General features: G+C 69.6%; 55 protein-coding genes, 1 tRNA gene and 5 pseudogenes (1 of these 61 running past the window's edge). 25 read left to right on the forward strand and 36 right to left on the reverse strand.

Translation table 11 applies throughout. The annotated features are described in order from the left end of the window. Together ACF1CT_RS30640 and ACF1CT_RS30645 are read left to right on the forward strand one after the other, a co-directional pair. Positions 1–419: tetratricopeptide repeat protein (locus ACF1CT_RS30640; protein ID WP_391787244.1), on the forward strand; the 419-nt coding region annotated here is incomplete at its 5' end. 98 nt (positions 420–517) lie between these two features. After that, positions 518–921 (forward strand): annotated as a pseudogene (locus tag ACF1CT_RS30645) (phosphotransferase family protein); the annotation flags it as partial. Between the two features lie 105 nt (positions 922–1026). Here ACF1CT_RS30645 and ACF1CT_RS30650 read toward each other — a convergent pair. Further along, positions 1027–1596, reverse strand: coding sequence for a GNAT family N-acetyltransferase (locus tag ACF1CT_RS30650; RefSeq protein WP_391787245.1), 570 nt, complete (start codon positions 1594–1596; stop codon positions 1027–1029). A gap of 232 nt (positions 1597–1828) precedes the next feature. Here ACF1CT_RS30650 and ACF1CT_RS30655 point away from each other — a divergent pair, with 232 nt between their 5' ends. From ACF1CT_RS30655 to ACF1CT_RS30665, 3 genes are all read left to right on the forward strand, one after another. Continuing rightward, positions 1829–2317, forward strand: a complete 489-nt coding sequence (locus ACF1CT_RS30655) for a MarR family winged helix-turn-helix transcriptional regulator (RefSeq protein WP_391787246.1) — start codon at positions 1829–1831, stop codon at positions 2315–2317. A gap of 191 nt (positions 2318–2508) precedes the next feature. Next, positions 2509–2904 (forward strand): TetR family transcriptional regulator, encoded by a 396-nt coding sequence (locus ACF1CT_RS30660; RefSeq protein ID WP_391787247.1) that lies wholly within the window; start codon positions 2509–2511, stop codon positions 2902–2904. A gap of 73 nt (positions 2905–2977) precedes the next feature. Beyond that, entirely contained in the window at positions 2978–3277 is a 300-nt protein-coding gene (locus ACF1CT_RS30665) for a hypothetical protein (RefSeq protein WP_391787248.1), read from the forward strand. Between the two features lie 320 nt (positions 3278–3597). Here the strand turns inward: ACF1CT_RS30665 and ACF1CT_RS30670 are convergent, their stop codons facing one another. The 5 genes from ACF1CT_RS30670 to ACF1CT_RS30690 all read right to left on the reverse strand — a co-directional run bounded on the left by ACF1CT_RS30670 (position 3598) and on the right by ACF1CT_RS30690 (position 11155). Further along, the gene (locus tag ACF1CT_RS30670) at positions 3598–8238 is read right to left on the reverse strand and encodes a SpaA isopeptide-forming pilin-related protein (RefSeq protein WP_391787249.1); all 4641 of its coding nucleotides are present in this window, start codon (positions 8236–8238) and stop codon (positions 3598–3600) included. Positions 8239–8661: 423 nt separating this feature from the next. Then, positions 8662–8787, reverse strand: coding sequence for a hypothetical protein (locus tag ACF1CT_RS30675; RefSeq protein WP_391787250.1), 126 nt, complete (start codon positions 8785–8787; stop codon positions 8662–8664). 121 nt (positions 8788–8908) lie between these two features. Continuing rightward, positions 8909–9085 carry a hypothetical protein gene (locus ACF1CT_RS30680; RefSeq protein ID WP_391787251.1) on the reverse strand — a complete coding sequence of 59 codons (177 nt, stop codon included), beginning with the start codon at positions 9083–9085 and terminating at the stop codon, positions 8909–8911. 157 nt (positions 9086–9242) lie between these two features. Then, positions 9243–10343 (reverse strand): IS630 family transposase, encoded by a 1101-nt coding sequence (locus ACF1CT_RS30685; RefSeq protein WP_391787252.1) that lies wholly within the window; start codon positions 10341–10343, stop codon positions 9243–9245. Positions 10344–10381: 38 nt separating this feature from the next. After that, a complete protein-coding gene (locus tag ACF1CT_RS30690; protein ID WP_391787253.1) occupies positions 10382–11155 on the reverse strand; it encodes a glycosyltransferase family 2 protein in 774 nt (257 codons plus the stop codon). 167 nt (positions 11156–11322) lie between these two features. Here ACF1CT_RS30690 and ACF1CT_RS30695 point away from each other — a divergent pair, with 167 nt between their 5' ends. Both ACF1CT_RS30695 and ACF1CT_RS30700 read left to right on the forward strand, forming a co-directional pair. Then, positions 11323–11454: a hypothetical protein gene (locus tag ACF1CT_RS30695; protein WP_391787254.1), complete on the forward strand. Its 132-nt coding sequence runs from the start codon at positions 11323–11325 to the stop codon at positions 11452–11454. An 85-nt stretch (positions 11455–11539) separates the two neighbouring features. Then, positions 11540–11887, forward strand: coding sequence for a DUF1330 domain-containing protein (locus tag ACF1CT_RS30700; protein ID WP_391787255.1), 348 nt, complete (start codon positions 11540–11542; stop codon positions 11885–11887). A 156-nt stretch (positions 11888–12043) separates the two neighbouring features. On the opposite strand, the gene ACF1CT_RS30705 is transcribed toward ACF1CT_RS30700, so the two are convergent. After that, entirely contained in the window at positions 12044–13093 is a 1050-nt protein-coding gene (locus ACF1CT_RS30705) for a hypothetical protein (protein WP_391787256.1), read from the reverse strand. Positions 13094–13247: 154 nt separating this feature from the next. After that, the gene (locus ACF1CT_RS30710) at positions 13248–13826 is read right to left on the reverse strand and encodes a TetR/AcrR family transcriptional regulator (RefSeq protein WP_391787257.1); all 579 of its coding nucleotides are present in this window, start codon (positions 13824–13826) and stop codon (positions 13248–13250) included. Between the two features lie 89 nt (positions 13827–13915). Here ACF1CT_RS30710 and ACF1CT_RS30715 point away from each other — a divergent pair, with 89 nt between their 5' ends. The 4 genes and pseudogenes from ACF1CT_RS30715 to ACF1CT_RS30730 all read left to right on the forward strand — a co-directional run bounded on the left by ACF1CT_RS30715 (position 13916) and on the right by ACF1CT_RS30730 (position 17101). Then, positions 13916–14362 (forward strand): anthrone oxygenase family protein, encoded by a 447-nt coding sequence (locus ACF1CT_RS30715; protein WP_391787258.1) that lies wholly within the window; start codon positions 13916–13918, stop codon positions 14360–14362. A 325-nt stretch (positions 14363–14687) separates the two neighbouring features. Beyond that, a complete protein-coding gene (locus ACF1CT_RS30720) occupies positions 14688–15113 on the forward strand; it encodes a DUF4267 domain-containing protein (protein ID WP_391787259.1) in 426 nt (141 codons plus the stop codon). 401 nt (positions 15114–15514) lie between these two features. Beyond that, a pseudogene (locus ACF1CT_RS30725) lies at positions 15515–15673 on the forward strand (cupin domain-containing protein); the annotation flags it as partial. 165 nt (positions 15674–15838) lie between these two features. Further along, positions 15839–17101 carry a PQQ-binding-like beta-propeller repeat protein gene (locus ACF1CT_RS30730; protein ID WP_391787260.1) on the forward strand — a complete coding sequence of 421 codons (1263 nt, stop codon included), beginning with the start codon at positions 15839–15841 and terminating at the stop codon, positions 17099–17101. 100 nt (positions 17102–17201) lie between these two features. On the opposite strand, the gene ACF1CT_RS30735 is transcribed toward ACF1CT_RS30730, so the two are convergent. Further along, positions 17202–17612: a RidA family protein gene (locus tag ACF1CT_RS30735; RefSeq protein WP_391787261.1), complete on the reverse strand. Its 411-nt coding sequence runs from the start codon at positions 17610–17612 to the stop codon at positions 17202–17204. 79 nt (positions 17613–17691) lie between these two features. Between ACF1CT_RS30735 and ACF1CT_RS30740 the strand changes: the two genes are divergently transcribed. Beyond that, on the forward strand, positions 17692–18063 hold the full coding sequence (locus ACF1CT_RS30740) for a winged helix-turn-helix transcriptional regulator (RefSeq protein ID WP_391787262.1): 372 nt from the start codon (positions 17692–17694) through the stop codon (positions 18061–18063). A gap of 108 nt (positions 18064–18171) precedes the next feature. Here ACF1CT_RS30740 and ACF1CT_RS30745 read toward each other — a convergent pair whose 3' ends face one another. Both ACF1CT_RS30745 and ACF1CT_RS30750 read right to left on the reverse strand, forming a co-directional pair. Then, the gene (locus ACF1CT_RS30745; RefSeq protein WP_391787263.1) at positions 18172–18879 is read right to left on the reverse strand and encodes a TMEM175 family protein; all 708 of its coding nucleotides are present in this window, start codon (positions 18877–18879) and stop codon (positions 18172–18174) included. Positions 18880–18901: 22 nt separating this feature from the next. After that, complete coding sequence (locus tag ACF1CT_RS30750; protein WP_391787264.1) at positions 18902–19426, reverse strand: DUF6790 family protein; 525 nt, start codon at positions 19424–19426, stop codon at positions 18902–18904. A gap of 58 nt (positions 19427–19484) precedes the next feature. Between ACF1CT_RS30750 and ACF1CT_RS30755 the strand changes: the two genes are divergently transcribed. Next, positions 19485–19928: a MarR family winged helix-turn-helix transcriptional regulator gene (locus tag ACF1CT_RS30755; RefSeq protein ID WP_391787265.1), complete on the forward strand. Its 444-nt coding sequence runs from the start codon at positions 19485–19487 to the stop codon at positions 19926–19928. Positions 19929–20017: 89 nt separating this feature from the next. Here ACF1CT_RS30755 and ACF1CT_RS30760 read toward each other — a convergent pair whose 3' ends face one another. Beyond that, positions 20018–20644, reverse strand: a complete 627-nt coding sequence (locus tag ACF1CT_RS30760; RefSeq protein WP_391787266.1) for a TetR/AcrR family transcriptional regulator — start codon at positions 20642–20644, stop codon at positions 20018–20020. 66 nt (positions 20645–20710) lie between these two features. On the opposite strand from ACF1CT_RS30760, the gene ACF1CT_RS30765 reads away from it, so the two are divergent. Then, positions 20711–22045: an alpha/beta hydrolase gene (locus ACF1CT_RS30765; RefSeq protein WP_391787267.1), complete on the forward strand. Its 1335-nt coding sequence runs from the start codon at positions 20711–20713 to the stop codon at positions 22043–22045. Positions 22046–22188: 143 nt separating this feature from the next. Here ACF1CT_RS30765 and ACF1CT_RS30770 read toward each other — a convergent pair whose 3' ends face one another. Continuing rightward, entirely contained in the window at positions 22189–22818 is a 630-nt protein-coding gene (locus tag ACF1CT_RS30770) for a YdeI family protein (RefSeq protein ID WP_391787268.1), read from the reverse strand. A gap of 239 nt (positions 22819–23057) precedes the next feature. Here ACF1CT_RS30770 and ACF1CT_RS30775 point away from each other — a divergent pair, with 239 nt between their 5' ends. Beyond that, positions 23058–24161, forward strand: coding sequence for a serine/threonine dehydratase (locus ACF1CT_RS30775; RefSeq protein ID WP_391787269.1), 1104 nt, complete (start codon positions 23058–23060; stop codon positions 24159–24161). Positions 24162–24398: 237 nt separating this feature from the next. Further along, on the forward strand, positions 24399–24803 hold the full coding sequence (locus ACF1CT_RS30780) for a VOC family protein (protein WP_391787270.1): 405 nt from the start codon (positions 24399–24401) through the stop codon (positions 24801–24803). A 204-nt stretch (positions 24804–25007) separates the two neighbouring features. Here the strand turns inward: ACF1CT_RS30780 and ACF1CT_RS30785 are convergent, their stop codons facing one another. From ACF1CT_RS30785 to ACF1CT_RS30800, 4 genes are all read right to left on the reverse strand, one after another. Further along, positions 25008–25202: a hypothetical protein gene (locus ACF1CT_RS30785; RefSeq protein ID WP_391787271.1), complete on the reverse strand. Its 195-nt coding sequence runs from the start codon at positions 25200–25202 to the stop codon at positions 25008–25010. Positions 25203–25286: 84 nt separating this feature from the next. After that, positions 25287–26180 carry an SDR family oxidoreductase gene (locus tag ACF1CT_RS30790; RefSeq protein ID WP_391787272.1) on the reverse strand — a complete coding sequence of 298 codons (894 nt, stop codon included), beginning with the start codon at positions 26178–26180 and terminating at the stop codon, positions 25287–25289. Then, the gene (locus ACF1CT_RS30795) at positions 26177–27184 is read right to left on the reverse strand and encodes an alpha/beta fold hydrolase (RefSeq protein ID WP_391787273.1); all 1008 of its coding nucleotides are present in this window, start codon (positions 27182–27184) and stop codon (positions 26177–26179) included. The genes ACF1CT_RS30790 and ACF1CT_RS30795 overlap by 4 nt, the downstream gene beginning before the upstream one ends. Continuing rightward, entirely contained in the window at positions 27181–28719 is a 1539-nt protein-coding gene (locus tag ACF1CT_RS30800) for a flavin-containing monooxygenase (protein WP_391787274.1), read from the reverse strand. Before ACF1CT_RS30800 ends, ACF1CT_RS30795 begins: the two co-directional genes overlap by 4 nt. Before the next feature lie 165 nt (positions 28720–28884). Here ACF1CT_RS30800 and ACF1CT_RS30805 point away from each other — a divergent pair, with 165 nt between their 5' ends. Then, a complete protein-coding gene (locus ACF1CT_RS30805; RefSeq protein ID WP_391787366.1) occupies positions 28885–29538 on the forward strand; it encodes a MerR family transcriptional regulator in 654 nt (217 codons plus the stop codon). Between the two features lie 274 nt (positions 29539–29812). Here ACF1CT_RS30805 and ACF1CT_RS30810 read toward each other — a convergent pair whose 3' ends face one another. Next, the gene (locus ACF1CT_RS30810; RefSeq protein ID WP_391787275.1) at positions 29813–30628 is read right to left on the reverse strand and encodes an exodeoxyribonuclease III; all 816 of its coding nucleotides are present in this window, start codon (positions 30626–30628) and stop codon (positions 29813–29815) included. Positions 30629–30678: 50 nt separating this feature from the next. On the opposite strand from ACF1CT_RS30810, the gene ACF1CT_RS30815 reads away from it, so the two are divergent. Next, entirely contained in the window at positions 30679–31161 is a 483-nt protein-coding gene (locus tag ACF1CT_RS30815) for a GNAT family N-acetyltransferase (protein ID WP_391787276.1), read from the forward strand. A gap of 141 nt (positions 31162–31302) precedes the next feature. On the opposite strand, the gene ACF1CT_RS30820 is transcribed toward ACF1CT_RS30815, so the two are convergent. The 11 genes and pseudogenes from ACF1CT_RS30820 to galU form a co-directional block, all read right to left on the reverse strand. Beyond that, positions 31303–32088: an SAM-dependent methyltransferase gene (locus ACF1CT_RS30820; RefSeq protein ID WP_391787277.1), complete on the reverse strand. Its 786-nt coding sequence runs from the start codon at positions 32086–32088 to the stop codon at positions 31303–31305. Between the two features lie 218 nt (positions 32089–32306). Beyond that, positions 32307–32807, reverse strand: coding sequence for a hypothetical protein (locus tag ACF1CT_RS30825; RefSeq protein WP_391787278.1), 501 nt, complete (start codon positions 32805–32807; stop codon positions 32307–32309). A 38-nt stretch (positions 32808–32845) separates the two neighbouring features. Continuing rightward, positions 32846–34276, reverse strand: a complete 1431-nt coding sequence (locus ACF1CT_RS30830; RefSeq protein ID WP_391787279.1) for a hypothetical protein — start codon at positions 34274–34276, stop codon at positions 32846–32848. Positions 34277–34287: 11 nt separating this feature from the next. Continuing rightward, a complete protein-coding gene (locus tag ACF1CT_RS30835) occupies positions 34288–34758 on the reverse strand; it encodes a hypothetical protein (RefSeq protein WP_391787280.1) in 471 nt (156 codons plus the stop codon). 416 nt (positions 34759–35174) lie between these two features. Beyond that, positions 35175–35248: transfer RNA gene (locus ACF1CT_RS30840), tRNA-Ala, on the reverse strand. Positions 35249–35344: 96 nt separating this feature from the next. Beyond that, positions 35345–36481 (reverse strand): gephyrin-like molybdotransferase receptor GlpR, encoded by a 1137-nt coding sequence (gene glpR / locus ACF1CT_RS30845; protein WP_391787281.1) that lies wholly within the window; start codon positions 36479–36481, stop codon positions 35345–35347. A 395-nt stretch (positions 36482–36876) separates the two neighbouring features. Beyond that, a pseudogene (locus ACF1CT_RS30850) lies at positions 36877–37491 on the reverse strand (GNAT family N-acetyltransferase); the annotation flags it as partial. A gap of 17 nt (positions 37492–37508) precedes the next feature. Then, entirely contained in the window at positions 37509–38150 is a 642-nt protein-coding gene (locus tag ACF1CT_RS30855; RefSeq protein ID WP_391787282.1) for a molybdenum cofactor biosynthesis protein B, read from the reverse strand. Further along, a complete protein-coding gene (gene moaC, locus ACF1CT_RS30860; RefSeq protein ID WP_391787283.1) occupies positions 38147–38647 on the reverse strand; it encodes a cyclic pyranopterin monophosphate synthase MoaC in 501 nt (166 codons plus the stop codon). Before moaC ends, ACF1CT_RS30855 begins: the two co-directional genes overlap by 4 nt. 122 nt (positions 38648–38769) lie before the next feature. Continuing rightward, positions 38770–40080 carry a gephyrin-like molybdotransferase Glp gene (gene glp, locus ACF1CT_RS30865; protein WP_391787284.1) on the reverse strand — a complete coding sequence of 437 codons (1311 nt, stop codon included), beginning with the start codon at positions 40078–40080 and terminating at the stop codon, positions 38770–38772. A gap of 4 nt (positions 40081–40084) precedes the next feature. Further along, positions 40085–40987 (reverse strand): UTP--glucose-1-phosphate uridylyltransferase GalU, encoded by a 903-nt coding sequence (gene galU / locus ACF1CT_RS30870; RefSeq protein WP_391787285.1) that lies wholly within the window; start codon positions 40985–40987, stop codon positions 40085–40087. Positions 40988–41092: 105 nt separating this feature from the next. On the opposite strand from galU, the pseudogene ACF1CT_RS30875 reads away from it, so the two are divergent. After that, positions 41093–41662: pseudogene (locus ACF1CT_RS30875) on the forward strand (5-formyltetrahydrofolate cyclo-ligase); the annotation flags it as partial. A gap of 106 nt (positions 41663–41768) precedes the next feature. On the opposite strand, the gene ACF1CT_RS30880 reads toward ACF1CT_RS30875, so the two are convergent. Then, complete coding sequence (locus tag ACF1CT_RS30880; protein ID WP_391787286.1) at positions 41769–44522, reverse strand: penicillin acylase family protein; 2754 nt, start codon at positions 44520–44522, stop codon at positions 41769–41771. Between the two features lie 325 nt (positions 44523–44847). Between ACF1CT_RS30880 and ACF1CT_RS30885 the strand changes: the two genes are divergently transcribed. The 6 genes from ACF1CT_RS30885 to ACF1CT_RS30910 all read left to right on the forward strand — a co-directional run bounded on the left by ACF1CT_RS30885 (position 44848) and on the right by ACF1CT_RS30910 (position 50618). After that, a complete protein-coding gene (locus tag ACF1CT_RS30885; protein ID WP_391787367.1) occupies positions 44848–46389 on the forward strand; it encodes a potassium/proton antiporter in 1542 nt (513 codons plus the stop codon). 405 nt (positions 46390–46794) lie between these two features. Next, positions 46795–48078: an MFS transporter gene (locus tag ACF1CT_RS30890; RefSeq protein WP_391787287.1), complete on the forward strand. Its 1284-nt coding sequence runs from the start codon at positions 46795–46797 to the stop codon at positions 48076–48078. 66 nt (positions 48079–48144) lie between these two features. Continuing rightward, positions 48145–48504, forward strand: a complete 360-nt coding sequence (locus tag ACF1CT_RS30895; RefSeq protein ID WP_391787288.1) for an FmdB family zinc ribbon protein — start codon at positions 48145–48147, stop codon at positions 48502–48504. A 97-nt stretch (positions 48505–48601) separates the two neighbouring features. Continuing rightward, positions 48602–49435 carry an S-methyl-5'-thioadenosine phosphorylase gene (locus tag ACF1CT_RS30900; RefSeq protein ID WP_391787289.1) on the forward strand — a complete coding sequence of 278 codons (834 nt, stop codon included), beginning with the start codon at positions 48602–48604 and terminating at the stop codon, positions 49433–49435. Positions 49436–50027: 592 nt separating this feature from the next. Then, a complete protein-coding gene (locus ACF1CT_RS30905; RefSeq protein WP_391787290.1) occupies positions 50028–50336 on the forward strand; it encodes a hypothetical protein in 309 nt (102 codons plus the stop codon). 48 nt (positions 50337–50384) lie between these two features. Beyond that, positions 50385–50618, forward strand: coding sequence for a hypothetical protein (locus ACF1CT_RS30910; RefSeq protein ID WP_391787291.1), 234 nt, complete (start codon positions 50385–50387; stop codon positions 50616–50618). Between the two features lie 68 nt (positions 50619–50686). On the opposite strand, the gene ACF1CT_RS30915 is transcribed toward ACF1CT_RS30910, so the two are convergent. The 6 genes and pseudogenes from ACF1CT_RS30915 to ACF1CT_RS30940 all read right to left on the reverse strand — a co-directional run. Then, entirely contained in the window at positions 50687–50896 is a 210-nt protein-coding gene (locus tag ACF1CT_RS30915; protein ID WP_391787292.1) for a hypothetical protein, read from the reverse strand. A gap of 21 nt (positions 50897–50917) precedes the next feature. Then, positions 50918–51358, reverse strand: a complete 441-nt coding sequence (locus tag ACF1CT_RS30920; RefSeq protein WP_391787293.1) for a hypothetical protein — start codon at positions 51356–51358, stop codon at positions 50918–50920. Beyond that, complete coding sequence (locus ACF1CT_RS30925; RefSeq protein WP_391787294.1) at positions 51355–52164, reverse strand: ubiquinol-cytochrome c reductase iron-sulfur subunit; 810 nt, start codon at positions 52162–52164, stop codon at positions 51355–51357. Before ACF1CT_RS30925 ends, ACF1CT_RS30920 begins: the two co-directional genes overlap by 4 nt. A gap of 95 nt (positions 52165–52259) precedes the next feature. Continuing rightward, positions 52260–52853 (reverse strand): annotated as a pseudogene (locus ACF1CT_RS30930) (4Fe-4S dicluster domain-containing protein); the annotation flags it as partial. 7 nt (positions 52854–52860) lie between these two features. Then, a complete protein-coding gene (locus ACF1CT_RS30935; protein WP_391787295.1) occupies positions 52861–55215 on the reverse strand; it encodes a molybdopterin oxidoreductase family protein in 2355 nt (784 codons plus the stop codon). Further along, positions 55212–55631: the 3' portion of an MFS transporter gene (locus ACF1CT_RS30940; protein WP_391787296.1), read on the reverse strand. 711 nt of this gene lie beyond the right edge of the window; 420 of the gene's 1131 nt are visible here — the last part of the coding sequence; the start codon falls outside the window, past its right edge; the stop codon is at positions 55212–55214. Before ACF1CT_RS30940 ends, ACF1CT_RS30935 begins: the two co-directional genes overlap by 4 nt.

Here is a 55631-nt window from a genome sequence, read left to right on the forward strand (position 1 = left end):
GGCGGCAGGAAGGCCTGGAGGCGATCGAAGAAGCCGTGCGCCTCTACCGCGAACTCGTCAAAACCAACCCGGACGCCCACCTCCCCGACCTCGCCAAGTCCCTGAACAACCTCTCCATCTGGCTGGGGACAGTGGGGCGGCGGCAGGAAGGGCTGAAGGCGATCGAAGAAGCCGTGCGCATCCGCCGCACACTCGCCGAGGCCAACCCGGACGCCCACCTCGTCCACCTCGCCAAGTCCCTGAACAACTTCTCCATCTGGCTGGTAGACGTGGAGCAGGGGGAGGAGGAGGACCTGGCCGTCATCGAAGAAGCCTTGCGCCACTACCGCACACTCGACGAAGCCAACCGGGCGCGATTCGACGCGGGCCTACAACATTCGCTGGAAACCGCCGCTTGGCTTGAATCCCTTCCGGAGTAGAAGGCACCACTACTTTCCTGGTGGCCGGGCCTATGAGAATTCAGGTGCGGTTCGTCTGTCTGGCCTACAGGTTTCTGGTCACGGGACGCCATCACACGGACCGCGTGTTCTTCAGCGGCAGGCTGGCGAGCCTGCGACAGGCGATCGACGACCGCGGCGCCGTGGAGCAGTTGCTCCACGGCGAGCCTCATCCGGGCAATGTGCTCAGCACGAAGAACGGCCCGTTGTTCATCGATCTTGAGACGTGCTGCCGTGGACCCGTCGAGTTCGACCTCGCCCATGTTCCCGAGGCGGTCTGCGCGCACTACCCAGACGTCGACCAAGGGGGCTGCTGGACGAGTGTCGGCAGCTCGTCATCGCGATGGTCGCCGCGTGGCGTTGGGAGCTCGGCGACCAGTTTCCGAAGGGGAGGCGATTCGGAGAGGAATTCCTGCGTCTGCTGCACGAGGGGCCTCCCTGGCCGACACTCGACACAGTGACCCGGCGACTGGATGGTCTGTAGAGCTTGTCCCTGGCCAGGTCCAAGACGGAGTCGGCCGGCCTGATCGGGGTCTCGGGCTCCCGATCGGGAACGGGACCGGCATCGTCGGCGCGGTCTGCGGCGGACTCACCTGCCCGGGCGGCCACCGATGTCCGCGGCCAGCGCCGCGTAGATGTACTCGCTCCCCCAGCGATCCCCGTCGAGGTCGTTCTCGACCAGGTGCGCCTCCCTACGCATCCCGAGGCGCTCGCAGACCCGCACAGACCCGGTGTTCTCCACATCCAGCCGCGCGTAGAGCCGGTGCACGCCCAGCGTGTCGAAGGCAAACCCGGCAAGCGCCGCGGCCGCCTCGGTCGCGTAGCCGTGCCCCTGGTGACGCGGGTCGAGAGTCCAGCCGATCTCGGCCTGGGCCGCGCGGGCGTCGGCCAGGGCGAGGCTCACCTCGCCGAGGACGCCGGGCTCATCGCGTCGGCAGACAGCGAGCGCCAGCTTGTCCCCGTCGGCGCGCCAGGCCGTCTGCACCGCGCGCTCGGCGGCAACCTGCTCGCTGCGCTCCCGCGTGTGCGCCGGCCGGTACAAGTAGCGCGCCACGCTCGGCAGGCTCTGGTAGGCGTACAGGTCGTCGGCGTCGCCGGGAGTGAACAGACGCAGCGACAACCGGGGCGTGATCATCGGCAGCAGCGAGGCAATGTCCATACGGACCTCCGGGACACGGATGTGGATCAAGATGCGGACCGATTGTCACATCACGACCGACGGGCGGCCACGCCTTTTCAACATCAGCGCCCGACAGCCCCACTCCACCACGAGGCGCGGCATTCCAGGAGTTGTCCACCGACCCACGCTCCTCAGTGCTGTCCGCGGACGAGTCGCAGTGAATGCCGTATTCCTATGGTTCGGTGCGCCGGGCAAATGTAGCGTCGCGATCATGGAATCACCGATCGGTCCCACTACGGACCAGGCGCCTGCAAACCCGGCCGCCACCGATGACATGCTGGTCACTCAGCCGGTCGGCTACTGGTCCGGCCTGACCCATACGACCGTCACCCGGCATCTGCGTGACGCCATGGCCGAGATCGACGTCACGCAGCCGCAGTACTGGGTGCTCAACCGCGTGAACGGCGACCCCACGGCGCCGAGCCGTGAGGAGGCCGTCACCCAACTGACGCACCTTGCCGACGGGCCGCACGAAATCGCCAGGGCCGTCGACCAGTTGCTCCACCGCGAATGGCTCCGGATCGATGACGGGCAGCGGTTGCACCTCACGGATGCCGGGGAGGCCGCCAGAGCGCGAATCCGTGAGCTGGTGACCGGGGTACGCGCCGTGGTTCATCAGGGCATCAGCGACGAGGAATACGTGGCCGCGCTCAAGGTACTGCGCAAGATGGTGGCCAATGTCGAGCACAAGAATTTCTGACCTCTGGCCGAACGTGCTGGTCACGCACGTCCCGGGTGGCGCGACGGGGTAAACGGTGCCGGGAACCGACAGGTGATCGACGGGATCGTCCATCGGCTTGAAGCCGGAATTTATACATCAGTGACTATGTATCCGGGCGTCGCTTGATGCAAGTGCTCCGGCGTTCAGGTGGTGGTCGAGGTGATCGACACGTGACCGGGGAAGCACCGAAGCCGATCCGCCACCGCCCGGGCAACCGCACCGTGCGCGTGCGCCAGGCCGCCCTGGCGTCCGCCATGGAGGTGCTGACCGAGAAAGGCATCGCCCGGCTCAGCATCGTCGAGGTCACAGCCCGTGCCGGGGCCAACGAGATCACGGTGTACCGGCGTTGGGCTCGACGAATTCTTCTGGCCCGACACGTCGGGCAGGGGTCGTCAAGGACCTTTGGTTCGTGGCTGGGTAGGGACGGTCGTGCCATTCAGGTGGATGGCCGGGGCAGGGCTTGCAGCCGGGCGAAGACGGCTTCGAAGTCGTGGCGCCATGGCCGTCGCCGCGATCAGCAGATGCAGTCACCGGGCTCCGCGGTGGCGAGGTCCACCCACCCGTGATCGGTTGCCCTCACGGACAGGGACAGTGCCCGACGCGGTGAGAAGTCGTTGAACGGCCATGGTGTCGGGTTTCATGCTCACAGACAGCGCTTCGAACCCCGTCGGTGCGTGCGGTGCTCAGGAGATTCCTGAGCACCGCGCCGCCCACGCCGATCCACACCGGGCGATGTGCGGCGACCCGAGATGGCCGGCCTTCGCCGACCACTACGGGCTCGACCCCGCCCACCCCGTGCAGGGGGAGGTCGAAGCCCTGGAACCGGCCGAGCTCCAGTGCCTGGTCCTCGCAGCTGTCGACCTGTACATCGACCACACCGTGCTCGCCCGCCAGATCACCCGCGAAGAACAACAACGCCGCGCCCTGACCACCTCCTGAACGGCCGGGACGCGGTGGGCGGGGAAGGACCGTCGTAGCGTCTTACGGGGGCCGCAGGTTCAGGCGGGCGCCGACGCCGCGCGCAGCGATGTGAGCGGAGAGTGCTGGCGGCGCGCAGCTTTCTCCAGTCGGCCCCGGCGTGGGCCGGGATGACCGCGTCGCTTGACAGCGCTGGTCAAGGCGCGCGTGCAAGCTGTGTACAAGGCGGGCCTGGCTCTGGGTGTGCCGGGCCGCGCTACGGAGTGCGGGGAAACATTGAAGGGGTGTCCGTGACTGGCTGTCACGGACACCCCTTTCAGGTCCGGTTGGGTCCGGCTACCTCAGTTGTTGTGGCGTTGGCGCCTCCTGAGGGCGACGGCGAGGGGGAGGCCGCCGAGGATGAGCAGCGTGCCGAGCGCGGCCGCGTAGAGCACGGTGGTGCCGGTGCGGGCGAGGATCCCGGACGATTGCGGGGTGGGCTGGGGGTGGTTGGGGGGCGGGATGTTGCCGGAGGGTGGGATGTTGCCGGACGGGGGGACGTTGGTGGTCGGCGGAGGAGTCTTCCCCGGCGGCACCGTGTGGTCGGTTTCGCAGCCCGTTTCGGTGTCGCAGGTGCCGCGCTCGTCGTCGGTGGTGACGACGTTGTGCAGCTTGGTGTCACCAGCGCCGGTGACGGTCACGGAGTACGTGATCGCGACCTTGCCATCCACTGGCAGGTCGCCCTTCCAGACGAGCTTGCCGTCGGACACCGAGACGTCGCCGGTCGAGGCCTTGGCATCGTCGTTGTATGCGGCGTCGTCGAGGACCTTGGACAGGTCGTCGGCGATGGTGGCGTCCTTGATGCCGGCCTTGCCGTGCTGGTTCACGGTGACGGTGTAGGTGATCTTGTCGCCGACCTGGACGGTGGAGCCCGTCTTCGGGTCGGAGGACTTGGAGAAGGTGTAGGTGCCGTAGGCGTGGTCGGTCTCGCAGCCGTTCTTCTGCTCGCAGTGGCCGCGCTTGTCGTCGGGGGTGGTGACGACGTTGTGCAGCTGACCGTCACCAGCGCCGGTGACGGTCACGGAGTACGTGATGGTCGCCTTGGCCCCGACAGGGAGGTCGCCCTTCCAGACGAGCTTGCCGTCCTTGACCTCAGCTGATCCTGTGGAGGCCTTGACGTCGTTGTTGTAGGTGGCGTCGTCGAGGACCTTGGACAGGTCGTCGGTGATGGTGGCGCTCTTGACCTCGCCGTTGCCCTTCTGGGCGACGGTGACGGTGTAGGTGACCTTGTCGCCCTTCTTCACCGCCGTGCCCGTCTTCGGGTCGGAGGACTTGGAGAAGGTGTAGGCGCCGTAGGCGTGGTCGGTCTCGCATGCCTTCTCCGTGTCGCAGGTGCCGCGCTTGTCGTCGGGGGTGACGACGTTGTGCAGCTGGCCGTCGCCGCCACCGGTGACGGTCACGGAGTAGGTGATGGTGGCCTTCTCGCCGACGGGGAGGTCGCCCTTCCAGACGAGCTTGCCGTCCTTGACCTCAGCGGTACCCGACGAGGCCTTGACGTCGTCGTTGTAGGTGGCGTCGTCGAGGACGTCGCTCAGATTGTCGGTCAACGCGATGCCGTGGACCGGGTACTTCGATTCGTTGGCCGCGGTCAGGGTGTAGGTGATCGTGTCCCCGGCTCTCACGGTGGTGCCGGACGGCGGGTCCGAGGTCTTCGACAGGGTCCACTCGCCCTGACGCGGATCGTTCTTGATCTTCCCCAGGTCGAGCAGGTAGGTGCCGCGGCCGACGTCGGCGGGATCGACGCTCACCCCGATCGGGTCCTTGAGGGGCAGATATCCGGATGGTGTCGTGGTCTCGGTGAGCGTGTACTTGCCCCACGGGACACCGGCCAGGCGGAACTTCCCAGGCGCCGGGTCCTGATCGGCATCCGAACACCCCGCGTCGGTGCAGTCCGTGATCGTACGGGGCCACCCGTCGGGTACCTTCTCACCGTCCTCAAGCACCGGGGTGAGGGTCCACTCGGAGCCCGCGAGGAGGTCTCCGGTGCGGCTGTCGGTCTTCTGCCAGGCGATGTCCGGCAGGAGCTTCAGCCCGACGGCCGATGCCTCGGTCGGCAGGATCGGCTTTCCCGACGATGCTTCGACTCCGGCGACGGCGGTGTTGTTCCATGCGATGCCGTCGAGGCCCGCGCTTGTGGTCGTGTTCGGGCCTGCGGCCTTGACGGCGAGCACGGTGTTCTCGACGTCTCCAGGAGCGAAGACTCGGGACCCGAAGTCGATGCGCAGGGCAGTTACCGCTTCGTAGTCGCCGTCGGGCGGCGTGGCCGCCCAGTCGTTTTCGCAGCCCGCGGGTGCGCTGTCCACGGCGCCGCCGCCGGTGCCGGCGAGGTCGCCGCGGCAGGGGTTGGCGCTGGTGGAGTACTGCAAGGTCGCGCCTGCGGGCGCCTTGACCGGTTTGGTCAGGTGCACCGGGAACGCCGAACCCCGGGTGCCTTCGGCGCCGGGCAGGATCAGGGAGTCACCGACCCGCGGCAGCATGTCGTAGGCGACCACGTTGCGAATGTCCACCGATCCCGAGTTCGCGACACGGACGGTGTACTCGGCCTTGCCGGACAGGTCGGTGCTTCCAACACCGGGGGCGCCGATCGCGTCAGCGTCGTAGACACCCTGCACCGTCTTGCTCGTGTTCACGCCGGACACGGGGAGGACGTTGAAACTCGCGGAAGCGAGACACCCGACGGCGGCGGTGAGGTCGGTGGTCGACCGCAGGTCGGCATCGACCAGTTTCCCGAGCCCGCACTGCAGGTAGGTGTCCTGTACGCCCGGCCCGCCTTCGGCGCCGGTGAGAAGGTAGTCGTTCGTGTAGGCACCCGCGGGGACACCCTGGTTGACACGAACCTGGAACCGCACGTAAGCGGTGCGGCCCAAGGCCGCGTTCGAGGTGACCTCGGCGTCCGGGAACGTCACGGTGACCCGTTGACGCCGTTCACCCAGGTAGTCCACCGCCTTGACGGCGATGTCCGGTTTGCCGAGCGCGGCCGCGAACGTCACGTCTCCCGCGATCTGGAGCGAGTCCTCGACCATGGTGAGCGCGGCCGGGAGGTACTCGGTCACGGTCGGGGTGAAGGTCGACGCGTCGAGGACCGCTTGGTCTGCATTCCATCGTGCCCGGTTCATCGCGAGGTCGACGGTGAGCAGATCACCGGTCTGCGCCGAGGGGGTCGCGGGGCGGGAGCCTTCGGGGATCGCGGGATCGTACATCGACTTGACCGGTCGCAGCGTGAACGGGTTGGTCATGACTTGCCGGTAGCCGCAGATACCGGCGGCGCTGTCCGCCGTCTGTGGTTGGTGCGGAAGGTACTGGCGTCCGCCTTCGAAGGTGATCACGTTCTTGACCGGGCAGTTCTCCACCGTGACATACCAGGGGTGGACGTCGGAGCGGTCCACGTCGAGGTTCGGGTTGGTGTACACCGTGTCGACGTTGCTGAACGGCACATGCTGGGAGGCACGGCCGTGGATGAAGAAGCTGCCGCCACCGAACGGAGGGATCTCGGTGTCCACCTCGATCTTCGTGATCCACTCGCCTGCGGGCACCGGGGTGGGCGTGCTGCCGTTGGTGCCGTCGCAGTAGCGCTTGGCGGTGTCGCTCATCGACGAGCCCTCAGCGATCGTGCACGATCCGGTGCTGCCGGCGTTCGTCGTCCAGTTCACCTGCAACTCGGGAAGATACCGGTCCGCGGAGAACTGCAGATCCACGAACGCGGGGGTGGCGCAGTCGACGTCTTTGTCTCTGGTCGGCGAGGTCAGCGCGCACGGCATCATGTCGGTGAACGTCCACCGGCCCGTGGTCGGCTCGGCCGAGGTGCCGCTCAGGGAGTAGATGCTGTTGTTCTGGGTGTGCACGGTGCGGTAGAGGGGCGATCCGACTGCCCAGTCGTAGCCGGGCCTCTTTTCGACGCTCGCACCGGCAGCGCCCTTGCGCAGGGCGTGCGAGGCGGAGCTGTCCGAAGAGAGCTTCTCGGCAGGCCGGCCCCACGCGTTCGCGGTGGCCACGACCGAGTTCGTGACCGCGCTCGGGTCCGGGTCGGCGCTGAACTCTCCATCGGGGTAGACGATGGTCGCCTTCAGCGGCAGACCCGTCCAACTCGTGTTGCCGGAGTACGGCACGCAGGTGTAGGGCGCGGTGTCTTTGATCGAGGAGCCGAGACTCCAGGTGATGGTGTTCGTCGCCGCTTCGTACACGCCGCCGTGCGTGGCGCTCACGAACCGCGCCCCGGTGGGAAGAGTGTCGACCACGGTCAGGTTCTCAAGAGCCCGTGTTCCGGGCCCGGAGCAGACATCCGCCATCGTGCGGGCATACACGCCGGAAGCACCCGATGAGGGGATCTGGGAGTCGTATCCCACCAGGATCGAATAGGTCACCTGCTGATCTACGTACGGGACACTGGTCGGGTCGGACTTGACCTTGGAAACATCGAGGGAGATATCGGAGGTCACGGTCGTGGTCGCCGAATCCGTGACAGGCGCCGTGCCGGTGGCCGCGAAGGTCGCTTCCGGGGTGATCTTCGCCCCATCGGGCGTGACCGAGTTCGGCGGGGTGAGCGTGAAGGACACGGCGTCGGAGGTGCCGGTCGCCACGGTCGCCGGGAAGGTCCACACAAGCTTCCGGTCCGGGCCGGTACCGACGGTCGTGGCCGCCCCGGGCACAACAGCCCCGTTGATCTGGAGCGAACTCTGGCTCGTCACCGTCAGAGGAACGCCATCGGGGAACGCATCGGACGACGCCAGCGCCGCCGGTACCGGAACCGAGATCGTCGCGGCGTCACATGTACCACTGCCGCTACACGTCCACTGCACCCGGAAAGACGCGCCCTGACCGGACTTCACCGTCTCCTGGACCGCCTCCACCGACACGTTCAGCGTGCCACCGGCGGCCTGGGCAGGCGTATGGACGAAGAGAACCGGCACAACCAGCAGCAACGCGAGCACCGGCCTCAGCGCCATACGCAGACAACCCCACCCCCTTTCACGCGACATCGTCCAAAGGCGTCGCCGCCCGGAGGTACGCGCGGGTATTCGCATCGAGGCCCCTCTCCCTTTTGTCCACCCCTGACCCTCGACCAGAGCGCAGCCACAGGAGTGGCCCCTGCCTCCGAAGCGAGGGCCCGCCCAGAGTGATCTGACGTGCACTCAGGGCAAGCTATAGCACGCTCGGAGCATTTATGTAGGAAAATATAGAAATATCACCCATATGGATAACATGGGATCCACGATCCTGCTCGTGACGACGCGTTCACCAGCGGGTCCCGGCCTCGGCACGTCGCGCTCCGGCGACGGGCGCCCGGGCTCGCCGTCTGCGGACTTTCGCTGAACGGGTTCTCGTCGCTCACCCTGGGGCGGGAACGGCTCCTGGCGCACCGAGGCCGGTCAGACGATGTTGACGGGCAGTTTTGCCGCGGCCCAGTCGTAGACGCGCGGGCCCTTGGCCCCGTTGCCGCAGGACAGCCGCTGCCAGGCATCGACGGGGGCTTCGTCGATGCAGTTCAGAGCCATCGCCACCCGCTATGAAAAGCGCGGGCACCTCTGCCTCGGGAGCGTCACCGCCGCGGCTGTCCTCGTCTGGTTGCGGATATGACGGTGCCAGCGAGACGGACACCGAGGAGAGGGGCATGCGCTATGAGACTTCGAGCAGCACCGAGCCGCTCGCGGGATCGACGATCGCTGCCAATGAGCCGGTGAAGAAGAAGTCGACGGATTCACCGTCAACATCCGGACTGATGTTGGTCGTTATGTGGGCGTACTCGTCTCCGAGGTCGTATCCCCAGGCAATGTTGAAGACGGTGAGCATCATCGTGAAGTTCTTCGTGGCTCCGGATGACATGTCAGCGGGTCTGGCCCTTTAGTCCGGGCCGGGACGGGCCTGACGACGCTCGGAGCCGGCTACGGAGTCCTTCGGTACGTCAGGAACGGAAAATGCTGAGCACTGCCTAGTGTCCTGCGCCGGAGATTCATTGGCAGAAACGGGCGAGGGAGTCGAGGATCTCTTCGGCTGTCTTGGTCCAGATGAACGGTGTTGGGTTTTCGTTCCACTCCTTGACCCACGCACGAATGTCGGTTTCCAGGGAACGTACACTTTTGTGTGCACCGCGGCGGATCTTCTGGTCGGCGAGGAAGCCGAACCACCTCTCCACCTGGTTGATCCAGGACGAACCGGTGGGGGTGAAGTGCAGGTGGAATCTGGGGTGTTTGACCAGCCATGCCTTGATGGCCGGCGCCTTGTGGGTGCCGTAATTGTCGCAGATCAGGTGGACCTGGAGGTGCCCAGGAACCTCCTTCTCGATCTTGATGAGGAACTTCTTGAACTCCGCTGCCCGGTGCCGTCGGTGCAGTGAGGTGATGACTTCGCCGGTCGCGACGCCGAAGGCCGCGAAGAGAGTGGTCAGACCGTTCCGGATGTAGTCATGGGTGCGACGCCCGGGCATGCCCGGCATCATCGGCAGCACCGGCTGAGACCGGTCCAGCGCCTGGATCTGCGACTTCTCGTCCACCGACAGCACCACCGCCCCTTCGGGCGGATTGAAGTACAGCCCGACCACGTCGTAGACCTTCTCCACGAACAACGGGTCCGTCGACAGTTTGAACGTGTCCGTCAGATGAGGCCTGAGATGAAACTTCCGCCAGATCCGGCCCACGGCCGACTTCGACAGCCCACTGCGGTCGGCCATCGACTTGCGCGACCAGTGGGTGGCATTCTTCGGCATCTCCTCCAGCGTGCTGACCACGACCGCCTCGACCTGGTCGACGCTGATGGTGGGCGGCCGGCCCGGCCGGGGCTCGTCCACCAACCCGTCCAGCCGCCCGGCCAGGAACCGCCGACGCCACTTGCGGACCGTATCCGCCGCTACCCGGAGATCCCGCGCCACCACAACAATCGGCGGAACGTCAGGGCCTGCACACGCCAACACGATCCGCGCCCGTAACGTCACCGCCTGCGCAGACGTCGCCCGCCGGGCCCAACGCTCCAACACCGCACGCTCGTCAACGGACAACAACAACGGTTCCAGCTTCGGACCGCGACGCGGTCCCGGCGCACCCGCAGAAACAGCCATACAGGAACTAACGACGGATCTCCGGCGCAGGACACTAGCTAGATGCGCGAGTTGCGCAACGACTGCCACACCGCGCCGGCCAGCGCCCGCGTCGCCCGCGGGACCGACAGATGCTCATGCTCGCGGTACAGGGACCAGTTGTACGGCACGAGCGAGAGCTTGTTGGAGGACAGCGACCCCGCCTGGTGGGCCCGGTACACCGCAAGCGGCTCGGTAAGGCCCCGGGCGTCGGCGCCGTCCCGCATGATCGACAGCCAGAGGGCGTAATCCTGGCGCTTGCGCATCTCCGGCATCAGCCTCGTGCCCAGGGCATTGCGGTCGTACATGGCGGTGAGTGCACCGATGTGGTCCTGGACCAGCATCGCGCGGTAGTCCACGTGCTCCCTCGCACGGACCACCCGCCCGTTCGGAACCCAGTCGGTGCTCTCGCCGTCGTAGTCGGCGGCCATCTTGAAGTACGAGGTGAACGTCAGAGGCGCAGTGGCCTCCGCGGCGAAGGCGAGCTGCTTCTCGGTCTTCTCCGGAAGCCACATGTCGTCGCTGTCGAGAAAGGCGATGTAGTCCCCGCGGGCCCGTTCGATCGCGAGGTTGCGGGCCCGGCCCGCACCGCCCCGTTCGGGCGCCGGCTTCGGCAGGACGCGCTCGTCCTGCTCGGCGAACTCGCGGAGCAGGTCCATGGAGCCATCCGAGGACTGGTCGTCGGTGACCAGCAGCTCCAGGTCGCTGTGGGTCTGCGTGAGCACCGATCGGACGGCTGCGCCCAGGGTGGCCGCCGAGTTGTACACGGGCATCACGACAGATACCAGGGGCACAGCGCTTCTCCTTGCGGGATCAGGAACGACGGTCCATTCAAGCACCGCAATCGGACAGGAAATGCCATGCGGACCGTTGTCGCCGGTCTGGGCTGCGCAGTGGGCTGCGCAGGGCTTCCATCAGTCGTACGCGCCGCCGGGGTGGGTTCCGTGTCGTCGGCCACGGCATGGACCCGCACCACGTCCAGCGGCTCGCCGCCGGCCGGTCCCGCGCGGAGGACGTGGCCTCCGCGCTGCCGCCCGCGGTGCTGGGCTCCCGGGGTCTACTCCGCGACCGGAGCAGCGACAACTACCCCTGAGGTAATCGCGACTTGGCGCCCCCGGCCGCACTCTGGAGGTCCCTCCCTCCCCTCTCCGGGAGACCGGCCACGAAGGAGTCCGCCCGTGCCCGCCTACGGCTTCGCCCATCTCCGCGACCGTCACCACCACTCCGACGTACTCGAATACCTGGCGCGCATCCAGGCCACCCTGGACCCGTTCGGGGGCCGCTTCGTCATCCACGGGCCGCCTGCCGAGGTGCTGGAGGGAACGTGGTCCGGCGGCATGGTCCTTATCGAGTTCCCCGACCTCGCCGAGGCCCGCGCCTGGTACGACTCGCCCGCCTACCAGGACATCCTGCGACTGCGCACCGATCACGTCGAGGGCGATGTGATCCTGATCGAGGGGGTGGGCCCCGGCTACGACCCGACCGAGCGGGCGAACAAGCTCCGCGCCGAGGCCTCGGGCCGGTAGCCGTCAACCGTGCGGACGTCAGCGGAACATGAGCCGGACGTCAGCGGCGCACCGCAGAGTGGTGCACGCCGATCGGGCCCGGCCGGTGACACCACCGGCCGGGCCGGCAGGCGTCGCGTTCCGGCCCGAGCCGATCCGGTCACCGTCAGCAAGGCATCAGCAGGGCGCCAGCAGGGCTGCGCGCACCTTGGCTCGTCCTCGCGCGGCGGTCCCGGCACGGTCGGAGTCGTGGTCCGGGTGGAGGGCGGAGCCGTCCTGGCCCGCGCAGGGGCCGCAGCGCCCCCGGTGCGCGATCGGGCGGGCGCACTCCTCGCACTCCGCCCAGCGCGGCCCGGGCGGAGGTGACGGCATGGGTGTCGGGGGGAGTTTCCGGATCAGGCGGTCGCGCAGGAGCGCGGCGGCGGAGTGGACGCGGGCGGGCAGCCCGCCGAGAAGAGCCTGGGCGAGGTCGCGCTGCCCGTAGCCGCGTTCCAGCCAGGTGGCGACCAGCGGGGCCAGGTCGAGGGCTTCGACCACACCGAGCCGTAACCGCGGCTCGGCGCGGATCGCCCGGAGCAGTGCCGCGACTGCCTCACCCCGGGCTCCGTCGGCCGCAGGACCCGTACCGCCCACGCCCGATTCCTGCGCGACCGGCTGCCGTTCCCGCCTCCCCCGTGTCTCCTGTCTTTTCTGCCTCTCCTGCGTCTCCCGCGTCTCCCGCGCGTGAGGCGTCTCCCGCGTCTCCTGGGTGTGAGGCGTCTCCCGCGTCGTTGACGCTTTCCTCGCCCGTCCGTCCCCCTGCACGACGGCCGTGGCGGACCGACAACCGGGGAGGGAGGGTTCTTTCCCCTGGTTCTTCACGGGGTTGGCACCGCGCTCACCGGGCGTCGGCCCACCGGAACCCCGCAGAACGGGATCCGGGACGGTGGACGTGTCCTGCGGGGTGTCGTAGACGTGGGCCTCGCTGAGGAACGTCCCGTCGTCACGGCGGTGCTTGTCGACCCGGTAGTAGCCGAAGGCCGTCAGTTCGCGCAGCGCCTTCGCGACCGCGCGGCGGCCCTGGGTGCTGGTGTCGGCCATGCGCCGCCCGTCCTCCGACCGGCCGTCGGGGCGGGAGAGGAGATCGGCCAGCAGGCCGCGTGCGGTGTAGGACAACCGCCGGTCCTGCAGCAGGGCGTTGGGCAGGACCGTGAAACCGCGCGTATGGCGGCTACGATGGATCCGCATGAGGAGGTCTTGCTCCTTGTGCCGGACCCCGGAGCGTTGCCGCGCTGCCGGGGTCACTTATCGAGTTGACGGGTGACCGAACGTATCACGACCGCCACAGCGGGTCGCCGGGTCCCGCGAGGACCCCGGACGCTCGCCCCGTCGGGATGGCGCGTCAGAGCACGGCGAGCCGGTCCACCAGCAGATCCACCCTCGACTCGGCGTCCTCGGGCAGCAGACGGCCCGCCCGGGTCAGGGTCGCCAGGCCGTGCAGGGACGCCCAGAACACCTCGGTGAAAAGCGCGGGGTCGACACCGTCCCCGGAGGCCTCGGCAAGGCACTCAAGCAGGGCGGCGAAGGCGTCCTTCAAGGGCTCCGGGGTGTCCTCCTGCGCGTACGCAAGACCGCCGTCGAGCTGGAACAAGGCGTCGTAGACCGCCGGGTTGCGGGCGGCGAAGTCGAGGTAGGCGCGGGCCAGGGCGGCGACCCGGGCGCGCGGGCCCTTCGCGGCGGAGGTCGCGGCCCGCACCGCCACGGCCAGTTCGGCGGCCCCCTGGAGGGCGACGGCGCCGATGATCTCGCGCTTGCCGCGGAAGTGGCTGTAGAGGACGGGCTGGCTGTACTCGATGCTCTCGGCGAGCCGGCGGGTGGTGACCGCGTCCCAGCCCTGCTGCTCGGCGAGTTCGCGGGCGGTCGCCACGATGAGGCGCTCGCGACTGGCCCGTTCGCGCTGTTTGCGTTCCTGTACCGACATACTCAGATCCTAGCACCGCTAGACAATCAAGCGGCAGCAGTACTAGCGTCGCCTCAACACCTAGCGACACTAGATGCCAGGGGGGCGTCATGTTCAACGCACTTGAGGTCGTCACTGTCGTGATCTTGGGCGTGATGGTGGGGGTGGAGTTCTCCGTCGCCTTCGTCATGAACCCGATCCTCAACGCACTGCCCGAGGACAGCGGCCAACTCGGCCATGCCCACGGGGGCCGGATGCTCGGCGCCGTGATGCCGGTCTGGTACATCGGCTCGCTCGTCCTCGTGACGGTCTGGGCCATCGCCGGATGGCACCACCCCGGCACCGGCCTCGTCGTCACGGCCGGCGCACTGCTGATCCTCTCCGTGATCATGTCGCTTCTGCTGCTCGTCCCGATCAACAACCGGAACATGACGTGGACGCCCGACAACCGGCCCGCCGACTGGAAGCGGCAGATGAACCGTTGGGAACGCTTCCACTACCTCCGCGTCGCCGTCATCATCGCCGCCTTCGCCCTGTTGGTCGCCGCCCTCACCTGATACCGAAGCCGCCCCGGCATCCACTGATTCGCCGCGCCGCTTCGAGGCCCTCGCCCCGTCGGGAGTGAGTCCGACGGGGCTTCGAGTCACTGCCTCCCGCGGGCCGACGCCGCGCCGGTGGCGCACAATCCCCACGCCCCGGGCGGCAGATGACCGCCGAAAACCCGACGTCCGGGAATGCGACTGCCGCTCAGATCCCGCAGCGGCGACCCCGGCAGGCCACGCCCCTCGATCAGCCGCCTCCGCGCGGTCCGATCAGGTCCAGCACAGCTCGGCAAGCTCCATGCAGCTCACCGGCAGACGAACAATCGTCAGGAGAAGAACGATGTCACTGAAGAAGGTCAACACCGTCCTGGCCGCCGCCTTCATCCTCTTCATCCTCTGGTTCGGGATGGAGTTCGTCCTGAGCCCGGAGACGACGGCACCTGGCTTCGGCCTGCCGAGCTGGCCGTCCGGCGACGGCGGCGGCTTCCTGGTCATCAAGGGAATCCGCGATGTCGTCCTGGCCCTGGTCCTGGGCATCCTGCTGGTGACGGGCCACCGCCGTGCGCTGGGCTGGGCGCTGCTGATCGAGGCCCTCGCCGCGTACGGCGACATGACCACCGTGCTGACCCACCACGGCTCCGTGGCCACCGCGCTCGGCGTCCACGGCCTGACCGCAACACTGATGGTGGTCAACGGCCTGCTGATGATGCACGAGACCCGCACCGCCGTGGCCGCTCCGGCAACGCCCGCCCCGCAGCCTTCCTGACGCCGCCTTGGCGCGTGTCGGTATGCACCTGCCGGTGCCTGTCGGTGCCTGTCGGTGCCGGCCAGTGCCTGCCGGTGCCTGCTGGTTCCCGGTGCCTGCCGGTGCCTGCCGGTTCCCGGTGCCTGCCGGTGTCTACCGGTTCCCGGTGCCTGCCGGGTGCTCTCGCATCGGATGCGACAGGCGGAGGGTGACGGCGGACGGAAGGGTGCCGGAGCGGGAACCCACACGCACCGGGTCACCCTTCAGGGCGAGTTGAGAAGCGGTGCGACCGCCGACATTTCCCGTACCGCAAGTGATTCAGAATCGGATGACCGGTCATGTGGCACTCACGCCCGCGCCTGAACGCAGGACCATGGTCGAGACGCGCACTTCGATGACCGGGGCCGCCCTCGGGGGCCTACGCGGTCCCGACCGAGAACAGCGACCGCCTGTTGAGCGCTCTGCCGGACGTGCTCATCGTCCCGGACGGCGAGTGCGACCGCACTCTGCTGACCCTGGTGGCACCGGAGGCCCAACGGGACGGGAACGGTCAACAGGCCTTCCTCGACCGCCTGTTGTGAGTCGGTGCATCAGCCGTCCTCCCCCGTGGAACGGAGCGGCGATCGTGGAGAGCGGCCCTTCGGACATCGGGCGCGCACCTTTTCCCCGCCCGATTCCCGCTCGCCCCCTCAGGGACCTTGACCTTACGGTTGTCGTGATCATGCGGCACAGGGCGAGGGGGAGAAATGGGCAGGAGAAGCAGGACACGGCATTGGGCCGTCGTCGCGGCGGGAATCACGCTGACGGCAACGACACTGACCGCCTGCGGAGATGGCGGTTCGGCGGATGCCACAGCGTCCGGCAAGTCCGCGGAACCCGCCCATGAGGCGCCCGAGAAGCCGAGCCGTCCGGCGTTCGATCCGCCCGTACGCTTCGACGGGCCGACGGTCGAACTGCCGGATGCCGGGCAGCCGAGTACGTCGAGCGGGGAAGCGACACGACCTGCGGTCACGCTGGCCGACGGGGTCGCCTACATCACCGCCGAGGGCGGACTGGAGGCGATCGACACCGGGACCGGTGAACCGCGGTGGGACGTCAGGACGAAGCACGCCTCGGAGACGGGCGGTTTCGGAAGCCGTCGCGCCGCTCCCCTGGTCTCGGCCGACGGCAAGACGGTGTACGCCGCCTGGGACAGGTCCGTGGAGGGCGAAGGAACCGCGCCGGGCCGTTCCGTGATCGAGGTACTGGCCGTCGACACGGCCACCGGCAGGACGGCATGGTCGGCCGAGATAGCGGATGCTCCCAGCTCCACCGGGCTCGCCGCCGTCGCCATCGGCGCCGACGAGAGCCTCTCGCCGCAGATCGTCGGAGTCGATTCCGACACGGTGGTCGTCACCGCGTCCGACACCACGTACGCCGTCGACACCTCAACGCGAACCGAACGCTGGAAGAAGTCCGACTTCCGTGCGCTGGCCTTCGCCGACGGCGTCGTCGCCGGTGGCGAGAAGACGGGCTACGCCAAGGGCAGGCTGGTGGGATTCGCCGCGCCCACGGGCGAACAGCGGTGGACCGTGGCGGACGCGCGACAACCGGCCACAGCGGCGCCGCGGTTGCTGAGCGCCAACCTCGACGACAAGACAGTCGTCGTGGACGCGGTAAGCGGCGAACGGCGGGCGACGCTCGACGGAAGGGACTGGCGATGCCTCCACGACGCGCAGTCCCTGGTCCTGTGTTCCAAGTACGGGTACGGGTCGGCGAACCGCGGGATCACGATGTTCGACGCCGCTTCGGTTCGGAAGCAGTGGGCACTGCCCGATGACTCCGGCCGGGTGGTCCCGAGGGTCACCGGGTTCTGGCACGGCGCCGTGTACGGATCGGTGAACGACGAACCGATCGTCCTGGACGGCAGGACCGGGAAGGACCGGCAGACTTCCGCCGGTGCCGCGCCGTACGAGATCGACCGATACGGCGGTGTGGAGGGATCCGTGTTCCACCCCGCCGCAGGCTGACCGGGCTGCCCGGCCCCGGCTCCCGCAGGGCGACCCCGCCGGAAGGCGAGGGGCGAGAAACGAGAGGCGAGAGGCGAGGCCGGAAAACACGACTCAGGAGTCAGTCGAGCAGCGCGGTCGCTTCGACTTCCACGAGCACATCCGGCTCGAAGAGGTAATCGACACCGATGAGGGAGGCCGGTGGCATGGGGAACGCGAGCCCGATCTCGTCGGCGACGGCCTCCACACCGGCCATGAAATCGCCGATCTTCTCCGGGCTCCAACGGGTCACGTAGAACGTCAGGCGCAGCACGTCCGCGAACGACGCTCCCGCCCCCGCCAGGCCGACGGAGGTGTTGCGCAGCGCCTGGGCGACCTGCCCCGCCAGGTCGCCCGGCGCGACCGGGGTCCCGTCGGCCCGGCGTGCTACCTGCCCGCTGACATGGACGTGTGTCGTGCCGGTACCGACGGCCACATGGTGGTACGGGGTCGGCTGCAACATGCCTTCCGGCGTGAAGTGCTGGACAGTCATTCGTGAGTTCTCCCTCCGATCCAGGTATCCGTAAGCTACTTAGTGGCAGAAGGACACTTCAACGAGACCAGGTTTCTCCATGGATACCGAGGACGAGTTCCTCATCGGCCCTCCGCATCGCGAACTGCTCGACCAGGTCCTCGACAAGTGGTCGCTCGGCGTCCTCAACGCACTGTGCGAACGGCCGTGCCGCTTCAACGAGTTGCGCCGGGCCATCCCCCAGGTCACGCAGAAGTCGCTGACCGCGACACTTCGGCGACTTGAGCGGAACGGCGTGATCGAGCGCGAGGTCGTCTCCACCCGCCCGGTGGCGATCAGATACCGGATCACCCCACTCGGCAAGACCCTGCGACCCCCCGTCGATGTGTTGCTGGCATGGGCCTCGGCGAACATGCCCGCCATCACACGTGCCCGTGAAGCCTTCGACGCGAGGGACGAATCGAGCCCCTGAGGGCCACCCCGTACACATCGACGTCCTCGTGCCGACGTGGAAGGAGGTCTGCGGACGGTCCGCGATCTCCGGAAACACCGCCCCTGAGGTCCGGCCGGACGATCCCGGTCAGTGACCACAGGACGCACGGCCCTGGAAGCGGCGGGCCACGGCGAGCGCGACCGGCGCCGCGAGCCAGCACAGGTACGCGGCGGAGCCCGTGGTCAGGAACGAGACGGGTACGGACGCCCCGAACACTGCGGCCAGGCAGATGCTGCGCACCAGGTTCTCGGCGAACACCCGGGGCGGGGCGTCCGTGCGGTACAGGTGTCGGCGTCGGATCTCCCGGATGATCAGCGCGAACGACGCGGACGCCAGGACCTGCACGATCGCGTACAGGCTGAACCGGGGCGGGAAAGCACCGTCGGCGGTGATCACCCGGGTCGCGAACGGCATCAGGACCTGCATGAACAGCCACGCCAGGGTGAGGCCGGTCAGGCGGCTGTTCAGCGAGCGGATATACCGGAAGATCTCGTGGTGGGCGCGCCAGTGGGCGGCGATCACCACAAAGCTGAGCCCAAAGGCCAGGTATTCCTTGCCGTGGGCCGACACCGAAACCAGCATGGCGCCGGTGGTGTCACCGGCGGGGACGGGGAGATCCAGCGCCAGCAAGGTGAGTGCGATCGCGATCGTCGCGTCGACGAGCGCGATGAGCCGCTCGGCGGCAATCGATCGCGCCTCGCCGGTCTCGTCGGTCTCGTTCGTCTCGTTCGTCTCGTCGGTCTCGTCGGTCCCGTCGGTCTCGTTGTCGGGTTTGCGGCCGGTATGAGTCGCCATGGTGAGGAACAGCTCCCGCGGCTCAGGCGCCGATTTCCACGGCCGGCCGGGGCGTGGCCGCCAGGCGCCGGGATCGCACGGCCAGGACGATCATGACCGCAGGGATCAGGAGGTCGTTGACGAGGACTCCGCCGGTGTTGCCGGGGGCGTGGTCACCACCGGCGAACCACTGGTAGAGGTGACCGACCACGGCTCCCCAGAGGAACATCCCACCGCCGAGCCCGATGGTGATGCGCTCCCGCGCAGATGCCGAGGCAGCCCGGAAACCCATGACGGCCAGGCCGAGGTTGGCGAAGGCGATCTCGAACATGAAGGGCGTCCGGTCGAAGCCGATCGCCGTCGCCATGACGTCCGGGAAGGCGAGGAACGCGACCGTCATCCACAGGCTGCCGCACCCGAAGGCGCCGATGGCCCACCAGCGCTGCCAGGTTTCCAGCGCCTGCTGGGGTGACTGGGCGTGACGGGTCCGCACGAAGGCCCCGATGGCCGGCACCAGGATCCAGACCAGCGGAAAGGCGGACTGGGCAAGGTAAGAGAAGTCGTCCATGAACTTCATTCTTAACGCGTTAATATTAACCAGTCAAGAGTCAGTTATAGTGGCAACCATGGATGACGGACTCGCAGATCTGCTGCACCGGGTGGTCATGCTGCTGGGCGAGTCGGCCCGGCGGCGCACCGATGACCCCGACGGCCTGACCTACAGTCAGATTCGGCTTCTGGGCACACTGGAGGACATCGAGCCGGTGACGCAGCATCGGCTCGCGCAGGCGCTGTCGGTGTCCGACCCGGCGATCAGCCGGGCGCTACGACCGCTCGAAGCGGATGGTCTGGTGCAGATCACCGTCGACCCCGAACACGCGCGGCGGCGGCTGGTCCGTCTCACCGAGGCCGGTCGAAACGCCTTCCACACCGCCGGGAAACCGCTCGGCGACGAGTTCCGGGCCAGGCTCGTCGCGGCCGGCTTCCCCTACGAACGCTACTGCGAGGACACCCTTCGGCTGGCCGAGCTCCTCACATCCGACCGAGAGCGCCTCCACGCATCCGACTGAGAACGCCTCCACGCATCCGACCGAGAGCGCCTCCACGCGTGTACGGCACACCGCGCCCCTCCCCCGGCCGCGCCCACGCACCTACGGAGTCACGAGTTCGCGGCGCCGGAGTCCGTGCGTCGGAGACCAGGGAAGGCGGCGGGGGTCGCCCAGCCGCGCAGTACCGCATCAATCGTTGACCGGAACGCGGTCTCGGCCGCGTCGCCGCCGAGGCCGCCGGCGAGTTCGAGGGTCACGAGCCCGTGCAGGGCGACCCACAACGAGACCGCGACCAGCGTGGTGTCGCCCACGAGGATCCGGTCCGCCACCGCGCGATCGATCGCCGCGACAAGTGGCCGTACCGGGTCGCGGTCGCCGACCCGGGCCGATGGGACGAAGGACTGCGCACCACCGAACAACACCGTGTACAGGTAGCGGTGTTCGCGCCCCCAACGGCGATACGCCACGGCCAACGCGTACAGATCGTCCAGGGCGGCGTCCGAGCCGGGAACAGCCGTCAGGTCCTGGAACAGGCCGGCGACCGCACGGTCGCGCACCTCGCGGATCAGCCCGTCCTTGCCCTCGAACAACGTGTACACCGCCGCCGTCGACGTTCCGGCGGCCGTGGCCAGCGCGCGAACGGTGACGGACTCCTGGGGCCGGGTGGCGAACATCTCGGTCGCGCACGCCACGAGTCGCTCCCTGACGGCGGCGTCGTTCGTTCTCGGCCTTCCCATGCGGAGCAGTGTAACCAAGCTGCTAACATCGTTTTGAAACACCGTTTCGAAACATGGGGGATCACTGTGCCACCGCCCGTCATACGCTCCTTACGCTTCGTCGGCCGACTGCTGACCGCCACCGCCGCGGTGGTGGGGCTGGTCGCCGCCTTCCTGGCGCTGATCATCGCCACCGACGGCGCGGGATCGGGGTTCGCCGCCTGGTCCGCGGTCGTCGGGGTCGCGGTTGTCGCGGCGCTGTGGCGGGGCCGCCGCCGCTCCCTGCCGGGACGACTGGTGCCGTTCCTGCCGGTGCTCGTCGCGGCGGCCCTGACCCTGTCGGTATGCGTCCCGAGCGTTCCCACGACGCGCCGTTACCCGCCCACCCCGACGTTCGTGACCGCCGAGCACTGGCGCCTGTCCACCGGCAGCCGGGTCGCGGTCTACCACTACCGGCCCACCGGCGACAGCCCCCGGCATCGCGTGCCGCTCGTCTACCTCAACGGCGGACCGGTGCGCGGGATCTCGGTCCTCGACCACCACTTCCTGAGGCGGCTCGCGGGGCAGGGCCACGACGTGTACGCCTACGAGCACGCCGGCGGCGGACGCAGCGACCTGCTTCCCATGGACCAGTACTCGATCACCCGGTCCGTCCATGACCTCGGGGCCTTCGTCGGTGAGCTCGGCAAGGGCCGGGTCGACGTGCTGGGATTCTCCGCGGGCGCGGTCGTGCTCACCCGCGCGCTGGCCGACCCGGCCACCGCCGCCCACCTGCACCGGGCGGTCATCGCCGAGCCTGGCCCGATGGACGGCCCCACCGCCCGGATCGCGGGGCAGAAGGGACGGCCGTCGGCCCGCGACCTCGCACCGGCCATGATCGGACCGCGCTCCACACACGTCCCGCGGTACGCCGTCGCGTTCGGCCTCATGCGGCTCGGACTGCTCAGCCCGGGCAACGGGCTGATCGGGCAGGCGGAGGGCGACAACGCTTTCACCGCCGCCGATCTCGGCAGCGACACCGCGTCCGCCTACTGCGCGCGGGACGCCCACCGCATCCCGGTCGAGGACACGGCGCAGAACTTCTCCTTCAGCGCCGCCGCCAGCCTCCGCATCCAGCAAACGATCGAGGACTCCCCCTCCATCGCCCCTCGGCTGAGGCTCTCCCGGACACCCGCGATGCTGATGATCGCCGAGTGCTCCTCCCAGGTCCGGCAGTGGGAGACGACCGTCCTCGCGAACAACCCCGCCGTCCGGCGCACCCAGTACATGCCCGGAGTCGGCCACCACATGTGGAACGGCCTGGATGACAACGACCGGCGAGCAGCGGCCGTCATCACCGCGTTCCTCCAGGACAAGCCCGCACCGCTGCCCGACTACCCGAGGCGGGCCGACATCCCGGCCTTCCTCCGTGACCACAAATGACGAGTCCGCCACGACGGGCTGTCGAGGAGGAACCGCGACGCCGCAGCCCCACGCGGGGAGGCCCTACGCGGGCAACCGGTGCGCGTCGCACCCGCGCTGCGGGGCGGAGTCGCCTCGCGGCGGCTCCGGGAGACCAGGGCCCGTCAGGGGTGGATCGTCTCGCCGTTCGCCAGCATCGCCACGTACTTCGCGATCCTGCGCGTTCGCGTCTCGGGCTTCTTGGCATCGTGGACGCGGTACAGGATCGCGTACCGGTTCTGCCGGTTCAGCGTCTCGAAGGCCGCCTGCGCGACCGGGACGGCCTGGAGGGCGGCGGCGAGGTCGTCCGGAACGGAGGCCGTCCGGGATCCGTCGTAGGCGGCCTCCCAACGGCCGTCCGCCTTGGCCCGCTCGATCTCGGCGAGTCCCGGCGGACGCATCCGGCCCTGCTCGATCAGGGCCGCCACCTTGCCCCGATTGACCTTGGACCACCTGCTCCTCGGTCTGCGCGGAGTGAATCGCTGCATCCACCACTCCTCGTCGACCTTGGCCTTCTGCCCGTCGATCCAGCCGTAGCAGAGCGCCACATCGAGCGCCTGGGCGTAGTCCAGGGACGATATCCCCGGCCGCTTCTTCCTCAGCCTGAGCCAAGCGCCCGATGAGGCGGCGTGATGCTCACCGAGCCATGCCTCGAAGTCCTCGGCGGTCTCGAACGTGATGATCTCGCGGTCCTGAGTCACTCCGGCAGTGAACCACGCCCCACTGACAGAGCCCCTTCCGGAGCTCCTTCCCATGTCCCTCCCGCCACCCCTGTCCGGACGCCGAGTGGAGCGGCCGGGCGCGGCCCGTGTCCGCGCCGGTCCCGCCGGACCGCGTGGTTCCGGACGTACCGGATCCCGTCGTTCCCCGCAGACATGTGCGGGGATGGCGGTGCATGGTGACGGCCGGGCGGGACGATGGGACGGTGGGACCACACACGACCACCGGCCGGCCCAGCGCCCGGCCGTGATCCACTCCCGGCAGGAGCGACGAAGTGCACGAACTCACCTACGACGACATCAAGGCCGCCACCGAGCGGATCACCGGACACGTCCGCCCGGTCGCCGTCACCCCTGTCACTCCCAACTCTTCCGTCACTCCCCTCGCTCCCCTCGCTCCGGGAACGATCCGCGCGGCACGGCCGGGCTCGCCCGCCCACCTGTCCGGGGAGCCCTGCGAGGTCTGGTTCGCGCTGGAGTACATGCAGCACACCGGCTCCTTCAAGGCGCGCGGCGCGCAGAACTTCATCCAGGCCCACCGCGAGGTCGGGACGCTGCCGGACACGGGCGTGACCATCGCCTCCGGTGGCAACGCCGGACTCGCCTGCGCGTGGGCGGCCCAGCAGCAGGGCGTACGGGCCACGGTGTTCCTGCCGACCGTCGCCCCGGAGGTGAAGGTCACCAGACTCCGCGAACTCGGGGCGGACGTGCGGATCGTCGGCACCGAGTACGCCGAAGCCCTCGAAGCCTGCGCGGAGTTCGCCGCCACGTCCGGGGCGCTCGCCTCGCACGCCTACGACCACCCGCTGATCGCCGCCGGGGCCGGAACCCTGCTGGAGGAGATCCACGCCCGCATCCCCGGTCTGGACACCGTGGTGGTCTCGGTCGGCGGCGGCGGGTTGTTCGCCGGTGTGGCCACCGCCGCCCGGCACCACGGAATCCGGACGGTCGCCGTCGAGCCGGAGAACTGCCGGGCGCTGAACGCCGCCGTCGAGGCCGGTCGGCCGGTCGACGTCCCCGTCGACTCGATCGCCGTCGACTCCCTCGGCGCCCGCCGTGCCACCGCCCTCGCCCTGCACGCCGCCCGTCCGGACGACGTACGCTCCGTCCTGGTCCCGGACAGCGAGATCGCCCGCGCCCGCCAGGAGTTGTGGGACGACCACCGCATCGTCGTCGAGCACGCCGCCTCCACCGCGCTGGCCGCCCTGACCGCCGCGAACCGCCCGGGCACCCCCTCGGCCCCGTCGGAATCCTCGGCCCCGTCGGAGTCGTCGGAACCGGGCCACGGCTACCGGCCGAGCAGCGGTGAGCGCATCGCCGTCGTACTGTGCGGGGCGAACACCGACCCGAGCGACCTGGTGCGGCCCGCCGCGAACTGACCTCCTGGCCCCGGCGCGGGGCGTGGCGTGGCGAGTGCGGACCCGCCCCGCCCCGGAGCCGGCCGGTCACGCCTCACGGCAACACCGGGCGTACTCCGGCCGAAAGACGTCAGCGCCCCGGTATATCCCTCGACAACACGAGCACCACCACTGATCATGGCCACGGCATCGCGTGCCGGTCACCGTCCGGGTGAGGCATGGAGGTGCCGAGAGATGCCCTGCGGAGGCATTCCACCCATGTCAGTCGAGTTGAACCACACCATCATCCATGCCCGGGACAACCGGGAGTCGGCCGAGTTCCTGGCACACATCCTGGGTCTTGAGGCCGGGACCGAGTGGGGCCCGTTCATTCCGGTCGAGACCAGCAACGGGGTCACCCTGGACTTCGCCGCCATCCCGGCGGAGTCGATCGTCACGCAGCACTACGCGTTCCTCATCTCGGACGAGGAGTTCGACGCGGCCTTCGCCCGGATCGAGGAGGCGGGTATCACCTACTACGCCGATCCGCACCGGAAGCAGCCGAACGAGATCAACCACCACCACGGCGGGCGCGGCCTGTACTTCATGGACCCGGCCGGGCACGGCATGGAGATCATCACCCGCCCGTACGGCAGTCACAGCACACAGCAGACCGCCTCGTAGGACGGGCGCGCCCCCGCGCCACGCGTGAGGGGCGCGTCCACCCGGACACGCCCCTCACGGACAACGCGCGGAATCGCGGAATCGCGAAGTCGAGGAATCACGAAGCCGCGATCACCGATCACCGGTCAGCCACCAACGGCCCGCGATCACCGGGCAGCTACCAGCGGCCCGCGATCACCGACCGGCCGACCGGCCGACCGGCGATCAACGGTCGCGACGCTCGCGGATGTCGTCCGCGGTGTCCTGACCCCGCTCACGGCCCTGCTGCGACGTCTTCGAGGCCCGCTCGGACGCGTCCTGTGTCCGCTCCCGGCCCTCGGTGCGGCCCTCGTTCGCCTTCTTCTTCGCCTGGTCGGCGAGTTCCTGCGCCTTGTCCTTGAACTGGTCGGCGATGCCCATGCTGTTCACTCCTCGTGGGTGCGTGGGGACGGTCCGTAAGGACCTCGACCACCGTCGCACGCCCCCACATCCACCGCATGTCGATCACTTACGCTGCGTAGGCACCGCCCGGGCCTCCTGGTCGGCGACCCCTCCGGCGCCCACGAGCCCCGTCCGCACACCCGCCAGCCGCGGTCCGAACCGGCGCATCTCGCGCTGCCCCACCACCCCGATCAAGGTCGGCAGGTAACCGCGCACGGACTGCATCCCGCGCAGCCACCGCTGCGCGTACACGTGCGCGGAGCGCCGTTCGATGCCGTCCACGAGCCGGTCGACGGCCGGGCCCAGCGGGTACGTGCGGTTCGCCGGCCACGGCAGCCGCTGCCGCAACTCCCGCATCACGTCGTCCTGGTCGGCGCCCCGCACCATGTCCGTGTCGGTCCAGGACAGGTAGCCGACCCCGACCCTCACCCCCCGGTACCCGACCTCGGCGCGCAGGCTGTGCGCGAACGCCTCCACGCCCGACTTGGACGCGCAGTACGCCGTCATCATCGGCGCGGGCGTCATCGCCGCGAGCGAGGCGATCTGGAGGAAGTAGCCCCGGCTCTCCATGAGTACCGGCAGGAACGCGCGCCCGGTGACCGCGCCGCCGATCAGGTTGACCTCGATCACCCGGCGCCACGCCTCCGGATCGGAGTCGACGAACAGGCCGCCCGTGGCGACCCCGGCGTTGGCGACGACGACGTCGACCTTCCCGAACCGCTCCTTGACCTCCTGGGCGACGCGTGCCATCGCCTCGTGGTCGGTGACGTCCGCGAACCAGTGGTCGCTCTCCGCGTGCAGCCGCTCGGAAACCCTCTTCAGCTCGTCCGGTTCCAGTCCGACCAGAGCCAGCTTCGCACCCCGCGCCGAGAGTTTGCGCGCCAGCAGTTCGCCCACGCCGCGCGCCGCGCCCGTGACGACGACGACCTGCCCTTCGAGACTCCGCCCGCCGCTCATGCCACGTCCTCCTTCTCCGCCATGCCGTCCGAACTCCCCTGCCCGGCCGCCCCGCTCGCACCATTCGCACTGCCCGCACCACTCACCCCGGCAGCCCCGGCCGGGAGGTACGCGGTGACGAGCTCCCGGATCTTCGCGGTGACCGCCTCCGGTGCCTCCACCGGCGTCATGTGCCCCATGCCCGCAAGCATCGTGAGCCCCAGGCAGTCGGGGAGCGCCGCCGCGAGGGCGCGGGCGTGCACGGGCGGCGTCAGCCGGTCCTCCGTACCCGCGATCACCGCCGTCGGCACCCGCAACTCCCGTACCCCGGCGTCGAGATCGAGGTCCGCGAGGACATGCCCCCAGGCGACCCTCGCCCGGGTGGGGCAGGCGTGCACGATCCGCGCGCAGGTGTCGACCCGGTCGGGCGCCGAGCCCGGACCCATCGTCCCGTACCTCAGCACCCGCCTTGACAACGCATTGACCGGCCCGAGGGGTGCGCGGGCGCCGAGGATCGCGTGCGTCATCCGGTCACGGACGGCCCCGGGCCGCAACGGCACCACCCGCGACTCGGCGATCAGCCGCGAACTCCCGGTGCTGCACAGCAGTACGGCGGCGGCGTGCGCGCGCAGACCGGCCCGTCGGGCGGCGGCCATCACCGTCATGCCGCCCATGGAGTGCCCGGCGATCACCGCCCGCTCATCCGCCCCCAGCGTGGCGGCCAGCACCGCTTCGAGGTCGTCGGCGAGTGCGTCCGTGCCGTAGCCCTCCGGCCCCACCGCGGGCGAACGGCCGTGCCCCCGCTGGTCGTAGGCGATGACCCGGTGGTCGGCAGCCAGGTCCCTGATCTGCGCGTCCCAGAAGCGGGTGCTGCACGTCCAGCCGTGTGCCAGGACCACCGCCGGGGCGCCGTCCGGACCGTGCACCTCGACATGGACGCGGGCGCCGTCGGCGGAGCCCACGGTCAGTTCACGGACGGGAACGGGGACGGGCGGGACGGTGCCGCGCCGCATCAACCGGCTCATCGGGCAGCCTCCCCGGTGACGGCGTCCGACACCGCGGAACCCGCCGCGACGACGGCCTTCCTCGCCGCCCGCACCACCTCGTACTCGGAGAGGTCCACCGACCGCGTCACCTTCCGGAACTCGGCGGTGGTGCCCGGCCAGACTGTGGTGTTGCGCCCGTTGTCGTCCAGGTACCAGCTGTTGCAGCCACCCGTGTTCCACACCGTGCGCTTCATCCGCTGCTGCACACGGCGGTTCCAGACGTCCACCGCCTCGGGACGCGCGTCGAGGGCGACCCGGCCGCCGAGCACGTTCAACTGACGCAGGTAATCGGCCATGTAGTTCAGCTGGGACTCGATCATCAGGATCATCGAGGAGTTCCCGAGACCCGTGTTGGGGCCGATGATCGTCATCCAGTTGGGGAAGCCGGCCGCGCTCGCGCCGCGCAGCGCCTGCATGCCGCCCTTCCAGGACTCGGTGAGCGTGATGCCCTCCGCGCCCACCACGCGCTCGGCGATCGGCATGTCGGTGACGTGGAAACCGGTGCCGAAGACGATCGCGTCGACCTCCGCCTCGGTGCCGTCCGCCCCGACGACCGTGGAGCCGCGCACCTCGGCGAGACCGGAGGCGACGACATCGACATTGGGACGGGCGAGAGCGGGGTAGTACGCGTTGGAGAGCAGAATCCGCTTGCAGCCGATGCGGTAGGAAGGGGTCAGTTTGGCCCGGAGTGCGGGATCTTTGATGGCGCGCGCCATGTTGGACTTGGCGATCCTCTCGACCATCCCCAGCTCGTTGGGATGCTTGGTGAAGGCGCTGACCTGCAACTCCCGGATACCCCACAGCAGTCCGCGACGTGCGGAGCCGGTGATCGGGAGGGTGCGGTGCAGCCAGCGCTCGGCGCCGCTGATCCTGCGGTCCACCCGCGGCATGACCCAGGGAGGGGTGCGCTGGAAGAGCGTCATCCTCCCGACCTTCGGCTGGATCGCGGGCACGATCTGGATGGCGGAGGCGCCGGTGCCGACCATCGCGACGCGCTTGCCGGTCAGGTCGTAGTCGTGGTCCCAGCGCGCCGAGTGGAAGATCTTGCCGGGGAAGCTGTCGATTCCGGGGATGTCCGGGGTCTTCGGGTCCGAGAGCGGGCCGGTCGCGGAGACGACGACATCGGCCTCGATCACGGCCCCGTTCGCGGTCTCTATCCGCCAGAACAGCTCCTCGCGGTCCCAACGCATCAGCGTCACTTCATGGTTGAACCGTATGTGCGGGCGCAGGCCGAAGGTGTCGGCGACGTGCTCCAGGTAGGCGCGGATGTGCTGCTGTCCGGAGAAGGTGCGCGGCCACTCGGGGTTGGGTGCGAACGAGAACGAGTAGAGGTGGGACGGTACGTCGCAGGCGCAGCCCGGGTAGCTGTTGTCGCGCCAGGTGCCGCCGACCGAACCGGCCCGTTCCAGGACGACGAAGTCCGTGATGCCTTCGCGGCGCAGCCGGACCGCGGCCCCGAGGCCCCCGAATCCGGATCCGATCACCGCCACTCGTACGTGCTCGTGCTGGGCCATGCCGCCTCCCGCGGTACGTCACACGACTCTGCCAGCAATCACTGGCATGATGGGGAGGGTAGAGCAGCTTCGTACCGATGGGTAGGGGTACGGCGAGGGAAAGTTACCGACGGTACAACGTAGGGTGCGCATGTGTTTGAAGGACGCGAACGTCGTGAGTACCGGATGGAGGAGCTGGCCAAGGAGGCCGGTATCCCGGTCCGGACCGTGCGTTTCTACCGGGAGCGCGGCCTGATCTCGCCGCCGCGCCGCGAGGGCCGCATCGCCTGGTACGACGACCATCACCTGGCCCGTCTGCGCACCATCGCGGGCCTGCTGGAACGCGGTCACACGCTCACCGGTATCGCCGATCTCGCCCGCACGTTCGAGAGCGGGCGCGATGTCGCCGAGGTGCTGGGGCTGGGCGAACCGACCGAGGAGACGCCGGTCCGCCTCACCCCGGAACAGCTCGCGGACTACTTCGAGGGCGAGGTCACCGCGGAGAACCTGGCAGCCGCCCTGGAACTGGGCTATCTGGCCACCGACGGCGACGAGATCGTCCACATCAGCCGCCGCCTGCTGGAGGTGTCGGCGGAACTGGTACGCGAAGGGGTGCCGCTGGCCACGGTGTTCGCGGCCGGTCGTCGCGTCCGCGAGCACGCGGAAGCACTGGCGGAACTCTTCGTGGGCGTCGTGGAGGCACACGCCGACGAGCCCGAACCGCCCCAACTCCGCCCCCTGGCCCGTGCCGTGGTCGATGCCGAACTCTCCATGGCCCTGGACCGCCGCCTGCGCGGCGAACCGACCGGCCGGCCGACCGGGGAACCCACCACGCCCTGACGGACACCCCGCCGAACCCACACCCACCGACCGGCCAACGAGCCAACGAGTCACCCGGCCGACGGGTCAACGGATCGACGGGCCGACGGGCTGACGGGCTGACGGGCTGACGGGCTGACGGGCTGACGGGCTGACGGGCTGACGGGCCAATCGACCGACCGGCCAACCGGCCCGCACGCCACCCGCCCCGGACGGAACACGCCCCTCCGCAGCCGAGGCGCCCCTCTCCCCAGCCGGGACGCATCCCTCCACAGCCGGAACGCCCCGCGTCCCTCTACAGGTCGTAGCTCACCGTCACCGGCGCGTGGTCGCTCCACCGCTCCGGATGCGTCGCCGCCCGCTCGACCCAGCCCTTCACCGCACGGGCGGCCAGCCCCGGCGTCGCCACCTGGTAGTCGATCCGCCAGCCGGTGTCGTTGTCGAAGGCACGCCCCCGGTAGGACCACCACGAGTACGGGCCCTCCTGGTCCGGGTGCAGCGCCCGTACGACGTCGACGTATTCGGCCTCGTCGAACACCCGGGTCAGCCACTCCCGCTCCTCCGGCAGGAAGCCGGAGTTCTTCTTGTTGGCCCGCCAGTTCTTCAGGTCGGCCTCCCGGTGGGCGATGTTCCAGTCACCGCAGACCACGACCTCGCGGCCGTCGGCGGCGGCCCGCGCCCGGAGCCCCTTCAGATACGGGAGGAAGGCGGCCATGAACCGCTCCTTCTCCTGCTGCTTCTCCGTGCCGACCTCACCCGAGGGCAGATACAGGCTGGCGACCGTGACACCCGGCAGATCCACCTCGACATAGCGCCCGCTGGTGTCGAACTCCTCGCTCCCGGCATCACCGAAGCCGCCGAACCCGATCTGCACACGCTCAGGCGCACGCCGGGTGTAGAGAGAAACCCCGGCGCGCCCCTTGGCGGCGGCCGGCGCGTGCACGGTGTGCCAGCCCTCGGGGTCACGCACCTCGTCGGGCAACTGCTCCGGCTCGGCCCGAACCTCCTGGAGGCAGATCGCGTCGGCTTCGGTTCCGGCCAGCCACTCGACGAATCCCTTCTTGGCGGCGGCGCGGAGCCCGTTTACATTGGCGGTGGTCACAGTGAGCATTACGGCACGATACCGACACCCAGGTGCCGCATACATGTACCATCATTCGCATGAATATCCAGCCTCGGCCCTTCGATCACGCCGATGCCGTCAAGCTCAACGACCTGGTGCAGCAGGAGTACGGCGAACGGTACGGCGACGGTGAGGGCGATCTCACACACCTCGACCCGTCGATGTTCGAGCCGCCGCACGGTCTGTATCTGCTCGCCTACGACCCGCAGGGGCACCCCGTCGCCACCGGTGGCTGGCGGTCCCAGGAGCGGAACGACGAGGGGTACGCCGACGGGGACGCCGAGCTCAAGCGGATGTTCGTGATCCCCGAGGGGCGCGGACAGGGCCTGGCCCGCCGCATACTGGCCGCCCTGGAGACCGACGCGCGCGCGGCGGGCCGGACCCGCATGGTGCTGGAGACCGGGGACCAGCAGCCCGAGGCCGTGGCGCTGTACGCGTCCAGCGGCTACACCGTGTGCGAGAAGTTCGGCTACTACCGCAACCACGACAGCAGCATCTGCATGGCCAAGCCGCTGTCCTGAGCTCGCCCCTCCCGGACGACGGGCCCAGCTCTCGGACCCGAGGCCCGAGGCCCCGGGTACCGGGCCCGGCTCTCAGGAACCCGGGACGCCAGGATTCCGGTGCCCAGGATGCCCCGGATCACCCAGGATTCCCCGGAGCGCTCAGCGAACTCTGGCGACGCCCACGTAGAAGCCGCTGCGCTCGCGCACCGGGGCCGGTTCCTCCTGGTACCACTCGGTGGCGAACACCAATCCGGGATCCACGAGGTCCAGCCCCTCGAAGAAGGGCTCGACCTCGCTCCGGGTGCGCATCCGCAGCGGAATCGCACCCTTCTTGTACGCGGTCTCGGTCTCCTGCTTCAGCTCGGGATGCTGGTCCGCCGTGCCGTGCGAGAGCACCAGGAAACTGCCCGACGGCAGCGCGTCGACCAGGGCGCGGGTGATCCCGTACGGGTCCTGGTCGTCGGGCAGGAAATGCAGCAGCGCGATCAACGACAGCGCCACCGGCCGATCGAAGTCGAGCAGCTCACGGGCACGTTCCAGGATCGTCCCCGGTTCCCGCACGTCCGCGTGGATGTAGTCGGTGACGCCTTCCGGGCTGCTGATCAGCAGCGCCTCCGCGTGCCGCAGGACGATCGGATCGTTGTCCGCGTAGACGATCCGGGCGCTCGGCACGATGGCCTGCACGACCTGGTGCAGATTGGGCTCGGTGGGAATGCCGGTGCCGATGTCCAGGAACTGCTCGACGCCGTTCTTCGCCAGCCAGGCGGAGGCCCGATGCATGAACGCCCGGTTCCGCGCCGCGTTGCCCCGCGCCGCCTCGGGCAGTGTCTCCCCGACCTGCTGGTCGACGGGATAGTTGTCCTTCCCGCCGAGGAGCCAGTCGTAGACACGCGCCGGGTGGGGCTTGCTGGTGTCGATGCGGGGGCTGGGTATACCGGCAGTCACAGGACGCTCCTCCGTACGGGAAATCACGAGCAGCTGAGCACTCGGCTGGGCGCGGGAAAACCGTCCCCGGCAGAACCCACGGAATCAAGCCAGCGCTGTCAGCGTAACCGCCCCGACGACCGACGGACGCGTCGAGCCGATCCCGCGACGGCCCGCCGGACCGTGAGCCTGTCATTGGAAGGCATTTGCGAACCGGAAGGACAGCCTTCAGCCTCACATCAGTCGATGGCCTTGAGATATACGCGGCTGCGTTTGCCGTCGAGCGCGGCCACTGCGACGTGAAGGGCGTTCAGGTTGTCCTCGCACGGCGCGCACACCTGCGCCTTGCGGACTCCGGCCAACGAATCCGGTTCCGGGAGACCAAGGTGCGCGAAGGGTGTCACAGGAACGGCCTCACCGGCGAATGGCACTTCTTGGGTCACCACCGGTTCCTCCGGGTCCAGCTCTTTCAGAAATTCATCGACCTTACCGGAGGGCAGCACGAAGGCCAGGAGAAGACCGTCGTCCTGAAACCCCTTCTGGTATGCGGCTTTGACCTCGACAGCATCCTGCGGAATCCGTACGCCCAGCCGTTTCGCGATCGTCTGCGAATCCATCCCGCCCACCCAGTACGGAACCCGCCGCTCCACCGAGCGACCGGTCGCGGGTTTCTCCTCATCCCGGGGACCGGCACACCCAGTGGTCAGTCCGACGGCGGATGCCATCAGGAACGTGCCCACGATCAGAGCCCGCCTTCGCCCCTGCCCCCACAACAAATTCACCGTGCGTCACCATTTCGACCGATATCCGTCCGAGTACCGTCCCGGCCAGGATCCGCCGGGGCAGGCCACACATTGCCCGAGCTCAGATCGTGATGCTGGACTGAACTGCTGCCGCGCATATTGAATTCCTGTGCCAACCCGGTTGTATGAAGCCGGGCCATGTCTGCATCGGTCACCGTGGTGGGACCAATGGAGGTGGCCTTCCCAGGATCCCAGTTGTAGCGATCCCACACATTCACCTGGTATTCAATATCGACCTGAGGCTTTCCATCCGCTCCGGGTACGGCCGTCACCACCCCGGTCGTGTTCGTCATGGCACTGCCGACAGCCAAAAACCAATTACGGTCGCCGCCATCGACATGCGTGTATCCCTTGCCCGTGGTTTCGATGGGGATGGCTACCGGCCTGCCACCCGACTTCTCGAATGCTTCGACGGCCTGGCGGCGCCATTCATCCTGCTGATCGTTCCGTACGCTCTCTGCGAGCTCCCGAAGGTTTCGATCATCAGTCAGCATCCGATCGACGTCGAGATCGATATCGCTACCGATGCCCCGCAGGTAGTGGTCCATATGCCGTGCGGCATCCGGCTTTCCGGCAAAATCACCTGCGTTCGAGATACCGTTCGCCTGCACCTCGATCCAGTAGTCCCTGACACCCGGGGACTCGACATTGTAAGGACCCGCGCCCTCGTCTGCCGAGACCTGCTTCACCTGCGGAGTCAGCAGCCCCGCCGCCAGCAGGTCGTCCCTGTGCCGCGTCCACACCTGCGCCCGTGCCTCGGGGCTCAGCGACTGCCACAGCCGCCGAAGTTCCTTCCGCTGTTTCTCGTCGGCGTTCTCCCCCAGACCGGCCAGTTTCATCGCCCGGGGCAGCATGTCCTCATCGAGCGAGGTGTACGTCGCATGGCCGGCGTTGTACGGGTCCCCGCCGTGGCTCGCGCGCAACGCGCGCACAGCGGCTGCGTCCACCTCGGTCGCGTGGCTGACCAGTCCGGCCAGTGTCTCCGCGTACCAGTGCATGAGATCCGATGTCCTCTGATCGGGGCCATCGACCGTGCACATGGCCTCTTCGACCCTGGCAGCGCCGTCCTTTCCGCCGGTGACGACAAAACCAGCCTGACGGGCCTCCGCAGCCAGTTTCCTGGCTTTCGCCTGGATGGCCTTCAACTCCTCGTGCGCGTCCTCAAGGACGGCGAAGATGCTCTTCGCCTCCTTGTGCAAGTCCTCGAACTCCTTCACCGTCTTGTCGACGAACCCACGGCTCACCGCGGCGTTGACGCCCTCCCAGCGGGCCTTGTCGGCCTTCGCCTTCAACCCCTCGCGGGCCTCACCACCGAGCCGCTGAACGTGCCCGACCATGCGCTTCCAGTCGGCGACCGCGGCCCCCAGCTTGCTCAGATCGCTTTCGATGAGTTCGGTGTAGTTCATGGCCGAATCCCCTACGTGAAGTACTCGGCAAGCCGTGAGACCGGCACGGCCGAGCCGTCCCGGTTCCGGAGCGATGCCGCGATCGCGGCATCGTCCTCGGCGTGCGCCTTCTTCGAATAGTCCAGATGATTCGAGATGTGGGCGCATGCCTGGAGAACCGCGTCGACCTGTGAGGTCCATACGGACACCGTCGTCTCCAGCTCGCCCCCGAGCGCGAATCCGCTCGCCTTCAATTCCGCGGCGGCCCTCATGGTCGAACCGGAGCCCTTCCGGTCCATTCCGGCCCCGGCGATATCGGCCTGCTTCTGCAACCGGCCGTGCAGGACGAATGCCTCGTGCCCCACACCGCCGAGATCATCCTGATGCACGACGAGGTCGTCCTGCCCGCCCCCGGGGCTGCCCGGCAACTGGTTGAGGCTCGTCGAGACCTGTCGATCGGCGGCTGCCGCCGCCTTCGCGTTCTCCCACTCGGCCCATGCCATGACGTCATTCCACCATGCGCGAACCACGACTTGACGTGCCGACAGAGGAGCGGAGTCGGCTTCCGGCCGACACCGCGGAACAACGCGTGCGGGACTGAAGGAACAGAGGACCGGAGGACCGGAGGACCGGAGGACCAAAGGACCGGAGGACCGCCCGGGGTCTCGGCATCACGAGCCGGGATCACAAACGCCCGCCAAGAGCCCCGTCCCCGCCCCGGCCGATCGGACAGAGGCGACCCGGCAGAGGCGATCAGACCCAGTCGCTCAGGACCGGGTCGATCGGACACGGGCGATCGGACGGAGACCGGATCTCCTGAGCGAACAAGCCCCGGAAACGCCAAGATCCCGCCCGATCAAGCAGACCGGACGGGATCTTGCGAACTCCTCCTGAGCTACCCCAAGAAGAGTTGTTGTTGTGGACCTGTGGGGATTTGAACCCCAGACCCCCTCGATGCGAACGAGGTGCGCTACCAGACTGCGCCACAGGCCCTTGCAACGAGTGAAACTCTAGCATCCCTACCGGGGTGCCCGGAAATCCGTTCCGCGCTGGTCAGCCGAGCCGGCGTCGCAGCGGGGAACGGCGGACTCACTCGTTGGCGGCACGGGGACGGTCGCCGTCCTCGTACTGGTCGAAGAGCGGGGTCCGGCCCCGGTCGCGGGTGCGGCGGGACGCGCCGCTGCGCCGGCGCGGCTCCGGGTCGGCGGCGGGTGTCGTGGGGTGCGAGGTCCCCGTCCGGGTGGGGTCGGCGGTGCTGGAACGGGCCGCGCTCCAGGTCTCCGGGTTGCCCACCTCGACGCCGCCCGTGGCGCGCGGGGCGACCGGGGCGGTGACGTACGTGGGCAGCGGGACGGGGACCGGCTCCCAACTGTCGCCCTGCGCCGGGCCGCGCTGGCGCTGCTGGTCGACCCATTCCGCGTGGTCCGTCTGCTCGACAAGGGCGCGGCGCCCCGCCTCCTGCGGGGAGATCGCGGGGGCGGGCTCCGGCTCGGGGCGGCGCGCTTCGGGTTCGTCCTCGGGCTCGGCGGGAGCCGCTTCGGCCGGCTGCTGCCTGCGGGTACGGCTCTCGCGCAGTTGCCGGGCCGCGTCCTCGGCCCGGCGCCGGTCCATGGTGAAGGCGAACCGGCGCCGCTCCTGGGCACGCAGATGCACGATGTACGTGCTCAGCAGCACCGCGGGGACTCCGGGCGCCCAGAGGAACGCGAGGCCGCCGACCGCGGCGACGATCGCGCCGAGGGTGAAGGCGAGGAAGAGGACGACGGTGGTGCGCCGACGACGGGCGAGCACCTGGAGGCGCTGGGCGCGCCGGACCCGCTCGGCGTCCGTGCGCCCGGCGTTCGGGCGCGCGCGCCGGACGGGTCCGGAACGCTGCCGGTCCGTGCGCTCCGCCGGGCGCACCGGGTCATGCGCGCCGGACCCGGCATGCGCCCCGGTATGCGCCTCGGGCGCGGCGAAGGCCCGGACGTCCACGGATTCCATTCGGTCCGTGGCGACGTCCGGGTCGATGGCGGAGTCGGGTCCGGCCTCCTCGGCGGTGCGCCCGCGCAGGTCCTTGGCGTACCGGCGCTCCATGGCCCCGCGTCCGGACAGCAACCGGATGGCGGTGCTGAAGCGTTCCGTCGGACGGGCTTCGTTCAGCTCGTCCTGCCTGCGGAGCCACATCGGTACCAAGTAGGCGGCCCATGCCCCGACGATGACTGCGTAGATCAGGCCGCTGCTGCTCACATCCCACACCGTAGAGGGGTTTGCGCGGGCGCATCCGCCAATTGGCTCGGTGTGTCGCACGATCCGGCTGATATCAAAGGCTTTTTTTGTGATTGTTCGAGTCGACTGTGGGCATTTGTGCGTTCGTTTACGCGCCCATGGCGATCACTTTTCGAACATCTATTCTATTTTATTCTTCGGCCGTGTCGATCCGAAGTCCCATCGGAAGTCTCCCCGGAGGTCCCATCGGGGGTTCCGGGTGCTTCCGGCGCCCTCGTCGGCCTCGGTGAATCCGTCGATTTCGGTGACTTCGGTGGCTCAAATGTTTCGGGTCGCCGCGGTGTTTCGGGGCGCCCCGGTGCCGGCGGTCCGGGCGCTTCGGGTGCCTGCGCCGCCTCGGTCGTCTCGGCGGCCTCCGGCATCCCGGCGGTGCGCGGCGTCGCGGCTCTCGTGCGCTGCCAGCGGTGCAGCAGCCCGTCGGGGACCTCCTCCGCGGTGAGCGCGTAGATCAGGTGGTCCCGCCAGGCACCGTCGATGTGGAGATAGCGCGGGCGCAGTCCCTCCTCGCGGAAGCCCAGCTTCTCGACGACCCGTCTGCTGGGCCGGTTCTCCGGGCGGATGCACACCTCGATGCGGTGCAGTCCGACACCGCGGAAGCAGTGGTCGACGGCGAGGGCGACCGCGGTCGGCATCACGCCGCGGCCGGCCACGTCCCGGTCGACCCAGTAGCCGACGTGCCCCGAGCACATCGAGCCCCAGGTGATCCCGGCGACGGTGAGCTGGCCGACCAGACGTCCCCGGTACTCGATGGCGAACGGCAGCATGCGGCCCGCGTTCGCCTCGGCGCGCAGGTGGCGGACCATCTGACGGTATGTGGGGCGCTGGGCCGTCGGGGCGCCCGGGGCGGGCGGCGGCACGGTCGCCTCCCAGGGGCGCAGCCAGTCGCGGTTGCGCTGGTTGACCTCGCGCCACATGCGCTGGTCGCGCATCCTCACCGGGCGGAGGGTGATCTCGCCGTCGGTGAGGACCACCGGCCAGGTCGAGACGTTCAGTTCGGGCTCCCGGGTCGGGGGTGGTCGGCGCCGCGCATCTGGTCGACGGCGTGCAGCAGCAGGTGTTCGAGGACGGCGAGGCCGTCGCGCACCCCGCCGGTCGAGCCGGGCAGGTTCACGATGAGCGTGCCGCCCGCGATTCCGGCGAGGCCGCGGGAGAGCGCGGCGGTGGGGACCTTGTCGCGGCCCTCGGCCCGGATCGCCTCGGCGATGCCGGGGATCTCGCGGTCGAGGAGCCGGCGGGTGGCGTCGGGGGTGCGGTCGGTGGGCGAGATTCCCGTGCCGCCGGTGGTGACGATCACGTCGTACCCGGCGGCGATCCCGTCGCGCAGGGCCTGTTCGACCGGGTCGCCGTCGGGCACAACGCGCGGGCCGTCGACGGAGAAGCCGAGAGCGGCGAGCCCCTCGGCGACGAGCGGGCCGCCCCTGTCGGCGTAGACACCGGCCGCGGCGCGGTTGGAGGCGGTGACGACGAGCGCCGCGTACGGGGCGGTCAAGGCTCCGCCGAGCGAAGTGCCGGGCGCCCCGCCGAACGTCCCGCCGGGCTGGGTGCCGGGCGTCCCGGGCGCCGCGTCGGTGCCGTCGGGTGTCCCGTCCGGTCCGTCGGAGGGGCCGGTCGTTCCCGGGGACGTCGTCATGCCCGGACCTCGTCCGCGTCGGCACGCCGGTAGTCGCCGGACTTGCCGCCCGACTTCTCCTCGACCCGGACGTCCGTGACGACCGCCGCCTTGTCGACCGCCTTGATCATGTCGATGACCGTGAGCGCGGCGACGGAGACGGCGGTCAGGGCCTCCATCTCGACGCCGGTGCGGTCGGTGGTCCGCACGGTGGCGGTGATCTCCACCGCGTCGTCGGCGACGCCGAGGTCGACCTCGACGCCGGAGACGGCCAGCGGGTGACAGAGCGGGATCAGGTCGGGGGTGCGCTTGGCACCCATGATCCCGGCGATGCGGGCGGTCGCGAGGGCGTCGCCCTTGGGGACGCCCTCGCCGCGGAGCAGTTCGACGACGCGCGGCGAGACGAGGACCCTGCCGCTGGCCCGGGCCACCCGCTCGGTGACGTCCTTCCCGGAGACGTCGACCATGCGGGCCGCGCCCGTCTCGTCGATGTGCGTCAACCTGTTCTGCGTACTCAACTCACTCCGCCTCGCGGGTAGGGCGCCGGTTGCCCGCGCGGCCCGCACCGGGTGCGGCCGGGGGCCCGGGGGTGTCCCCGGGAAGGCACAGCGGCGAACACCGTACCGCCACCGCCCGGGGTTCAGCGGAGCAGGACCACTTCGATGTCGGTGCCGGGCTCGGCGGAGGTGACGTCCTCGGGCAGCACGATCAGCGCGTCGGCCTTGGCGAGCGCGCCGATCAGATGCGAGCCGGAGCCTCCGACGGGGCTGACGGTGCCCGCCTCCGCGTCGTACGTGCCGCGCAGGAACTGGCGCCGTCCGGACGGTGAGGTCAGCGTCTCGTCCGTGTCCAGCGCGGCCCTGACGGTGGGACGGTGCAGGTCCGCGAGGCCCATCAGGGCGCGGATCGCGGGCCGGACGAACAGTTCGAAGGAGACGTACGCCGAGACGGGGTTGCCCGGGAGGGCCAGCAGGGGCGTGTGGTCGGGGCCGATCGAACCGAAGCCCTGCGGCTTGCCGGGCTGCATGGCGAGCCTGCGGAAGTCGATGCCGCCGCCGGGCTCGTCCGCGTCGCCCACCTGCGACAGCGCCTCCTTGACGACGTCGTACGCGCCGACGCTGACGCCCCCGGTGGTGACGACGATGTCGGCGCGGATCAGCTGGTCCTCGATCGTCGCGCGGAGCGTGTCGGGGTCGTCGGTGACGGCGCCGACGCGGTAGGCGATCGCCCCGGCGTCCCGGGCGGCGGCCGTCAGGGCGAAGCTGTTGGAGTCGTAGATGCGGCCACCGGTCAGCTCCTCGCCGGGCTGCGCCAGTTCGCTGCCGGTCGAGACGACGACGACGCGCGGCCGGGGCCGCACCTTCACCGTCGAACGGCCGATCGCGGCGAGCAGCCCGATCTGCGGCGGACCGATCACCGACCCGGCGCTCAGTGCCAGATCGCCCGGCTTGACGTCGCTGCCGACCGCCCGGACATGGGCGCGGGCCTCGACGGGGCGGTGGACGCGGACCTCGCCGCCCGCACCCTCGGGGGCCTCCCGGTGGGAACGCATGGTGTCGGCGGGTCCGCCGCCCGTGCCGCCGTCGGTCCACTCGACGGGGACCACCGCGTCGGCCCCGGCCGGCAGCGGGGCACCGGTCATGATCCGGGCGGCCTCCCCCGGTCCGACGCTCCGGTCGCCGGGGAGTCCGTCGCTGCCCGCCGCGACATCGCCGATGACGGTGAGCACGGCGGGGAACTCCTCGTCCGCGGCCCCGACATCGGCGACGCGGACCGCGTACCCGTCCATCGAGCTGTTGTCGAAGGGCGGCAGGGCGATCTGCACGAAGACGTCCTCGACGAGGACGCAGCCCTGGGCGTCGTGCAGTTGCAGCTCGATGGGTTCGAGCGGGCGCACCGCGCCGAGAATGTCGTCCAGGTGCTCGTCCACCGACCACATCGTGCTGCTCAAGGTCCTACAACTCCTCGGTGACGTAGCTGCGGAGCCAGGACCTGAAGTCCGGCCCCAGATCCTCACGTTCGCACGCGAGTCTGACAATGGCACGGAGGTAGTCGCTCCGGTCGCCGGTGTCATAGCGGCGCCCCTTGAAGACGACACCGTGCACCGGACCGCCGGCCTTCTCGTCCTCGGCGAGGAGCTGGAGGGCGTCGGTGAGCTGGATCTCGCCGCCGCGGCCCGGCTCGGTCCTGCGCAGTATCCCGAAGACGGCGGGGTCCAGGACGTAACGGCCGATGATGGCGAGGTTGCTGGGCGCCTCCCCCGGCTCGGGCTTCTCGACAAGGCCGGTGACCCGCACCACGTCGCCGTCGGCGCCGGGCTCGACGGCCGCGCAGCCGTACATGTGGATCTGCTCCGGCGCGACCTCCATGAGTGCGACGACGCTGCCGCCCTCGCGCTCCTGGACCTCGACCATGCGGGACAGCAGCGGGTCGCGCGGGTCGATCAGGTCGTCGCCGAGGAGGACCGCGAACGGCTGGTCGCCGACGTGCGGCGCCGCGCACAGCACTGCGTGGCCGAGGCCGCGCGGATCGCCCTGCCGCACGTAGTGCATGGTGGCCAGGTCGCTCGACTCCTGGACCTTCCGCAGCCGGTCGGCGTCCCCCTTGCGGGTGAGGGCGGACTCCAGCTCGTAGTTGCGGTCGAAGTGGTCCTCAAGGGGGCGCTTGTTCCGGCCGGTGATCATCAGGACGTCGGAGAGACCGGCGGCCACCGCTTCCTCGACGACGTACTGGATCGCGGGCTTGTCGACGACAGGCAGCATTTCCTTGGGAGTGGCCTTGGTGGCCGGCAGGAATCGTGTGCCGAGCCCTGCGGCCGGGATGACGGCCTTGCTGATCCTGCGGTGCGACATAGTCATGCGCAGAACGATAACCGGCACCCCCAGGCAGAAGATGAGGATTCGGTTAACTTTGTACACCTATATGCATGTACGAGAGAACCAAGGTACCCGTTGAATACCGAGATGTCGCCAAAGGCGCTGCTCCGACGTGAACTCCTGGCCGCGCGGCGCCTTCTGACCGGGAAAGACGCGGAGAACGCCGCGCTGGTTCTGTCCCGGAACGCATTGGGTCTTCCGGAACTGTCCGGGGCCCGCACCGTCGCCGCCTATGTCTCGGTGGGGAGCGAACCGGGCACCCGCGCACTGCTGGACGCGCTGCGCGCGCGGGGCGTACGGGTGCTGCTGCCGGTGCTCCTCCCGGACAACGACCTGGACTGGGGTCCGTACGAGGGCGCCGACCGGCTGGTCCGGGCCGGGCGCGGGCTGCTGGAGCCGGGCGGGGAGCGGCTGGGCCCCGATGCCGTCCTGGAGGCCGACGCCGTCCTGCTGCCGGGGCTCGCGGTGGACGCGTACGGGATGCGGCTCGGCCGCGGCGGCGGCAGCTACGACCGGGTCCTGGCCCGGCTCGCGGCGGCGGGGGCGCATCCGGCGCTGATCGTCCTGCTCTACGACGACGAGGTGGTCGCGCGGGTTCCGGTGGAACCGCACGACCACCCCGTGGACGTGGTGGTGACTCCGGCCGCGATCCGCCGTACGGGCCGCGGGGCGGACCGTACGGGGAGCGGCGCGGGTCCGGCGGCCGGACGCCCTGGTACCGGGCGGCCGACGGCCGGGGGGACGGACCCTACGGTTACCGACCCTACGGTTTGAGGGTCAGGATGTCGGTCGTCGACTCCGCGACGGCGTTGGTGCCGAAGGACCAGTCGAGCAGTTCGCCGTTGGCCCACTTGTCGGTCTGATCGGTGTAGTGCGCCGCGAAGGCGTGCCCGGAGGCGCCGGTCAGGTTGATCCAGCGGGACTTGTCCCAGTCGCCGACGTTCACCACCATCCGCATCGACGGCACCCACACGACGTCGTAGCCGCCCGCCGCGTTCCAGCCGGTGGCGTTGACCGCGGCCTCGCCGCCGCCGAGGTTCCACGGGCCGCGGTTGAGGAGCTGCTTGAGGACGCCGGGGCCCTCCTTGCCGAGGGTCTGGTTCTCCAGGTTCAACTGGTGCAGCCGGCCCCAGCTCCAGGTGCTCATGTCCTTGCCCAGCTTGGCGGTCAGCTCCCAGCGGGCGTCCTTCATGGCGCGGGCGAACAGCTCGTCGCGGGTCTCGGTGGCCTCGTCACGGCCGCTCTTCGGCGTCTTCCACCAGTCGTTGTTCTCGTCCTTCAGGAGGTTGGTCACCACCTGGTACCAGCGGTCGCCGCCGTCCGGCTGCGCGGCGTCGGGGGCGCGCTGCCCGCACTCGCGCACCAGCTTGTGCCGCTCGTCGATCGGTCCGGAGCTGTCGGCCCGGCGCACGTTGAGGCACTCGCCCTCGACCCGCAGTTCCTTGGGCAGCTTGTTGCCGAAGGCCAGCTTGAGGATGTTGCGCCAGACCGCGTTGAAGTACGCCGCGGCGGCCGAGTCGGATTCCTGGGTGTAGCGCCAGCCCTCCAGGAGCTTCTGCGCCTCGCGGACGTTCTTGTCCCCGATGTCGATCTTCGTCAGCTCGGGCACCAGCAGCGTGGCGATGGCGCTGGTGTTGTCCATCTGCATCTTCTGCATGTCTTCGGTCGAGATCTTTCCGCCGCCCTTGATCTTCGACTCGATGAGGTCGTTGATCCGCTGGCTGCGGGTGCCGTAGCCCCAGTCCTTGGTGAGCAGGTGGGGGTACTTCTTCTCGTCGACGACGGCCTGGTTGGCGGTGACGATGTAGCCGCGCTTCGGGTCCAGCTCGTAGGGCAGCTCGTCGAACGGGACGGCTTCCTCCTTCCAGCCGTACTTCGAGGACCAGCCGGGGCTGGGCATCGTGCCGTCGCCGCTCTTGCGGACCGGGATCCTGCCGGGGGCCTGGTAGCCGATGTGCCCCTTGGTGTCGGCGTAGATGAGGTTCTGGGACGGCACCTCGAAGTGCTCGGCGGCCTTGCGGAAGGAGGGGAAGTCCTTGGCCCGGTTCAGCTCGAAGACGGCGTCCATGGAGTGGCCGGCGTCGAGCGCGGTCCACCGGAGGGAGACCCCGTAACCGGCGGCCCGGTCCGGGGCCGTGCCCGTGACGGGGGCCTTCTGGCCGACCTTCTCCATCTCGCTGCTGCGGTCGGAGACCAGCGGGCCGTGCTCGGTCTCGCGGATGGTGATCGTCCGGCTCTTTCCGCCAGCGACCTTGATGGTCTCCGTGCGGACGGTGAACGGCTTGATCTTGCCGTCGTACAGGTAGCCGTCGTCGGAGACCTTCTCCAGGAAGAGGTCGGTGACGTCGGCGCCGAGGTTGGTGAAGCCCCAGGCGATGTCCGCGTTGTGGCCGATGATCACGCCGGGCATGCCGGAGAAGGTGTAACCGGCGGTGTCGTAGCGGCACTTCGCGCTGACCTCGCGGCAGTGCAGCCCCATCTGGTACCAGAGCGAGGGCAGCATCGGCGCCAGGTGCGGGTCGTTGGCCAGCAGCGGCTTGCCGGTGGTCGTGTACTTGCCGGAGACCACCCAGGAGTTGGAGCCGATGCCGTTGCCGTTCGGGCCGAGCAGCGCCGGGATCTCGTCGAGGGTGTCGGAGAGCGAGGCGAGCTGGGTGTTCAGGCCCTCGGTGGCGCCCTGCGGGGTGTCGGAACCGAGACCGGACGACGAGGGGGTCGCGTCGGGGTCGTACTTCCCGGTGACCGGGGAGATCGCGCCCTCGCTGACGATCGGCTTGTGGTCGTCGTACGGGTAGGCCGGGTACAGGTCCGCGATCTGCTTCTTGTCGAGCCTGCTGGCCATCAGCGAACGGTCGATCTCGTCCTGCATGTTGCCGCGCAGGTCCCAGGCCATCGCCTTGAGCCAGGCCACCGAGTCGACCGGGGTCCACTCGCCCGGCTTGTAGTCGTTGGTGAGGCCGAGGGCGGCGTACTCGACGGAGATGTCCTTGCCGTCGCGCCCCTTGAGGTAGGCGTTCACACCGTCCGCGTACGCCTGGAGGTTCTTCTTGGTCTCCGGCGACAGGACCGTGTCGTACTCCTCCTGGGCCACCTTGCGCCAGCCCAGCGTGCGCAGGAAGGCGTCGGTGTCGACCTGGCCGGAGCCGAACATCTCGGAGAGGCGGCCCGCCGTCATGTGACGGCGGACGTCCATCTCCCAGAAGCGGTCCTGCGCGTGGACGAAGCCCTGGGCGCGGAACAGGTCGGCGTCGGAGTCCGCGTACAGCTGCGGGACTCCGTAGGCGTCGCGCTTGACCTCGACGTCGCCGTCGAGGCCGTCGAGCTTGATCGTCCCGGTGGTCTGCGGGTACGAGGCCCGCACGGTCGAGACGGACCAGAACGCGCCGTACCCGATACCCGCGACAAGCGCCAGCACCAGAACGATCACGATCAGGCGGGCACGGCGCCCCTTCTTCCTACCGGTCTTCCCACCGGCGGAACCGGTGGTACCGGAAGGGGCGGTTGTGTTGGCGGGCATCGCTGTCCTTCGAGGGGCAGGTGGTCCTGGGAGTGCAGGAGCAACCATAGGCGCCCCGCCGGGGCCGTTCCGACGCGGTACGGAAATGGTTCGAATTCCACGGCGGTCGCATGAATGAACGAACGCGTCAAGAAAGCGTTAAAGATTAGGTAAGGTAACGAAGTACCGACCGTCAACGACCGATGCCGAGGTGCGGTCCGGTCGAGCCGGCAACAGCCGCTCGAACCGGTCGATCCGGCAGGCGCACGCAGGGAAGGAACGGCCACTGACTGTCCACACGCTCAACGAACTCCTGCTCGTCTGCTCCCTCGTTCTGCTCGTCGCGGTGGCCGCGGTGCGCATCTCGTCCCGCAGCGGGCTCCCCAGCCTGCTCCTGTACCTGGGCATCGGAATCGCCATGGGGCAGGACGGCTTCTTCGATGTGAAGTTCAACAACGCGGAACTGACCCAGGTGATCGGTTATGCCGCACTTGTCGTGATCCTCGCCGAGGGCGGCCTGGGCACGAAGTGGAAAGAGGTGAGACCCGCGCTGCCCGCCGCCGCGATGCTCTCGACCGTCGGCGTCGGGGTGAGCGTGGGCGTCACCGCCTCCGCCGCGCACTATCTGGTCGGCCTGGACTGGCGGCAGTCGCTGATCATCGGCGCGGTCGTCTCGTCGACGGACGCCGCCGCGGTCTTCTCGGTCCTGCGCAAGGTGCCGCTGCCCGCCCGGGTCACCGGCGTACTGGAGGCCGAGTCCGGCTTCAACGACGCCCCCGTGGTGATCCTGGTGGTGGCCTTCTCCACCGCGGGGCCCGTGGAGAGCTGGTACGTCCTCGTCGGCGAGATAGCCCTGGAGCTCGCGATCGGCGCGGCGATGGGACTCGTCGTCGGCTGGCTCGGCGCGTTCGGACTGCGTCATGTGGCACTGCCCGCGTCCGGTCTGTACCCGATCGCCGTGATGGCGATCGCGGTGTCCGCGTACGCGGCGGGCGCGCTGGTCCACGGCAGCGGATTCCTCGCCGTGTACCTGGCCGCGATGATCCTCGGCAACGCCAAACTGCCGCACTGGCCCGCGACCCGCGGGTTCGCGGACGGGCTCGGCTGGCTGGCCCAGATCGGCATGTTCGTACTGCTCGGGCTGCTGGTCACACCGCACGACCTGTACGACGACTTCTGGCCCGCGGTGATCGTGGGTCTGGTGCTGACGATGGTGGCGCGCCCGCTGGAGGTCTTCCTCTCGCTGGTGCCGTTCCGGCTGCCCTGGCAGGAAAAGGTGTTCATGTCCTGGGCGGGCCTGCGCGGCGCCGTGCCCATCATCCTGGCGACCATCCCGATGGTGTCGGGCGTCGAGGGCTCCACCCGGATCTTCAACATCGTCTTCGTGCTCGTCATCGTCTACACCCTCATCCAGGGACCGACACTGCCCTGGATGGCGAAGGTCCTGAAGATCGCCGACGACCCGGCCGAGGCCGCCGACCTGGGCATCGAGTCGGCGCCGCTGGAACGGCTGCGCGGCCATCTGCTGTCGGTGGCCATCCCCGCGAAGTCGAGGATGCACGGCGTGGAGGTCGGGGAACTGAGGCTGCCCGCGGGGGCGGCGGTGACCCTGGTCGTACGGGACGGGAAGAGCTTCGTACCGGCGCCCTCCACGGTGCTGCGGCGCGGCGACGAACTGCTCGTGGTCACCACCGACCCGGTGCGCGACGCGGCGGAGCAGCGGCTGCGCGCGGTCGGCGAGGGCGGCAAGCTCGCGAGCTGGCTGGGCGCCACCGGAAGCGGCGGCGAGAACCTGGCACCCGCTCCCCATGTGGCACAGGACATGGCGCACGCGCTGAAGACCGTGAAGAGGCTGGGAAAGACCGGCGGGTCGAAGACGCACCGCTGACGACCTCAGCAGTGACCTCGCCACCGACGGCCCCGACGGCGGCCTCGACGCCGACAACCCCATCACCGGGGACCTCGTCGGGGGCCGTCGAGGACGGTGTCCTCGCACACATCCGGACGAGAGGTGTGCGAGGGCGCCCGTCTGTATCATGAGGAAACGTCTGGTCGGTTCCCGCCACGGGGCCGACCACGCGCTTGACCACCCCGAACGACCAACTCTGCCTGATGCAGAGCTGGCGCGACCGTATGGCGGTCGTGGCGTACTCCGCCTCTTGCTGAGCGCCCGGCATCTACCGCAGTTCCGCGCGAAGAGGACAGCTCTCGGCAGCGCCCGCACGAGTCGGCACCCCCGTACCGGCCCGGACCGACGGGTGCTCGGCCACCAGGCGGCAGAAAGGCATGGACCGTGGCATCCACGGTCACCGACCGCCCCGGATACGGGCAGTTGCTGCGCACCCCGGGCGCGTGGACGTTTCTCCTTCCGGGCTTCGCCGCTCGGCAGCCCTTCGCGATGCTGACGATCGGCATCGTGCTGCTGGTTCAGCACACCACCGGCTCGTACGGCAGCGCGGGCGCCGTCGCCGCCGTGACCGGTGTCTCCATGGCCCTGTTCGCCCCGCAGACCGGCAAACTCGCCGACCGTTTCGGCCAGCGCGCCGTACTGCTGCCCGGCGTCCTGGTGCACGCGGCGTCCGTGTCGGTGCTGACGGCACTGGCGCTGGCGGACGCGCCCCTGTGGGCGCTGTTCGTGGCGGCCGTGCCGACCGGTGCCTCCGTTCCCCAGGTCGGACCGATGGTGCGCGCCCGCTGGGCGGCCCTGCTGGGCGCGGCGCCCGGCCGCGAGGCATCGCCGCTGATGTCCACCGCGGCCGCCTTCGAATCGGTGACGGACGAGTTCACCTTCGTCATCGGTCCGGTGCTCGCCACCGCGCTGTGCACCGGCGTGCACCCGGCGGCCGGTCTGATCACGGAGGCCGGACTGTCACTTGTCGGCGGCCTGCTGTTCGCCGCGCAGCGCCGTACCCAGCCGACGGTGCGCACCGCTTCTTCCGGCGGCTCCGAACGGCACGTGTCCGCGCTGTCCGTACCCGGGGTGCGGGTGCTGGCGGTGGCGTTCCTGGGCATCGGCGCCGTCTTCGGCGGCATGCAGGTCTCCCTGACGGCGTTCGCCGAGGAGATCGGCCGGCCCGGGGCGAACGGCCTGCTGTACGGGATCTTCGCGGCCGGCAACATGCTGGCCGGCGTCGCCTGCGGTGCCATCGCCTGGCGGAGCGGGCCGCGACGGCGTCTGATCGTCGGATACACGGCGCTGGCCCTGACCGCTTCCGGACTGTGGGCGGTGCACTCGGTGTTCCTGCTCGCCGGACTCGGGCTGCTGGTCGGACTCTCCATCGCCCCGGCCCTGATCAGCGGCTACACGCTGATCGACACGCTGGTGCCGGGATCTGCCCGGACCGAGGCGTTCACCTGGCTGACGGGTTCCGTCGCGCTGGGCCAGGCCGCCGCGGTGACGGTCGCCGGACAGCTCGCGGACGCCCACGGCGCGCGTACGGGTTTCCTGGTGCCGCTGGTGGCAACCGTGCTGGCGCTGGTGACCCTGGTGACGCTGCGTTCCCGGCTGACGGCCACCGCTCCGGGACGGACCGTGGCACGTGGTATCGGTCACCGGAAGTCCGTCACGGTGGACTGAGCCGACGGAATACGTCACTATGGAACGTCGTTAGCACTCATTGAGTGAGAGTGCCAGGAGGAGCAAGTGCCGACCTATCAGTACCAGTGCACCGAATGCGGCGAGGGCCTTGAGGCGGTGCAGAAGTTCACCGATGACGCCCTGACCGTGTGCCCGAGCTGCGAAGGACGCCTGAAGAAGGTGTTCTCTGCGGTCGGCATCGTCTTCAAGGGTTCCGGTTTCTACCGGAACGACAGCCGCGGCTCGTCGTCGAGCAGCTCCCCGGCGCCGTCCTCGGCGAAGGGCTCGGGTTCCGGTTCGTCCGATTCCTCGTCCTCGTCGTCGACCGGGTCCGACGCGAAGCCGTCCGCGTCCTCCGCCCCTGCGGCGTCCTCGACGTCCTCTGCGTCCTCGACGTCCTCGTCGAGCGGTTCGTCGGCCGCCTGAGCCGGGCCGCCACGCCCCGACTCGCGAACTTCCCCGGGACCCCGCCCGACTCGTCGGCGGGGTCCCGGGCGTTTCCCCACGCCATTACTGTGATCGCATGGTGAACGCAGAGATCGGTGTCATCGGCGGCTCGGGCCTGTACTCCTTCCTGGAGGACGTGACGGAGGTGCGCGTGGACACCCCGTACGGACAACCGAGCGATTCCCTCTTCCTCGGCGAGGTCGGCGGCCGACGGGTCGCGTTCCTGCCCCGCCACGGACGCGGCCACCATCTGCCGCCGCACCGCATCAACTACCGGGCCAACCTGTGGGCGCTGCGCTCCGTCGGAGTGCGCCAGGTGCTCGGTCCGTGCGCGGTGGGCGGTCTGCGTCCGGAGTACGGGCCGGGCACCCTGCTCGTGCCCGATCAACTGGTGGACCGCACCAAGAACCGCACACAGACGTACTACGACGGGCAGACCCGGGCCGACGGCGCGGAGCCGAACGTCATCCATCTGGGCTTCGCCGATCCGTACTGCCCCGAGGGACGCAGGGCAGCGCTGACGGCGGCGCGCGCGAAGAACTGGGAGCCGGTGGACGGCGGGACACTGGTGGTCGTCGAGGGACCGCGTTTCTCGACCCGGGCGGAGTCACGCTGGCATGCGGCGATGGGCTGGTCGGTGGTCGGGATGACCGGGCACCCGGAAGCGGTCCTCGCCCGTGAACTCGGCCTCTGCTACACCACGATGACGCTGGTGACGGACCTGGACGCGGGGGCCGAGGCCGGGGAGGGCGTCTCGCACGGCGAGGTGCTGCAGGTGTTCGCGGCCAATGTGGACCGGCTGCGCGGGGTGCTCTTCGACGTGGTGGCCGCGTTGCCCGCGGAGGCCGAGCGCGACTGTCCGTGCTCGCGCGCCCTGGACGGTCTCGAAACGGGGATCGAGCTTCCCTGATGCCGAGGTGAATCGGGCCGGGCCGGTAGCTCGGTCGGGGAGCCCGGGTCGGGGAGCCCGGGACGGGAAGCCCGGGACGGGCTCACCTGCTGGGCGCACCGAGTCGGTGACTGGTGGGACGTGAGTGGACGGGTGAGGCACGAGCGGGGGACCGAGTTGTCCACAACGCCGGGCCCGTCCACAGGCCCCCACGGGAAACGCGCGAACCGTGAATCGTGAGAGGCGTTCGTCCGAACTCCTCGTCTCGTCACAGGTGGTGCCGATCATGCTCTCCTCGTCCCAGCCGCTCTCCTCGCCACAGTCGCTCTCCGCGCCCCGGCCGCTCGCTCCGCCACAGCCGTCTCCGCTCCTGCCTGATTCCGCTCCGCCGCCCCTTCCTGATTCCGCTCCGCTGCCTCGCCGGGTGCCCGCGTTCGAACCACTGAGGGTGTACGGAGGCTCCGCGCAGCGACTGCGGCGGGCTGTGTGGCGCCGACGCCGCGCGACGGCCGCCGGGCTGGCTCTGGTAGCTGCCGCGCTCGCGGCGACGGGCCTGGACGGGGGCGGTACGGACAGCGGTGCCGTCCATGGTGCGAAGGTGGGTGCGGGGAGCGTGGCCGAGGCCCCGCCTGAGCGGGCCCGGCGGCCGATCCCCTTGGCATCCGCGCCGATCCGGATCGCCGACGCGGGGACGGTGCGGCTGTTACGGCCGGGAGATCTCGTCGATGTCATCGCCGCGGAGAGAGCCGGAGCGCGAGCCCGTGTCCTGGCGAAGGGGGTGCGGGTCGCACGTGTGCCGCGCCCTCAGGACGAAGGCATGGCGGAGGAGGGCGCATTGATCGTGCTGTCCGTTCCTCGGAGCACTGCCGCGTCGCTGGCCGGTGCCGGCATGTCGACCCGGCTGGCGGTGGTCCTGTGTTGATTCATCTGTACGAACCACCCCCCAGCCGGCGAAAAGGCGGTCGGGAGCGTGTTCGGCAAGCGAATCATCAACCCCTTGGCCGGGGCGTTCGGCACCAAGGACCTGGCGAGCCACGGCTTCCGCCTCAAGGGCCCGTGTATCACGTTCCCGAAGGCGGGCGGGGTGGCCGAGGGCATCCGAGTCCTGCGGCGAAACAGCGGCAGCGCCCAGTGGCGGGACACGGCCAAGGACGACCGGAGGCAGGAGCACCGGAGGCAGCGGAGACAGGACCACTGGAGGTGAGGACACCGGAAGCTGCGGAGACAGGACCACTGGAGGTGGGAGCGCCGGTCCGCTGCGGAGCGGGAGGCTCAGATGTGGTGGGGCGGCTTCTCGTCCAGGAAACGCGCCAGATCAGCGGCGCTGCCCCCGGCCGGGGCCCGCTCGCCCCACCCTCGGTCCGTATCGTCCGCGGACTGCTGGTCCAGTGGATCGTCGAAGATCAGAGTCGGTCTCGGTTTCGGCCGGTCCGGCTGCGACGGCTTCGAATCACGCGGGCCGGGGGCGGGGGCGGTGCTCATGCATCCAGGGTACGGCGGCCTTCAGCGGTCCTTCGGGTCGAGCCGCCACAACCCGAGCACCACGAGGAACGACAGACAGAGGAATCCGGCACCCCACCAGGCGGTGCCGGTGTTCCCCTCCATCCACGCGTCGATGACGACGGTCAGCCCCCAGAGCTGACCGATGACCACGGTCATCGCCAGGACCAGTCGGGCCGTCAGTTTCGAGGACCGCTCGGGTTCCTGCTCGCTCCCCGCGCCCGGGCCGGGACCGGTGTGCCGGACTCGGGGGTCGCCGTAGCCGCTGGTGGCACGGATCTGCGGATAGCGCCGGTGGACCGGGCGGTTGAGTTCGGGACGAGCACTGCCCGGGCGATACTCCGGGTACTCCTCATGGTGCTCCGGGTACTCCGGGTGCTCCTCATGGTGCCTCGGGTACTCCGTGGGGTCCTGGCCGCCTCGGGGCCGCCGGGCGTCGCTCATGTCTGCCTGCCGGGGGCGACCGCGGCATCGGCACTCCTGCCGTGGGAGATACCGCCCGGGCGGGCGGTCCGGGGCGCCCCGGTGTCCGCCACCACCCCATGCGTCCCACCCGTCTCTCGGGCCGCTCGGGCCGCTCGCGCCCCTTGCGCCCCCCGTGCCCCTGCCGGGGGTGCCTCCGCTCCTCCGTCCCGCACGGCGGGGCAGCCGATACGGGAGGCGAGGTCCGGCCTGTCGGCATCGAGCCGCCGACACAGGCCGTGCTCGATGCTCTCGCCCGAGCGGGTCGTGCCGACCGCCCAGATGTCGCCGTCGTCCTGTTCGGCGAGCATCACCCTGGGCAGCGCGCGGGGTGGTGGCCCGGCGGTGACCTCACCGGTGCGGGCGTCGAAGACGCCCTCGTGACAGGGGCAGTACAGCTCGCCCTCGGGACCGCGGTCCTTGCGCCACAGCACCGCACAGGCCAGATGGGTGCAGATCGCGGAGTAGCCGACGAGGGTTCCGTCGTCGAGCCGTACGGCGACGGCACGGTCCTCCTCGCCCGGGTAGCGGAAGGCGAGTGACTCGCCCGGCAGGAGCCGGTCGGCGATCTTCTTCGGCGCGGGTGCTTTGGCGTCGTCGGGCTCGCCGTGCCGCGGAAGGATTCCGGCGGCGACACCGAGGCCTCCCACGGCGAGACCGCCCGAGACGGTCGTGACGATCCGGAGGTAGTCGCGACGGGTGGTGAGGGAATCGGCGGCGATCCGGTCGTGCAGGGCTTCCCTCGGGTCCCCGGAAGGCGCGGTCCGGTTGTCGGGTTCGTGGTTCATCGCCCGGCGTCCTTCCCGTCGGCCCCGCCCCCGTCGGCCGAGGCCCCGCCGTTCCCGACACCGCCGCTACCGGCCCCGCCGGCCGGGACTCCACCGACCGGGACTCCGTTGACCTCGACGACGGAAAGTCCGCCGGGCACCGGCCACCGGACCCGGTCGGCGGGCACGACCATGGCGACGCCGGTGCGCACCTCGGTCTCGCCGAAGACGAACGTATCGGCGACCTCCACGCCGGGACGTTCGGCCTGGAGTTCCTCGACGGTTCCGTAGAACAGCGCTCCGGTCGGGCAGACCGTCGCGCACATGGGGGCGAGTCCGTAGGCGGTGCGGTCGTAACAGAGGTTGCACTTCATCTGCAGCTTCGCCCCCAGATCGATCTTCGGGACGCCGAACGGGCAGGCGTTGACGCAGTTGGCACAGCCGATGCAGCGGGTGGTGTCGGCCTGCTGCACCACACCGTCCGCGGTCACCAGGATCGCGTCGGCGGGACAGACCTCGGCACACGGGGCGACGGGATCCTCGCAGTGCATGCAAACGGTGGGAAGGGAGGCGACGGACCGGCCCTCGTCGGTGTAGTCGAGGTGGATCATCGACTTGCCGCGATGCGAGTCGCACTCCCGGCAGGCGGAGACACATGCCTGGCAGCCGATGCAGCGCCCCGGGTCGATGAAGATCGTTCTGCCCATCATGCGGGGATCAGCCCCTTTCCGAGGTGCCACGCCCCTGGGGCGCGGTGGGCGGGAGCGGGTCGGTGCGGGAGACCTGGGTCTCCGGGTAGGCGACGTGGCCGGGAGCGACCGGGGGCGCGGGGACCTCGTCGACGGTGTCGGCGTGCTCGATGCGGCAGGCGCACACCTTGTACTCGGGAATCTTGGAACGGGGGTCGAGGGCATCGATGGTGAGGGCGTTGGCGGAGGTGGGGACGGCCCAGTGGTACGGGACGAAAACGGTGTCGGGGCGGATCGCCTCGGTGACCAGGGCGGGGAAGACCTCGCTGCCGCGCCGGGTGACGACTCGCACCGGTTCGCCGTCGCGGAAGCCGTGGGAGGGGTGGATCTCGGCCCAGGGGCGCGGGGTCTGCTCGACGAGGGCACCGAGGCGGCGGGTCTGGTTCCCGGAGAGGAAGTGCGCGACGGTGCGTCCGGTGGTGAGCGACATGGGGTGCTCGTCGTCGTACGGGTCCATCGGCAGATGCCACTCGACGACCTGGAGGTGGATCTTGCCGTCCGGGTGGTAGGTCCGCCCGTCCTCGAAGAGGCGGGGGGTGCCGGGGTGGTCGGTGGAGGGGCAGGGCCAGACGATCCCGCCGGTCTCCTCCAGCCGCTCATAGGTGATGCCGTAGTAGTCGTTGACGGTTCCGGCGGAGGCGATCCGCAGTTCCTCGAAGACCGCGCGGGAGTCGGCGAAGGCGAACTTGTCGCCCGCGCCGAGGCGTTCGGCGAGTCGGCACAGCACCCAGGTGTCGGTACGCACGCCCGGGGGCGGGTCCTGGGCCTTGTTGTGCTTGACCACTCGGGCCTCGGCGTTGGCCATGACCCCTTCGTCCTCCGCCCAGGTGGTGACGGGGAAGACGACGTGCGCGTTGGCGGCGGTCTCGGAGAGGAAGAAGTCGAATTGGGCGTGGAACTCCAAGGTGTCGTAACCGGCCTTGACGACGTCGTAGTTGGGCAGGGAGACGAACGGGTTGTTGCAGATACCGATCAGCCCGCGGATCTCCTGGCGACGCATCTGCCAGACCATTTCCATCATCGAGGTGCCGGCGGGCGGGAGTTCGGACTCCTCGATGCCCCAGATCTCGCAGATCTGCCGCCGGTGCTCCTCGTTCATGATCGAGCGGCCGCCGGGAAGGAGGTCGGCCTTCTGACCGTGTTCGCGCCCGCCCTGCCCGTTGCCCTGGCCGGTGAGGGTGCCGTAGCCGGCGCCGGGCTTGCCGATGTGGCCGGTGGCGGCGCAGAGGTTGATCACGCTGAGGCAGTTCTCCACGCCCTGCGAGTGGTGCTCGATCCCCCGGGCGTGCCAGGCCATGGCCCTCGGCGCGCGGGCGAAAGTGCGGGCCACCTGCACGATCTGCTCGGCGGGGATGCCGCAGATCTCGGCGGCTCGGGACGGCGGATACTCGGCGGCCTTGGCCTTCACCTCCTCCCAGCCGGTCGTATGGGCGGCGAGATAGGCGTCGTCGGCAAGACCCTCCTCGACGACCACGTTCAGCACGGAGTTGAAGAAGGCGGAGTCGGTACCGGACCTGAGCGCTACGTGGATGTCGGCGGTGCGGGCCACCGCGGTCTCGCGGGGGTCGATGATGATCAGGCTCGCGCCCCGGTCCCGGGCTCCCCACACGTACTGGGTCATCACGGGGAAGCACTCGCCGACGTTGGAGCCCGCGATCAGCAGGCAGTCGGTGAGCAACATGTCGGAGAAGGGGTTGCCGGCCCGGTCGATGCCGAAGGCGAGTTTGTTGGCTCCCGCGGCGCTGACCATGCAGAGCCGCCCGTTGTAGTCGACGTGCCGGGACTTGAGGGCGACCCGGGCGAACTTGCCGACCAGATAGGTCTTCTCGGAGAAGAGACTGGCGCCGCCGAGCAACCCGAAGGCGTCGTTCCCGTGGCTCCGCTGGATGCGCCGGACCTCGGATGCGGTGAAGTCGAGCGCCTCGTCCCAGGTGACCTCGCGGAAGTCCTCGTCGCGGGAGCGGCGCATCAGCGGGGCGGTGAGCCGGTCGGGGTGGTTGACCTGCTGATACGCGTTGATGCCCTTGGGGCACAGCCGCATCCGGTTGATGTCGTGGTTGCGGGGTTCGACGCCGAAGACCTTCCCGCCGTGGTCGACGCGCAGGTACATCCCGCACTGGACCCCGCAGAAGCAGCAGTGGGTGGGGACCAGCGTCTCGCCCCCCTGGTCGGCGCGCCACCGGTCGGCGGGGATGCCGCCCGCGTCCCGGAAGGCCCGGGTGCCGGGCGGGGCGAGCGAGGGCCCGAGCGGAATCGTCGCCCCCAGGTCGGCCGCGCGGGGGCCCGGGGAACGAGAATCGGCCGCGCGGGGGTCCGGGGTCACTTGAAGCCCTTCTTCACCTGGGAGAGGTAGGCGCTGCCGCGCAGCACCCGTTTGCAGCGCGGGCAGTACTCGGCCCACGCGTCGAAGCCGAGGCTCAGGTCGCGCATGGTGCCGCGAAGGTTCTCGACGTAGGGACCGGTGTCGATGGGTTCCTCGCAGCGGCGGCAGCCGAAGACCTCCTGGTTCCGCCGGGTGGTGTATTTGAACAGTTGCATGCCGACCGCGGCGGGGCGCTGGACGATGTGGAAGAACTTCCCGAACGGGATGTAGACGAGGGTGAAGACCACCGACACCATGTGGAGGACCGCCAGGAACTCGTACCCGCCGCCGTGCAGGAAGATCGACGAGAAGGTGAGCAGCAGCCCGGTCACCGAGATGACGATCAGGGCGATCAGCGGGACCAGGTCGTAGGCGAA

This window comes from Streptomyces sp. NPDC014734 (assembly GCF_043083325.1).
Taxonomy (GTDB): domain Bacteria; phylum Actinomycetota; class Actinomycetes; order Streptomycetales; family Streptomycetaceae; genus Streptomyces.

Excerpts from the sequence above, each read along its gene's own strand:
- ACF1CT_RS30760 (WP_391787266.1), bottom strand. The coding sequence starts at position 20,644 with ATGGGAAGGCCGAGAACGAACGACGCCGCCGTCAGGGAGCGACTCGTG.
- ACF1CT_RS30705 (WP_391787256.1), bottom strand. The coding sequence starts at position 13,093 with ATGCGGATCCATCGTAGCCGCCATACGCGCGGTTTCACGGTCCTGCCC.
- ACF1CT_RS30770 (WP_391787268.1), bottom strand. The coding sequence starts at position 22,818 with ATGGGAAGGAGCTCCGGAAGGGGCTCTGTCAGTGGGGCGTGGTTCACT.
- galU (WP_391787285.1), bottom strand. The coding sequence starts at position 40,987 with ATGACTATGTCGCACCGCAGGATCAGCAAGGCCGTCATCCCGGCCGCA.
- ACF1CT_RS30920 (WP_391787293.1), bottom strand. The coding sequence starts at position 51,358 with ATGAGCGACGCCCGGCGGCCCCGAGGCGGCCAGGACCCCACGGAGTAC.
- ACF1CT_RS30745 (WP_391787263.1), bottom strand. The coding sequence starts at position 18,879 with ATGGCGACTCATACCGGCCGCAAACCCGACAACGAGACCGACGGGACC.
- ACF1CT_RS30720 (WP_391787259.1), top strand. The coding sequence starts at position 14,688 with ATGTCACTGAAGAAGGTCAACACCGTCCTGGCCGCCGCCTTCATCCTC.
- ACF1CT_RS30675 (WP_391787250.1), bottom strand. The coding sequence starts at position 8,787 with ATGGCTCTGAACTGCATCGACGAAGCCCCCGTCGATGCCTGGCAGCGG.
- ACF1CT_RS30880 (WP_391787286.1), bottom strand. The coding sequence starts at position 44,522 with ATGCCCGCCAACACAACCGCCCCTTCCGGTACCACCGGTTCCGCCGGT.
- ACF1CT_RS30715 (WP_391787258.1), top strand. The coding sequence starts at position 13,916 with ATGTTCAACGCACTTGAGGTCGTCACTGTCGTGATCTTGGGCGTGATG.
- ACF1CT_RS30800 (WP_391787274.1), bottom strand. The coding sequence starts at position 28,719 with ATGGCCCAGCACGAGCACGTACGAGTGGCGGTGATCGGATCCGGATTC.
- ACF1CT_RS30730 (WP_391787260.1), top strand. The coding sequence starts at position 15,839 with ATGGGCAGGAGAAGCAGGACACGGCATTGGGCCGTCGTCGCGGCGGGA.
- ACF1CT_RS30805 (WP_391787366.1), top strand. The coding sequence starts at position 28,885 with ATGGAGGAGCTGGCCAAGGAGGCCGGTATCCCGGTCCGGACCGTGCGT.
- ACF1CT_RS30665 (WP_391787248.1), top strand. The coding sequence starts at position 2,978 with ATGCTCACAGACAGCGCTTCGAACCCCGTCGGTGCGTGCGGTGCTCAG.
- ACF1CT_RS30655 (WP_391787246.1), top strand. The coding sequence starts at position 1,829 with ATGGAATCACCGATCGGTCCCACTACGGACCAGGCGCCTGCAAACCCG.
- ACF1CT_RS30740 (WP_391787262.1), top strand. The coding sequence starts at position 17,692 with ATGGATACCGAGGACGAGTTCCTCATCGGCCCTCCGCATCGCGAACTG.
- ACF1CT_RS30695 (WP_391787254.1), top strand. The coding sequence starts at position 11,323 with ATGGACCCGCACCACGTCCAGCGGCTCGCCGCCGGCCGGTCCCGCGCG.
- ACF1CT_RS30755 (WP_391787265.1), top strand. The coding sequence starts at position 19,485 with ATGGATGACGGACTCGCAGATCTGCTGCACCGGGTGGTCATGCTGCTG.
- ACF1CT_RS30810 (WP_391787275.1), bottom strand. The coding sequence starts at position 30,628 with ATGCTCACTGTGACCACCGCCAATGTAAACGGGCTCCGCGCCGCCGCC.
- ACF1CT_RS30900 (WP_391787289.1), top strand. The coding sequence starts at position 48,602 with ATGGTGAACGCAGAGATCGGTGTCATCGGCGGCTCGGGCCTGTACTCC.
- ACF1CT_RS30710 (WP_391787257.1), bottom strand. The coding sequence starts at position 13,826 with ATGTCGGTACAGGAACGCAAACAGCGCGAACGGGCCAGTCGCGAGCGC.
- ACF1CT_RS30855 (WP_391787282.1), bottom strand. The coding sequence starts at position 38,150 with ATGACGACGTCCCCGGGAACGACCGGCCCCTCCGACGGACCGGACGGG.
- ACF1CT_RS30670 (WP_391787249.1), bottom strand. The coding sequence starts at position 8,238 with ATGGCGCTGAGGCCGGTGCTCGCGTTGCTGCTGGTTGTGCCGGTTCTC.
- ACF1CT_RS30650 (WP_391787245.1), bottom strand. The coding sequence starts at position 1,596 with ATGGACATTGCCTCGCTGCTGCCGATGATCACGCCCCGGTTGTCGCTG.
- ACF1CT_RS30780 (WP_391787270.1), top strand. The coding sequence starts at position 24,399 with ATGTCAGTCGAGTTGAACCACACCATCATCCATGCCCGGGACAACCGG.
- ACF1CT_RS30830 (WP_391787279.1), bottom strand. The coding sequence starts at position 34,276 with ATGAACTACACCGAACTCATCGAAAGCGATCTGAGCAAGCTGGGGGCC.
- ACF1CT_RS30915 (WP_391787292.1), bottom strand. The coding sequence starts at position 50,896 with ATGAGCACCGCCCCCGCCCCCGGCCCGCGTGATTCGAAGCCGTCGCAG.
- ACF1CT_RS30680 (WP_391787251.1), bottom strand. The coding sequence starts at position 9,085 with ATGATGCTCACCGTCTTCAACATTGCCTGGGGATACGACCTCGGAGAC.
- ACF1CT_RS30835 (WP_391787280.1), bottom strand. The coding sequence starts at position 34,758 with ATGGCATGGGCCGAGTGGGAGAACGCGAAGGCGGCGGCAGCCGCCGAT.
- ACF1CT_RS30790 (WP_391787272.1), bottom strand. The coding sequence starts at position 26,180 with ATGAGCGGCGGGCGGAGTCTCGAAGGGCAGGTCGTCGTCGTCACGGGC.
- ACF1CT_RS30925 (WP_391787294.1), bottom strand. The coding sequence starts at position 52,164 with ATGAACCACGAACCCGACAACCGGACCGCGCCTTCCGGGGACCCGAGG.
- ACF1CT_RS30785 (WP_391787271.1), bottom strand. The coding sequence starts at position 25,202 with ATGGGCATCGCCGACCAGTTCAAGGACAAGGCGCAGGAACTCGCCGAC.
- ACF1CT_RS30815 (WP_391787276.1), top strand. The coding sequence starts at position 30,679 with ATGAATATCCAGCCTCGGCCCTTCGATCACGCCGATGCCGTCAAGCTC.
- ACF1CT_RS30735 (WP_391787261.1), bottom strand. The coding sequence starts at position 17,612 with ATGACTGTCCAGCACTTCACGCCGGAAGGCATGTTGCAGCCGACCCCG.
- ACF1CT_RS30795 (WP_391787273.1), bottom strand. The coding sequence starts at position 27,184 with ATGAGCCGGTTGATGCGGCGCGGCACCGTCCCGCCCGTCCCCGTTCCC.
- ACF1CT_RS30750 (WP_391787264.1), bottom strand. The coding sequence starts at position 19,426 with ATGGACGACTTCTCTTACCTTGCCCAGTCCGCCTTTCCGCTGGTCTGG.
- ACF1CT_RS30685 (WP_391787252.1), bottom strand. The coding sequence starts at position 10,343 with ATGGCTGTTTCTGCGGGTGCGCCGGGACCGCGTCGCGGTCCGAAGCTG.